A 55,004-nucleotide genomic window follows, 5' to 3' on the forward strand; every position below is an offset into this window, starting at 1 on the left:
GAGCCGGCATGCACGTGAGGTGATGGGCGTGGCGGTGACGGCAGCGACGTGACGCCCGCGGGGGCGACGACCGCCGGGCGGTGACAGAGACGAGCGGTCACCGGGGGCGGAGACGTGACGACCGTCGGGGGCGGCAAGGCGGCGGCCGCCGGGCGGTGATAGGGGCGGCCGGTCACCGGGGGCGGCGACCTGACGACCGCCAGGGACAGCGAGGCGACGGCCGTCTGGCGGTGGCAGGGGCGAGCGGCGCCGGGCGGCGGGGCGGGTGGTCATCGGGGGGCAGTGGCGACGGCCGCCGGGGCGGCGAGGCTACGGCCGCCAGGCGGTGCCAGGGGCGAGCGGCCACCGGGGGCGGCGCCTGACGACCGCCAGCGACGGCGAGGCGACGCACGCCAGGGACGGCGACGTGACCCCCGCCGGGGACGGCAAGGCGACGCCCGCCGGACGGTGACAGGAGCAAGCGGCGCCGGGCGCCGGGGCGGGTGGTCATCGGGGGGCGGTGGCAACGGCCGCCGGGGGCGGCGAGGCTACGGCCGCCGGGCGTGCCAGGGGCGAGCAGCGCCGGGCGGCGGGGCGGGCGGTGGCGACGGCCGCCGGGGGCGGGGAGGCGACAACCGCCGGGCGGTGCCAGGGGCGAGCGGCCACCGGGGGCGGCGCCTGACGACCCCCAGGGACGGCAAGGCGACGACTGCCGGGCGGTGAGCAGGGGCGAGCGGCGCCGGGCGGCGGGGCGGGTGGCGCTCCGCGGTCGGGCGCGGGGCGCGACAGGCGGGGCCGGGCGGCGGGTCTGACCCGGTCTGCCCCACCCGTGCCGCCGGTCCCGACCCCGTTCCCGCGCCGCCGTCCGGCCGGCAGCGCCGTCGGCTACGCCTTGTCGGACGTCTTCCCGGCCGGCGAGGCCTCGGCGGTGGTCGTATCCGCCTCCTCGCCGGAGGCGGACGTGGACGTCTCCTTGAAGTCGACCTTGCCCATGTGCTTGCTCATCGACTTCATCAGGGCCCACACCGCCAGGGCCATCACCGCGAAGACGACGAAGCCGAGGACACCGGGGGTGACCTTGTTCTCGTCCACCTCGGCGAGGGGGACGAGGTGTGTCATTGCCAGGCTCACGCTTGCGCTCATGTCAGGCATTGTCGCGGATGCCCGCGAAGAGGTCGTCCTCGGGGAGGGAGGTGTCCACGAGCGACTTCGCCAGCTCGTACTCCTCCGTCGGCCAGACCTCCCGCTGAAGCTCCAGCGGCACCCGGAACCAACCCCCGTCGGGGTCGATCTGAGTGGCGTGCGCGAGCAGCGCCTTGTCCCGGATCTCGAAGAAGTCGGCGCAGGGAACATGCGTGGTCAGCGTGCGCTCCGTGCGCTCGAACTCGCTCCAGCGCTTGAGCCAGTCCTCGTACGGCGACTCCATGCCGCGCGCGAGCAGCGCGTTGTGCAGCGCCTCGGTGCGCGGGCGGTTGAAGCCCTGGTTGTAGTAGAGCTTCCGCGGCTGGTACGCCGGGCCGAACTCCGACTCCGGATAGGTCTCGGTGTCGGCCGCGCCCTCGAACGCCACCATCGAGATCTTGTGGGTCATGATGTGGTCGGGGTGCGGGTAGCCGCCGTTCTCGTCGTAGGTGGTGATCACCTGCGGACGGAAGGCGCGAATCTTCCGCACCAGTTCCCCGGCCGCCTTGTCGACGTCCTCCAGGGCGAAGCAACCCTCGGGCAGCGGCGGCAACGGGTCGCCCTCGGGCAGGCCGGAGTCGATGAACCCGAGCCACTCCTGCTTGACCCCGAGGATCTCGCGGGCCTCGTCCATCTCCTTCTTGCGTACCTCGTGGATGTGCTCCTCGATGTACTTGTCGCCCTGCAGCTTCGGATTGAGGATGGAGCCGCGCTCCCCGCCGGTGCAGGTCACGACCAGTACGTCCACCCCCTCGGACACGTACTTCGCCATGGTGGCCGCGCCCTTGCTCGACTCGTCGTCGGGGTGGGCGTGCACGGCCATCAGTCGCAGCTGGTCAGTCAAGACTCAATCCTCAGAAAGTCGGCGCCCCGGTGTCTCGGGGTGCGATCGGCGGCTTCTATAGTGACCGAATCGGAGGGCGAATAATTCCGGTGCCGAGAGGACGATCATGAGTACGGCGAGTACGCGACTGCCCGAGGGCCGCTACGGCCGCTCCTCGGACGAGCGCGCCGACCACAGACTCAAGGTCGCCGGAGCCGTGCTCGGCGCCCTGCTGCTCGCCCTGATCGGCTACTTCGCCTACCACTACGTCGCCGAGAGCAAGATCAGCGGCGAGGTGATCGCCTTCGACGCCGGCGCGGACTCGGTGCAGGTGCATCTGGAGGTCCGCAAGGACGCCGACGCCACCGGGTACTGCACGATCCGCTCGCAGGCGGCGGACGGCGCCGAGGTGGGCCGGGCCGACTTCCGCTTCACCGGCCACGCCACCCGGATCGACAAGGTCGTCACACTCCGCACGACCTCGCGCGGCACCACGGCCGAACTGCTGGGCTGTCACCCGAGCTGACGCCCCCGGCATCACCCTGAATACGTACCGCCTGACCTGCGTTGACGTGATTCTGATGGTTTATGTCCTCCCCCTTGCGCCGCTGAATTGTTAGGCTCGTGGTTTCGCCCTTCCATGAAGGAACATTCTTCTGGGTAGGGCGATGCTTTGTATTCCCAGTACCTACGAGGAGCACCTGTGACCCAGACCAGCGAAGACGTCACCTGGCTCACGCAGGAGGCGTACACCAAGCTCAAGGACGAGCTGGAGTACCTGTCTGGTCCCGCGCGCGCCGAGATCACCGTGAAGATCGCGGCCGCTCGCGAGGAGGGCGACCTGCGCGAGAACGGCGGGTACCACGCGGCCAAGGAGGAGCAGGGCAAGCAGGAGCTCCGCATCCGCCAACTGACCCAGCTCCTGGAGAAGGCCAAGGTCGGCGAGGCCCCGGCGTCCGCGGACGGCGCGGTCGCGCCCGGCATGGTCGTGACGATCGCCTTCGACGGTGACGAGGACGACACCACGACCTTCCTGCTCGCCTCGCGCGAGTACGCGAGCTCGGACATCGAGACCTACTCGCCGCAGTCCCCGCTCGGCTCCGGCGTGATCGGCCACAAGGTCGGCGAGGTCGCGCAGTACGAGCTGCCCAACGGCAAGATGGCCTCGGTGACCATCCTCAAGGCCGAGCCGTACAACGGCTGACCCCGCCGATCCGTCTGTGAGGCCCCCGGCGTCCCCGCGACGCCGGGGGCACTGTCATGCGGTCGCTGTCACGCGGTCGCCGAGCGGTACTTGCGTACCGCGAGGGTCCGGAAGATCACGATGATCACGGCCGAGTAGATCAGCGAGGCCCAGACCGGGTGCACCATGGGCCACGCGTCCGACGGGGACTGGCCGGGGTTGGCGAACAGCACCCGGCTGGCCTGGACGGTGGCGCTGAACGGGTTCCACTCGGCGACATGGCGCAGCCACGGGGTCATGTGGCTGGTGTCCACGAACGCGTTCGAGATGAACGTCACCGGGAAGAGCCAGATCAGTCCGCCGGAGGTGGCGGCCTCGGGGGTGCGCACGGACAGGCCGATCAGGGCGCCGATCCAGGTGAACGCGTACCCGAGCAGGAGCAGCAGGCCGAAGGCGCCGAGCACCTTGCCGGCGTTCGTGCCGCCGTCCGAGCCCACCCGCCAGCCGACCAGCAGCGCGACGACGGCGAGGACGAGCAGGGTGAGCGCCGTCTGCACCAGGTCGGCGAGCGTCCGCCCGGTGAGCACCGCGCCGCGCGCCATGGGCAGCGAACGGAAGCGGTCGATGAGCCCCTTGTGCATGTCGTCGGCGATGCCCGCGCCGGAGCTGGCGGTGGCGAAGGTGACGGTCTGCGCGAAGATGCCCGCCATCAGGAAGTTCTTGTAGTCGGTGGCGCTGGTGCTGCCGCCGATCTGCATGGAACCGCCGAAGACGTAGGTGAACAGCACCACGAACATGATGGGCTGGATCAGCCCGAAGATCACCATCTCGGGAATTCTGGACATGCGGATCAGGTTGCGCTTGGCCATGACCAGCGAGTCGCGGACCGACTGGCCGAGCGGGTTGCTGGGAGCCGCGATCGGGGCGGCTTCGGTGACGGCGCTCACTGGTCGGTCTCCTTCTGCTGGCTGCGGTCCTTGGCGTCGGCCTGCTTGCGGCCCTTGGCGTCCGCCGTCGTGCCGTTCTCCTCGTCCTCGACCTCTGCCGCGTGGCCCGTCAGGGAGAGGAAGACGTCGTCGAGGGTGGGGCGGCGCAGACCGATGTCGTCGATCTCGATGCCCCGCACGTCCAGTTCGCGGATGACCTCGGCGAGCAGCTTCGCGCCGCCGGTGACGGGGACGGTGAGCTTGCGGGTGTGGTCCTCGACGGTGACCTCGCCCTTGCCGAAGCCGGTCAGGACCTCACGGGCGGTCGGGATGTGGTCGCGCTCGTGCACCACGACCTCGACGCGCTCGCCGCCGGTGCGGGCCTTGAGCTGGTCGGAGGTGCCGCGGGCGATCACGCGGCCGTGGTCGACGACCGCGATGTCGTGCGCGAGGTGGTCGGCCTCTTCCAGGTACTGGGTGGTCAGCAGCAGGGTCGTACCGCCGGAGACGAGCTGCTTGATGACCTCCCACAGCATCTGGCGGTTGCGCGGGTCCAGGCCGGTGGTCGGCTCGTCCATGAACATCACGGGCGGTGAGAGGACCAGGGCCGCCGCGAGGTCGAGCCGGCGGCGCATACCGCCGGAGTAGGTCTTCGCGGTGCGGTCGGCGGCGTCCGTGAGGCCGAACTGGTCGAGCAGCTCGTCGGCCCGGGCCCTCGCGGCCTTGGACTTCATCTGGTAGAGCTGGCCGACCATTTGAAGGTTCTCGCGGCCGGTCAGGTACTCGTCGACCGCGGCGAACTGGCCGGACAGGCCGATGGAGCGCCGTACCTCGTTGGGTTGCTTGAGCACGTCGAGCCCGGCGACGACGGCCTTGCCGCTGTCGGGGCGCAGCAGGGTGGTCAGGCAGCGGACCGTCGTCGTCTTGCCCGCGCCGTTGGGCCCGAGCAGGCCGAGGACCGTGCCCTCGGGGACATCGAGGTCGACGCCGTCCAGTGCCTTTACGTCTCCGAAGGTCTTGACCAGGCCTTCGGCATAGATGGCGCCTGGCATATCAGTCTCCACGTCGTCGGGGATTCTTCGAAAAGCCTAGTTTTGCGTTTTTCGTTCCGCCTGATGGCTGGCACGAGACACACCATAACGCGATGTATCGCGTCTCTCAACGGGATTTCCCCGATCGAGTGACGAAGAGTTACTGAAGCGGGCGTTCCGCTTGGGGCGCCCCCACGCCCGGTGCCGGGGATGCCCCCCACAGCCTCAGTCGATGACCGTGTAGCCCGCCTCGCGCAGGGTGCGGCCGACCTCGACGCAGTGCTCAGGACCCTTCGTCTCCAGGTGCAGCTCGACCTCCGCCTCCGTGAGCCCGAGCCGGGGATCGGTCCGTACGTGACTCACGTCGAGGACGTTAGCGTCCACCACTGACAACGCCCCGAGAAGCGAGGCGAGGGCGCCGGGACGGTCCGTCAGACGCAGGCGTACGGCCAGGTAGCGGCCCTGCGCGACCATGCCGTGCCGCAGCACCCGCTGCATCAGCAGCGGATCGATGTTGCCGCCGGACAGCAGCGCCACCACCGGGCCCTCGAAGCCGCGCGGATCGCTCAGCAGCGCCGCGACCGGGCTGGCGCCGGCCGGTTCCACGACCAGCTTGGCCCGTTCCAGGCACAGCAGCAGGGCCGTGGCCAGCTCGTCCTCGGTGACCGTACGGACCTCGTCCACCAGATCGCGGACGAGAGCGAACGGCACCTCGCCCGGCCGGCCGACCTTGATGCCGTCGGCCATGGTCGCGGGCTGATCGATCGACACCGGGCAGCCGGCCGTGAGCGAGGGCGGGTACGCCGCCGCGCCCGCCGCCTGCACGCCCACGATCCGCACGTCGGGCCGCAGGGCCTTCACCGCGACCGCGAGCCCGGCCACCAGACCGCCGCCGCCGATGCCGACGACGATCGTGCGCACCTCCGGGCACTGGTCCAGGATCTCCAGGCCGACGGTGCCCTGCCCCGCGATGACGTCGGGGTGGTCGAAGGGGTGGATGAACACCGCGCCCGTCTCGGCCGCGTACGCCTGGGCGGCGGCGAGCGTCTCGTCGACCACGTGCCCGTGCAGGCGCACCTCGGCGCCGTACTCGCGCGTGGCGCTGATCTTGGGCAGCGGGGCGCCCTTCGGCATGAACACGGTCGCGCGGACGCCGAGCAGGGCGGACGCGAGGGCGACGCCCTGGGCGTGGTTGCCGGCGCTCGCCGCGACCACACCGGCGGCCCGCTCCTCGGGCAGCAGCCCGGCGATCCGGACGTAGGCGCCGCGCAGCTTGAAGGATCCGGTCCGCTGGAGGTTCTCGCACTTGAGATGCACCGGGGCGCCCACCAACTGGGACAGGTGCCGGCTCCCCTCCATCGCCGTCACCCGCGCCACGCCCGTGAGCATCTTCTGGGCGCCGCGCACATCGTCGAGGGTCACGGGCCGAAAGGAGTCAGCCGTGCTGTAGCTCATGACTCAAGCATCGCAGTTCACAGCCTCACGCCGTCGCTGTGACCAACCTCCGAGACTGGTTTGCGCAGCGCCGGTACGACCCGGGTCCCGGCCGCGTACTCTGTCCCCCAATCCAGCACCCCTTCATGAAGCGAGCCCCCGGCCATGCCCACAACACCTGAAATGTCGATGGACATGACGACCGTCGGTGACATCGGTCTCCTCGACACGTTGCAGCACGAGGTGGCGGTCTTCGCCCGCCGTGCCGAACAGACCCGGCTCGGTGGGGTCGGCCAGGTGCGCAACTCCATGGACCGCGCCGCGTATCTGCTGCTCAACCGCCTCGACAAGGAGGGGCCGATGGGCGTCAAGGCACTCGCCGCGAGCATGGGCATCGACTCCTCGACGGTCACCCGGCAGGTGGCTCCGCTCGTCGACACCGGGCTGGTCAAGCGGACCTCGCACCCCGAGGACGGGCGTGCCGTGGTGCTCCAGCTGTCCCCGCGCGGGCTGGCGCGGCTGGACGAAGTGCGGTCCTCCAGGCGTCAGTTGATGGCCGAGCTGACACACGACTGGGCGCCGGAGGAGCGCGAGGCGTTCTGCACGCTCCTCACGCGCTTCAACACCGCGCTCTCCAGCCGGATGGCGACGCAGGGCCTCCCGGGCGCGGACGGTCCGTCGGACGCGTGACGTCCCCGCGCGCGTGGCCCGCGGTTCTTCGTCCGGATCCCGCGGGTGTCCGCCGAGCCCTTGACCGATGGGCCACCGCTGGCCTCATATGAGACCGGGTCCCGTCGCAGGCGGGTCGGCATCCCGTAGGCGACCGGGCCCCTGTCCTCAGGTCGCGTCAGGGCGGGAGGCGCGGTGCGACAACGGCAGGCGTCCCAAGGCGCCCGCCGGGCCCGGGAGTTCGAGGCATTCGTCGCGGGCGCGGCAGGGCGGCTCCTGCATGCCGCCACGCTCCTCACGGCGGAGGCGCCCGGCGACAACCCGCGCGCGCGACGCCTGTTGACGCTCGCCCTGGCGCACACGTACGCGCGCTGGGACCGACTGCGCGGCGAGGACCCCTACGACCACACCCGCCAGTACCTCGCCACCCGCTTCGCCCGCGCGGCCTGGCACCAGTACGGCGCCTTCGGCCGCGCCCGCCCGCACCCCGACAGCGCCCTCGCCGCGCTCGCGCCGCAGGAACGCCTGATCCTGGTCCTCAGGCTGTACGAGGGGGTCGCCGAGGCCCAGACGGCGGCGCTGCTCGGCCTGCCGACGGAACGCGTCCGCACGATCTGCGACCGGGCGACGGCGACGCTGCTGCATCCGCCGCGGGGGCCTGCACCGGCGGTCGGACCGGCGAAGGTGGCGTCGTCGTGAGGGACGTCGGTGAAGGTGACGTCATGTCGAGGCACGTCGGCGACGGGAGACGCCCATGAACCGGGCCCAACGCGAAGCCGCCGTACGGCGGGTGATGGAGGAGACACCGCCCCCGGTGCCGCCGGAGCTGTACCCGGAGGTGATGCGCCGCGGCGGCCGGATGCTGCGCCGCAGGACCGCCGCCCGCCGGCTGTTGTGGCTGTTGCTGTGCTCGGCGGCGGTCGCGTTCTTCGTGTGGGCGATGGTGGCCCGCCCGTGGGTGGAGCCGCCCTCGCAGACAACTCCACCGTTGACGGGGTGGTGAACGGGGCTGGCGAAAGGGCTCGTGAACGAGGCTGGTGAACGAGGCTGGTGAACGGGCGGCCGATCGACCGGTCCGCCCGCCCGCCAACCCGGCCCGACCTGCTATCCGAGCGCCTGCTGCAGATCCCCCAGCAGGTCGTCGATGTTCTCGATGCCCACGGAGAGGCGTACGAGATCGGCGGGCACCTCAAGAGCGGAGCCGGCCACGGACGCGTGCGTCATGCGGCCGGGGTGCTCGATCAGGGACTCGACACCGCCCAGGGACTCGCCCAGCGTGAACACCTTGGCGCGGTTGCAGACCTCGACGGCCGCCTCCTCGCCGCCCGCGACCTGGAACGACACCATGCCGCCGAACGCCCTCATCTGCTTGGCGGCGACCTCGTGGCCGGGGTGCTCGGGCAGGCCCGGGTACAGCACGTTCGTCACGCGCGCGTGCCGGCCGAGCATCTCGGCGACCCTGGTGGCGTTCTCGCTGTGCCGGTCCATGCGCACCGACAGCGTCTTGGCGCCGCGCAGCACCAGCCAGGAGTCGAAGGGCCCGGCGACCGCGCCCATCGCGTTCTGGTGGTACGCCAACTCCTCGCCGAGTGTCTCGTCGGCGGTGACCAGCGCGCCGCCGACGACGTCCGAGTGACCGCCCATGTACTTGGTCAGGGAGTGCACGACGACGTCGGCGCCGAGGGCCAGGGGCTGCTGGAGGTACGGCGTGGCGAAGGTGTTGTCGACGACGAGCTTGGCGCCCGCGTCCCGCGCGATCTGCGCGACGGCGGCGATGTCGGTGATGCCGAGCAGCGGGTTGGAGGGGGTCTCCACCCACACGGCCTTGGTCTTCGGGGTGACGGCGGCCCGTACGGCGGACGGATCGCTGGTGTCGGCGACCGACCACTCCACGCCCCACCGGGCGACGACCTTCGCGAACAGCCGGAACGTGCCGCCGTACGCGTCGTTGGGGATGACCACGTGGTCGCCGGGACTGAGCAGCGTACGCAACAGGCAGTCCTCGGCCGCCAGTCCGGACGCGAACGCGAGACCGCGGCGGCCGCCCTCGAGGGCCGCGAGATTCTCTTCCAGGGCGGTCCGGGTGGGGTTGGCGCTGCGGCTGTACTCGTAGCCACCGCGCAGGCCCCCGACGCCGTCCTGCTTGTAGGTCGAGACCTGGTAGATCGGCGGGACGACCGCACCGGTGAGGGGGTCGGCGGTGTTGCCCGCGTGAATCGCGAGAGTCTCGAAGTGCTGACTGATGTGCCTGTCGCTCATGGGTCCCGAGCGTAGTGCGCTCGCGGAACGGATGACGGACGGCGGGGCGTGAGGTGGGGTACTGCGGGGTTTTCCCTCGGTGGGTCTGTCGTGGGGCGGGTTCACAGGGGCGCTGTCGTGGGAGGGGTTCGCAGGGCGCTGTCGTGAGGGGGGCGTGGTGACCGTCGTCGGCAACGGGCGAGGAGTTATCCACAGGTCCGGTGACCGGTTCGCCATTTGTCGGCGGTGTCTGGAACGCTTGTGGCATGGAGATTCTCTGGGTCCTGATGGCGGCGGTCCTGCTCGGCTTCGTGCTGCTTCCCTTCCTGCGGCGCAGGCGGGGCATGATCGAGCAGGTCCCGGCCGGCCACCCGGACGCCGCCGACCCCGCGAACTACGGCTTCGCGCGGGAGGAGGAGCTGGACGTCCGCATGCCCGGACCCGACCAGGATCTGCTGGACGTCCTGGACCTGGTGCAGCGCACGCACGACTACCGCGCGGCGCAGCAGCTGCTGGCCGGCACGGAGGCGGCGGGCGAGCTGCGCTGGCAGCGGGTGCAGGCGTTCGCGGGCGCGGCCTCGCTGGAATTGCGGCAGCGTCCTGGCGGGGTCAGTGAGACGCCGGGCGGGCAGTGGCTGCGGGTGTGGCGGGCCGAGCACCCCAAGGACGCGGGCGGCGCCGCGGTGCATGCCGAGTTCCTGGTGCAGCAGGCGTGGCGGACATCGACGCCGGGCACGGACGAGTTCCGGATCATCATGGAGGAGGCGCGGTCGGCGTGCGGTGACGCGGCGCTGCTCGCGCCGGGCGATCCGATCCCGTACATCGTCGAACTGTCGGTGGCGCGAGGCCTCGCCTACTCCCAGTCGGAGTTCGAGCAGCTCTGGCTGAAGATCCTGGACCGGGCGCCGGCGCACATGGGCGCGCACCTGGCCGCGCTGCACTACTGGTGCGAGAAGTGGCACGGCTCGCGGACCCTGGCGAACTCCTTCGCGGAGGCGGCGGCAGCCCGAGCGCCTCAAGGCTCCCTCCTCGCGGCGATGCCCCTGTTCGCGGTCTTCGAGCATCTGCCCGAGGTGAACATGGTCAGCAGCTTCTACCAGAGCGAAGTGGTGACCAAGGCGATCCACGGAGCGCTCTTCGCGGTCCACGCCGCCCGCCCCGACGACCCGATGCTGGCGCATGTACGCCACATGCTGGTCTTCTTCCTGGTCCGCTCCGAACGCTGGTCGGAGGCGATGAACCAGCTCATCCACATAGACGGCCACGTGGGTGCCCTGCCGTGGACCCTGTCGGCCGACCCGGCGGCGGAGTTCGCGGTGTACCGGGCACTGGCGGTGGCGGGTTACGAGGCGAACGGGGGGAGCCCGGCGACACTGCCGCACTGAGCTCCGCCGCGGGGTGAGCCGGCTGCGGGTGAACCGGGCGGCGGATGACTTCTCCCCGGGAGGCACCTCGCCGGAATTCCGCCCGCCCGCGAGCGCGTTGAGGCGAACGAGCCGCTGGACCACCCGCTCACTGGTCCTCCCGACCCCCGGATGGAGACCGCATGTTCCTGGACAGCCGCACCCCCCGGCTCCCGACTGCCGAAGAAGCGCTGCGCGGCCGCATCGAGCCGATCTTCTCGCTCCCCGACCGCCACACGGTCCTCGGCACCCCGCTCCTGGGCCCCTACCCCGAGCACCTGGAGATCGCGGACTTCGGCCTGGGCTGCTTCTGGGGCGCCGAGCGCACGTTCTGGCAACTCCCGGTGGGCGTGTGGACGACGTTGGTCGGCTACCAGGGCGGCTACACCGAGAACCCCGCGTACGAGGAGGTCTGCTCGGGCCTGACCGGCCACGCTGAGGTGGTCCGCGTGGTCTACGACCCCGAGCTGATCTCGTACGACCGCCTCCTGAAGACCTTCTGGGAGTCCCACAACCCCACGCAGGGCTTCCGCCAGGGCAACGACGTGGGCACGCAGTACCGCTCGGCGATCCACACCCACACCCCCACCCAGACAGCGCTGGCCACGGCCTCCCGCGAGGCCTACCAGAAGGTCCTGACGGGGTCGGGTTGGGGCACGATCAGCACGGAGATCCTGCCGGCGGAGGGCAGGACGTTCTATCCGGCGGAGGGGTATCACCAGCAGTACTTGGCCAAGAACCCGGCGGGGTACTGCGGGATCGAGGGGACCGGGGTGTCCTGTCCCATCGGCGTTGCCCCGACACAAGGCTGATCAGGTAGCCGTCGGTCCGGCATCCTGGCGAGCAGCAGTCGAAACGCTCTGGAAAGGTCGTACGACGGAAGTTCGGCCATACCCAGCCGCCCCCGCTTCAGCATCAGCCGGCGTGCGCGTCGCCCGTATGCCCGAGCCCGAACGTCTCCGGGGGCCAACCCCGCCCGTACTACTCCCCCAGGTAGGAGGGAAGCGGAACTCCTCGGTCGGCGGCGACAGCACGCGCGCCCCGAAGGCATGTCGCCCACCGCCGTCCGGCACGATCCTCGACGACTACGACCGGCTCCTCTCCACAAGGACTCTGACGATCGCCGTGCCAGGTGCAGCGTCCCTCCCGCCGGGACACACTGTTCGGGCGCAGGTCCATCGGGTAACGCAGCCACACGTCATCTCTCTCCATGTCCATACCGCCAAGGTAGGGACCGCGTGGCGGAATCGCTCCGGACATGCGCAAACCGGGCCGACAGACCACATGGAGCCGACAACCGTCTTCGGCAATCGGCCCGTTGGCAGGTTCCGCAGCAGCGCGATTCGGTCGAGCCTTGTCGCAGAGTTCACGGTGCCGGGAGTCTCAGGATTTCTTCGGCCGACCGACTAGAAGAGGCGAGCGCGCATGTGCTGCGTGAGGTTCTCAAGGATCTCGCGCAGCCACGGACTGCTGACGGCCGGCTGCCGGACCAGCGTGTGGCGGAAGGTTTCCGGATCGGCCCGGAACAGGTAACTGGGGCGCGGCGGGATCGGGTTGTCGCGAAGGATGTCGTGAGGCATACCGCCCGATGCGGGGACGGGCAGGTATGGCTCGGGGGAGACAAGCCACAGCCAGACCCCGTACGGCAGGGGTACCGAGTACGCCGGTCCGAAGTGGGTCCAGGTCTCCCCCGTCTGCGGATGATCCGGCACGAGAAGGATGTCGGCGTCCGCGTCAGAGGCGGACAGTCCAGGTCCGGCGAGCACGGCGCGCCGGGCCGGCGGGCCCGCGGGCAACAGGGCGTCCAGGCCGCGTTGGAACACCTCTTTGGTCAGGCCGTCGGGGAGGGTCACGGGCCGGCCTTCCGAGGCCACCAGCAGGTGGGCAAGCGCCCGGCCGGCTGCCGCCTCCCACTGCGGGCTCCACGACCACCAGTGGTTCAATCCCCGCCAGGATCCCCACCTGGTAATCGGCTCGAACGGGGGCGTGCCTTTCCCCTCCGCAGTCAACTCCCCCCAGGAGAGCGGTGCGACGTCGGCGTCGACGAGGAGGCGGCGCACCGCGTTCGGCGCGAGCCACACCGCCTGCCAGAGCGAGCAGTCGTCGATCCGACTCGCCACGGGCAGCCCGCATGACGCGCAGGCCATGTTGAGACCGTCCGACCCGTCGAGGCCGCAGCAGAAGCCGCCGCCCCTCTCCGGGATCAGCAGGGTGCCGCGGGCATCCCCTGGTGCGATGACCACCGCGCCAGGGGCGCCGTCGGACAGGGCGTGGACCGGCGCGTAGATGCCGCGGGCTGCCGCTTCGTCCGGATCGATGTCCTCCCACGCCCGCCACGGCGGTCCCCAGTGCTCCGGATCAACGGCGAACGTGCCCGACTCCATGAGCACCGGGAGCTGGATTCCGTTCCCGTGCTTCTGATGGGCATGGATGGGCAGGGCAACCTGGGACAACGGGGTGGTCAGTCTGGCGTCGCAGCCTGCGCACACGAAGACGAACAACGGTCCTCCGCTTGAGAAACAGGTGCATCCTCACAGCTCGCCGGCGACCGGCCAACCTGTTTTCGTCCCCTCACCGCAGCAACGGGCTACGCGCCTTCGCCTTCGTCGGCTCCGGTAACCGAGGAACCGACGAACACCGCCAGGTAGCGGAACTCTCCGCCTGCTCCGCCCTGTTCGGAGTACGTCTCCCATGTGAGGGGGTACGTACCGCGCAGACTGCATGTGTTCGGCTCGTAGGTCCCCTCGGCCCAGAGCAGGGTCCCGGCGAGTTCCCGTCCGTGATGAATTCGGAAGTCGTGATCCCGAGTACGTCGGCGGCCAGGGTCCGGCGGGGTCCACAGGGACGCCTCGTTGGTCAGCATGAGAGCAAGGCCGTTCTGGTCACGCCGTCGGCAGAAGCGCTCCAGCCTCGCGATGTCCCGAACGAAATGCAGGCGAGCCAGGTCGGTTGCGCCGTGCGCCTTCAGTACGTACTCCTCGGCCGGGGTGCCGGCCGTGGCCGTCCAGCTTCGGGTGAAGTACTTGAATTCGATCGCCGTACGACGCTGAGGACCGAGGCACAGGAGGTCCAGGTATTCGGTCCTGCCCGCCACTCGCTGCGGCACCTCAAGCCTGGAGTGCACATCCGACGCCAACTCCCAGAGCACCCGGGCAAAACTGTGTTGAAGATCGGCTTCGGAATGGAAGACCGGCCGGTGCTGACGAAGCTTCGCCATAACGTCGCTGAGCAAGACGCGTTCAGCAATCATGGCCGTGCCGTTGGTCGGTACCGTAGTCACGCCACCATTGAAGTCGTTCCCCGCCCGAACTCTCAAACTCTGGGGGGCTCTTCGGCCTCTGGCGGGGCCGAGCGAAGAGCGGCGAAGGTGCACCCGAGGTGCACCCCGTTGTCAGTCCGCGTCTTTATCGTGGGACCGGACGGAGCGCCACCGACCTGGGGACACCATGACTGATACCGCGTTCGCCGAAGGCACGCAGGTGCCGAGCGGGGAGCTTCGACCGATCGGCGTCGCCGAGGCCGGCTGACAGGTGACCGACGCAGCGAAGATCGCGGGACTGTTTGCCGCTCTCGGCGCGGAGGATCCACAGGGCTGGGCGGCGTCTGAGACGGAGGAGGACCTTCCTCAATTGGCAAGGTACCGGCTCCTGCGGGCGCTGTCGCAAGACATCCGGGCCTGGGACGCCGCCTCCATCGGTACCCTCCGCGACTCGATGAACGCGGAGGAAGGCCATGTCCTGGATCATGCGGCCGATGTGGAGTGGATCGCTAGCGCCGTAGCCCGAGAGACGGCCTTCAGTGTCCTGTACCGACTTGCGGACCCGGACAGTGACGATCTGCCCGCCGATGTCCAACGGCAGATGCCCGGCTGGATCCTCATGGAAACAGCACCCGACGGCGAGCCGACGCACCGGGTGCTGGATGCCTTGCACGAAGACCTCGACACTCTGGGTCGCTCCGTCGAAGCGTCTCGGAGCCGGACCGTCGCGGAAGGCTGGATCTGGGAGACCAACCTCCGCCCCTTCTGCGAGTCCGTCTCAGCAGAAGTGGCGTACGACTTCGACGACAGCGACTGGCTGGCCATCTGCACGGCACTTCCCACGACCGACGAAGAGCAGCCGCGCTCGGCTTGGTACACGTACCCCCTCGTCGGACGCAGCCGCGTCGATCTCCGCATCGCCCGTTCCGCGAGCGGAACCGAGGTGTCGGTCAGCGTCCAAGGAGCCGTGGACAGCCGCGTCCGAAACCGCGTCGAACTGCTCCTGGACCTCATGGCACGCTACGAGATCGCATCGGGGTTACCATCTCCAGGCCGGGACATCCCGCGCCCACTGCCATATCTCGGAAGCCAACTACCGGGCGGACGGCGCTGGTTGGGCGGGACGGAGGGTCTAACTGAGCGCCCCACGAACGTCGGTCGCTTCACCGCCGTGTGGAAGCGGGACCGGATGACGTGGGTCATCAAGCGACGTTCACAGACCTGAACCAGTGGTGCGTCTCGGCGCGGCGCACCGTCCTAGGAGGCCTCACCACCCTGAACACTGAACTGCAGTCGGAGGCGCCCGCTGAGCAGGAGGGTGGGGGTGTCAGGTAGCGCGCCCTCAGTCGAACGCTACGACCAGGCGGACGCCGTTGTCGCCGAAGCGGTCGGCCAGGGCTTTCATCACGGCGAAGACGTGTGGCCAGTGTGTCGTCGGTCCCAGGACACCACCGATGGTCAGCGGTTCGTAAGCACAGACCAAGTCGTCGGTGGTCCACTCGACGCGTTCTGAAGCGCTGTCCGAGTCGGTAGGCGGTACGCCCACGGTGGACAGGACTGCCGCCGGCCACGGCCGAGATACGAGTTGGCTCCGTTGTATCGCCGGCTGCGACTTCTTGTGCCAGGTCACTCGGCCGACGAAGTCCGTGGGCCTGGTCGCGGGATCGATGGAGGCGAGTTCGGCCCAGCTGATCCAGCTCGCACCGTCCATCTCGCCCTGGCCAACCCATGATCCCAGCGCTGAACGCATGTCGCTCGACAGGTCAACAGGAAGGCCACGACCGGCTGCGAGCGGCCGGAAGCCCACGTAGTTGCGGACACCGAAAAGGAGGCCGAAGGCCGAGTAGTCCGTTTCGTCGTACAGCGGCCACAGGTCCATGGCGGTCACCCATGGTTCGCCGTCGTAGTAGTCGGTGCCGACGTGGGGATGGCGGAATTCGATCCCACCGTGGATGTCCGTGCCCATGGTGGCGCACCCTAACTGCCCTGGTCTGAGTACCAACAGTCATTATCGGCGGCCTTCGGCGGAGGCGCATGGCCGGGTGCACGACCAGGGCGCAGCGTCGGGCGGGCGGGCATGGCCAACAGTCGGTGAGCGAAGCTTGAGGCGGAACATCAAGCCGCCCTCACGACCTCTTTCCGTGAGTTGAGAACCAGGAGCCGGAAGGTCGACACGAGAACCTGTGTCCACTCCCACTGAGAAAGTATGGCGATGGACGAAGACGAAAGCCTGGACCGCTACGGCCTGCATCCCGTCGGGGCGCACCTCGACGAGGTACGAGGTCTGCTCACCGTACAAACCCGTCTGGAGAAGCGTGCGCAGGGGGACGGTGACACGGAGCTGATGAAGTTGTGCTGCGTGCAGTTGTACAACGCCGGGAGTCTGGACGACGTGCTCCTGATCTGGGAGGCGAAGTCCGCCAGCATGGACGCGGCTTGCTCAATCGATATCCAGTTGCTGTGCGGCAGCGGTCTGGCCACGACCAAGGCATACCTCTCAAGCCAGCGCCTACCCGAAGCTGAAGCGGCACTGCGACGACTACTCCAGTGCGAATCGGCCGGCGACTTCGAGGGCTTCTCCGTCGAAGGCCACTCGGGCTTCTACGCCGCCTATTACGCGCCCTGACGACGGTCTCCGACCTTGCATTGGGCGCCGGAGATTTCGGGCGAACCCAAGCCGGAGAGCCGTCACCGAGAGGTCTGTGAGCAAGGCTTGACCTGGATCAAGCCGTTGTTCCTGTGGATGATGTACCGCTGCGGCTGGGCCACGAAAGCCGGTCAGGAGACCGTCCTCGCTGTCGAGATCAGCCGCGAGGGCTTCGAGTGGGCGCTGCGCCATGCCTGTCGGTCGAGTTACGTGCGCGGGGTTCATCCCGACCAGGCCACCTGGCAGCGTGAGTTGAAGCGTGCACCTGCACGCGTGCAGTGGGACCCCGAACGGGACCTGCACCTGCGCCCCCTGCCGTACCGCTCACTGCAACTCGGCCTGTCCGGCGAGGCGGTACGACGCTACGCCGACGAGTGGACGGTCTCCCTGCGCGACGTGACCCCGCTCGTTCGCCAGATTCATAACCTTGTCAGCGACGGCGACTTGGACTCCGCGGCCCGCCTGTTGCCCCAGGAGCGCCCATACCCCGTGGGAGAGGAGCTTCTCGCCCATCTACAGGGATGACCGGTTACTTCGCTTGCCGGACGCCTGACGCCACGCCACGCCAACAGGCTTCAGTCCATCCACGGCAATCGATCGAGGCGGAGGGATTCCGCCCGCGTCCCTACGGTCGTCAGCTCAGGTTCTGAAACCGGCGGCGACGGATGATGACGAGTACGCCTGCACCTGTGATCACCGTCGCGGCGGCGATGCCCGTGATCGGTAGTGCCGAGGACCCGGTCTCTGCCAGGGTGCCGCCGGTTGTTGCCGTCGTCCCCGCGCCGCCGACCGACGACGACCCGCCGGACGATCCGCCAGTGCCTCCCGTATCTCCCGTGCCGCCAGTGCTACCCGTTCCGCCAGTGCTACCCGTGCCGCCCGTCGATCCGCTCGGCCCGCCGTCCGTGACGTCCAGCGTGATGTCGGCCCGGTCGTTGGTTTTGTCCGGGTCGGACGGCCGTGCCTCGGTGCCCAGCGTCACCGAGCCCTTGGCGTGCGCCACCCGCTTGTCGATCTTCAGTTTGAAGGTGTAGGTCTCGTGGCCGTTCTCGTAGAGAGCCCGCTCGCTCGTGCCGCAGTCGTACGCCTTGGCCTTGGCTTTGCAGAAGCCGGAGGCCTTGACGATCGACGTGCCGGCGGGCGGTGTGACCGTGATCCTGACGGAGGGCTTTCCCACCTTGGTCATGACCCAGGCGGGCCCGGCGTTGGTGAACTCCACCGTCATCGGCACCGTTTCGCCGACGCTCCCCTTCACCGCGGCACCCTTCACCTGGAAATCGGCCGTGTTGACGGAGGTGACGGGCACGTCGACGATTCGTGTGGATCCCTCGCCCCCCGTTTCGCTTTCGACCAGCTTCACCGCGGGTGCCGTTCCCGTCACCGGTGGAGTGCCGTTGTCGTCCACTCCCGGATCGTCCTCCCCTACCCGCAGGCGCAGTTCGTCGTTGAGCGCGCGGTCGAGTGCCTCGACGCGGAGAGGTCTCTCGGGTGTGTAGACGACGCCCGGCCGCACCGCCTGGTCGAACACGCACGCCACGGTCCATCTCTCGGGCATCTCGTCGTAGGGACGGACGTACTGCGTACGGCAGTTGGAGGGAACCTCCTCGAAGTCGAGACCCCGGGTGACGGCGTAGTAGACCCATACCTTCTCGGCGACTCCGGTGCCCTTGTTCGCCACGGTGACCGGCACGTCGAAGGTGCTCCCCGGCTTCATCCCGTCGATCGGCTCGATGCCTCCGACGACCAGTTCGGGTGCGGCTTCGTCCGCGAAGGCGGCGGGAGCCGGAGCCGCGGCAAGCGCGATCAGGCTGGCAGCGACGAGAGTGCCGAGCGGGGAGACGACCGTACGGGAGGCTCGGCGGTTGTGCGAAGGCTTCGGCATGGAGGGAACCCCTGTTGGAGTGTGGGCAAACGGACGGTGTCCCCCAGGGGACAGTCCTTCGATCGCTAGACCTCTGCCGGTCCCGAACAGTTGCACGTCTCGACCTGAATCATCAGGCCGCGTGCAGAGCCTCCAGACGCAGCGCCTGAGCCCTTGCCCCTGCCCTTGCCCGTTGGCGGCGCCAGTCGAAGCGCGAGCAGGGTTCGCAGTGCTGTTGCTCCAGCCATCGGCGTCAGCGAGGGACACCCGCTTCGTCGAGGTGTTGGTGCATGGCTTCCGCGGGCAGGCTCGGGTTGCTGAGCGCGCTGTCGGAGGTCTCCGGGTTCTCGCAGCATGCGCGGATGAGATCGACGGGTAGTGCGGGGTGGGCGGCTGCCGTGGCCCGTACACGGTCGTCGTGGTCGGCGAGCAGGCGGACCAGAGTGTCGACGGGCGCGTCGGGGTCCAGTCCCGCCAGCCAACGCCTCTCCGGATCAGGGTCGTCGGCGAAGCGTTGGCCGCTGCCCGCGCGCGGGAGGTTCGGGTGGCCCAGCAGAGCGCCCTTGGTGATGACCCGGCAGTCCAGATACGTCTGCAGCACCACCTCGCCGTCGACGGTGGGCTGGTTCTCGCACAACAGGAGTCGTACGGGATGGTCGTCGTCCTTCGCGAGCAGGTCGATGGCGTCGGCGGGCAGGTGCGGGCTGCAGGCGGCGCTGCGCCGTAGCAGCGTGTTGGCCGACTTGGCGCATTGGCGCAGGACATCGGGGTCGGCGCAGTGGCGGACCCATTCGACGGGCGGGAGTCGGTCGGACGGGCTGACGGTGACGTCGATGGCGATGCGTTCCGTCTCCGTCAGTTCGGGGCGTACGGATACCGCCAGTCGGACCCTTTGCGCGTCGTCGTTCGCCAACGTCCGGACGATGTCGATGGGAACGTTGAGATTGGTCGCCAACTCCCGGCGGTCCTCCTCGTCGGTGCTTGCCGCGAGTTGTTCGGCGGTCGCTGTGGTCATGGCGCCGCAGCGGATCACCTTCCACCTGTCGAGCCTGTCGATTTCCGCGTCGAGAAGAAGGTCCGTGCAGGCTGCGTCCTCGCGGCAGGCCTCGATCATGGCCGCCCGGCGGACTCTGTCATCCGCGTCGTGGAGCAGACGGCCTCGCGTGTCCTTGGACAGGAGGGCCCACTCGCGGCAGGCCGCCTGTCGAAGGTCCGCGTCCTGATGGTCGGCGAGCCGGGCGACCAGGTTCGGCGCCGTGTGGCGGCAGAAGGCCGCGCTTCGGCGAACCTTCGGATCCGGATCCGCGAGCAGGCGCTGTTGGGTTGACAGGGGCAGTGGCGGCGTGGGGATGCGGAACCAGTCGGGTCCGATGGCCAGACCGAGGCGGACGCGGGGATCGGGATCGTCCACGAGCCTGGCGCGTTGCTCCGGCGGTACCGAGATGTTCTCGGCGAGCAACGCCCGCACCCTGCGGTCGGGGTGGGCGACGATGGCGTCGACCACCTCGTCCGGCAGAGCGCGCCAAGCCAGCGTCCCGTGCGCCACCGTGGCTTCCTCGCACAGCAGTCTGGTCAAGACGTCGGCCGGCGCCGCGGGATTCCGCGCGATCGCGGTGATGATCTCGCGGTGACCGCGATCTCCGCTCATGGTGGGCCTTCCTGTTCACCAACTGCCGTCGCTGGCTCGCAGATTGTGGGCAGGGCACGTGTACGGGGTCAACGTCGGTGATCATGTAACGCCATGCGGCCGAGGTCCGCGCCCGGTCCTACAGCTTCCGCGCTACGGCCGACCCAGGAAGATCCAGAAGGCGGGCGAGGGCAACGGTGACGGCAGAGCAGTGGTCCGGCAACTGCCTGGAGGCCCAATCGGCTGCCAGCGCAAGGAAGTCGACCAGGTCGCGCTCGGCTCCGGCAAGCAGGTGACGGAGTTCGGATACGGACAGTTCGATCACCGGGCTGTCGCTCTGCTCGGCATTCACCGTGAGCCGGACGACGCTGCCGTATCGCTCCGCAATGGGGGACACGGGGTCGTGGCCGAATCCGAGCAGGTCGCCGCCGTCGACGAACCGCTGCCAGTCCCGCCAGTCCTCCAACCCATCGCAGCAACCGGGTAGGAAGGTGACGCCCGTGGAGTTGTCGGTGACCCGCAGGCCGCCGGCCGCGAGCAGACTTTCGCAGGTCAGCAGTCCGTGGAGGAACGAGTCGAGTACGGCGACCGGCCGCGGCGGACGATCGCCGTCAGGGTCCACGGCATTGCAGTCGGTGTCCACGTCATTGCAGTCGGCCATACGCATCACCGCTGTCCCGACCTCAAGGGGTGACAGCTCACCGCTGAGCGGCAGGAAACCGTACGACGTGCTCTCGGTGACAGGCCAGAGGTCGAAGCCGTCCGTGGCGGTCATCTCCAGGACGGGCTGCATCACGATCACCTGTCGCAGTGTTCCGCATCCTCCGCCCGCCTCGCCGCCCGATTACGCCGGGCAGCCCCGACGCAAGTGGGTCACCGGACCTGATCATGCTGACACCACCTGTCGTCCCGCAGAGTCAGCCGCCCTCTCACAAGTCACCCGGCGGGACGGTTCGTTGGGCTTGCCACAGTGCGCGCAGTTCGGCCGTCGCCCGCTGTGCTGCCTCCCTGGAATCCGGGCGCGGGGCGGGGATCCCTGGGCCGGCCAGGTCCCGGCCGGTGAGAGACCGCGCAGGGACGACGGTCCAGTCGGTCCGGCGCACCACTGCGGCGTGGCCCTTCTCGTGCGCCGCTTCGTCCTGCCAGTCGTCGGGCGGTGCCATGAGGACGCGTAGGGACTGTTCGTCGAGCCACTCCAGGCCCAGGACCTGACGGCCGAGTTCGTGCTCGATGAGAGAGACGACCGCGCCCGTCTTGGTGTGCAGAAGGAGCAGCTCGCCCTCGAAGAAGTAGCCGCCGTCGTACCTTCCGGTGCCTATCGCGAGCAGCGGGCGGGTGGGATGGAAGGCCATCGCGTGGACCGGGAAGCGGGAGTGGATGAGCGAACTGCGGGCGAATGAGCGGGTCTTGTAGAGAGCGACAGGTGTGGGAATGCCGTACGCGGAGCTGCCTGCCACCGCCAGTAGGCCGCGCCGCTCGTCCTGGACGACCAGGAGGGGGTCGCCGATTCCGAGAAAGGACCAGCCGTCGGGGGGAGGTGCGTCGGAAGCCGCCATGCCGTGATCTTCTCAACTCTCCGGCTGCGCAGGGTAGTCACGGACGCGAGAGCATGGCGGGGTGATGAAGCGGTTCAAGCGGGTGGATCCGGAAGAGCCGGTCGTTCGTGAGCCGGTGTTCTCCGCGTACCAACGGGCACTGCGGATCGGCTTCTCGCCGCCCCCGTGGTGCCCGCACCCGACCCCTGGCGCCCTGTCTTCGAGTCCGCGTACGGCGTCCCTGTGGGCGGACTTCTCGGGATCGGCTTCGCCTCGCACCCCGAGAGCGGCCATGACCTGGTGATGGTCATCTCCCACGACGGTCATGGCCTCTTCGACGCCGTCACCGGGGAGAAGATCGCCAGGGACCGCGACCCCGACCCCGGCTCCGACCCCGACCGCGACCGCGACCGCGAGGGCAGTACCCCCGACGTCGCCACCGACCTGACCTGTCCCGGACTCGGACCGATCGCCGGTAGCCGCGTACACATCGCAGGGCTCTTCGGCGGAGGGTTGCGCACCACGAGCGGCGACGGCTGGACGCTGGAGGCCGTCGCCCCGGACTGGCCCCATCATCGTGTGCTGCTCTCCAGCGACGGTGGTCTCCCCCACTCGGGGCCGTACGGGGACCGGTGGTGGCACATCGCTCACTCCACCTACTCGGAGCTGCGAACCTTCGGCTTCTCGCCCTCCGGCCAGACCGTGGCCGTCGCCACGAGCAGCGATGTCTCTCTGTGGACTCGCCGCCCCGGACACAGCGACGGCCACGGGGACGGGGACGGGGACAGCGTCGCTCGACGCTGACCGGCTCGTCGCGGGTCAGTCGAACGCCACGACCAGGCGTACGCCGTCGTCCCCGAAGCGGCCCGCCAGGGCCTTCATCACGGCGAAGACGTGCGGCCAGTGGGTGTCAGGACCGACGACCGCCGGGATGGTCAACCACTCGTACGTGCACCTCAATTCGCCGTTGGTCCACTCCACTCGTCCCTTCGCACCGTGCAGGTCAGCCGGCGGCTCGCCCACCGCGGATCGGACCGCAGGCGGCCAGGGTTCGGACACGAGCTGTTGATTCAGCGACGACGGCCGCGATGTCGTGCGCCAGGTCAGCCGGCCGACGACGTGATCGGGCGCGGTCGCGAGATCCATCGCGGCGAGCTCCGCCCAGCTGACCCAACTCGCGCCCCACAGGCTGCCGGCCCCGACCTCGGACTCCAGCATCGAGCGCATGCCGCTCGACAGGTCGGCAGGAAGTCCACGGTCCGGCGTGAGCGGTGGGAAGCCCGCGTGGTTGCGCACTCCGAAGAGGTGGCCGAAGGCCGCGTGGTCGGACTGGTCGTACAACGGCCAGAGATCCATCGCGGCCACCCACGGCTCACCGTCGTAGTGGCCGGTGCCGACGCCGGGATGACGAAACTCGATGCCGCCATGGATGTCCGTGCTCACGGCGCCGCACCCTGACAGCGCGCCCCACCTGGACGCGCACGCGAGACTGCGACCCATCGGCCGAACGCCGAGTGTCAAGCATTTCAGCCTCGTTCACAAAGCAGGGCGGTTCCGTCCTCCCCGCCCTACGATCCCCCACATGCTGATTCGTCGGACATTGCGGATGATCATCGTGCTCGCTGTGGCTCTCGCCGGAGCGATCGGGGGTGGCGTGGGGACGGCGCAGGCCGAGGGGAGTCGGGGCTCGGGCGACTCGAACGGTCGGCAGTTGTTGTTCTACAACCACTCCTACGGGGTTCTCGACCGGGAGACGGCCGACGCCATCGAACACTCCGACTACCTGCGGGAGTTCGCCAACTTCCAGGTGCGCACCACGACCGGTAGCGGTGGACAGACCTGGACCGGGCGCTATCTGCTGGGCCGTGAGACCTACGTGGAACTGTTCGGCGTCGGTGACGTTCCCGGCCAGGACGGCACCCTCGGCTCCGCCGGGCTGGGGCTGTCGACCGAGCGGGCGGGGGAGCTGGCGACGGTCACCGAACGGCTGAAGGACGAAGGGGTCGCCGAGCCCATCAAGTTCCTCCAGACCCGGGACTTCGGTGACGGTGTGCCCGTGCCGTGGTTCGACGCCGTCTTTACCGACACGCAGTACGACGCCTTCGGGGCCTGGGGGATGGAGTACCGGCCGGAGTACTTCGCCGATCCTCGCAGCAACACCGAGCCGGCGAGCTCTCCCGGTGACGTCGGCCGCGAGCGCGTCCTTCCGGACGGCTACCGCACCCATCTGATGCGGGACGTGACCTCCGTACGCATCGCGATCACCGCGGGCGACCTCGGTGACACCGTGCCGCTGCTGCGGGCCGGCGGGTTCACCGTCCGGAACGTGACGGGCGGTGGCGTCGTCGCGCAGGGCGGCGGGACCACGATCCGGCTCACCGTCGTCCCGCGTGAACAAGCGGGCTACCAGCGGGTCGAGATGTCCCTCAACCGGCCCGTGAAGGACCGGCATGTGGAGCGGATCGGCAACTCGACCCTCACCGTCGGCCCCGGCAGCCACGCCGTGTGGACCTTCGCCGAGAACGGCACCCAGTAGGGGACAGGGACAGACGCAGGCAGTGGGTGCGCCCCTCGACCAGGGGCGCACCTTCGCGTCACGCTCAGGCGATTTCCCGATCCACGCGTTGTCAGAGGTTCCGCCTACGCTCGGTCTCCTTCGAGGGCAGGCCTCCGGGGAGGGGGACGACATGAGTTTCGATCTTGCGGTGTGGTACGAACCCGGGCGGATCTCGACGTCCGCGGCGGCGGAGAAGTATCAGCGGCTGTGCGACGGCGACACTTCGGCGGCGGGGGTTGTCGCGAACGACGCCGTGACCATGTTCCACCGGGCGCTGATCGCGGACTTCCCCGAACTCCAGGACTCGACCCCTGGCTCGGTCACCGAGTTGGTCCCCGACCCGGCAGCGGACTCTCCTCAGGTCGAGGCGTCCCCGTGGACGGCGGGTCTCGATGTGTCCGACGCTCACGTGATCATGCCGATCTCGTGGAGTCGGGCCGGTGCGACCGCACCCGCGGTACTCGCCCTCGCCGGCCGCCACGGGTTGGTCTGTTTCGACCCGCAGGCCGAGGTGCTCCACCTTCCGCCCTCGCTGCGGGGAACGGATGGATCGGACGGCGCGGACGACACGGATGCGCTGACCCTTCAACCCTGCGTCGGACTGAACGTTGAAGGCCCCGACCTCGACGTGATCGAACGTGCCGTCCGCCAACTGTCCGCGGACAACTGGTTCCTGATCCTTGAGAAGCCCGAGGGCCGCTACGTCCAGGTCGGCCAGGGCCCCAACGCGGGTGTGTCCGCGGGCGAGTTCGCCGTCGAGCACCGGGACGGTTCGATGGAGCGGCATTACCGGTGCGTGCTGAACGACCGGGATCAAGTGGCGGCCATCTTCGCCGAGTTCGCGTCAGGTTCGGAGGCTTGGAGCGTCGACGTGCGCTGGGAAAGCCTGTGGGCGTAGGAGCGTGACGGCCTCGGTGCCGTCAGGTTCCGTGCCGTCGCGCCATCTCGCCCTCGACGACCTGCGTGTCGACGAGTGGGACCGGGTGGTCGACGTCAACGTGAACGGAATGATCGCGACCGGTTTCACCGAGGCCTCCTTCAACAGCGAGGTCAGGGCGGACGTCACGAGGATGCGGGACGAGTTCGCGATCCCGCCCGAGGCGATCGCCCGGGCCGTCGCGATCGCCCGGGCCGTCGCGATCGCCCGGGCCGTCGCGATCGCCCTCGAACAGCCCGCCGAGGTCGACGTGAACGAGATCGTCGTACGCCCCACCGCCCAGAGCTGACCGCGACCTTGCGCCGTCACGGCCGCCCCGCCCACCCCACTCCCCCGAAATTCGGTTGCCCCCGCCCCGTCCCGGCGGGCCCAATGTCAGGTATGGCCGACATCCAGGGCTCCTACGAGGACCTCTTCAACGCCGTGCCCAGCGCACTGGCCGCCCTGCTCGACGAGGGGGACGCCGGTGGGGCGGTGGCCGTCTTCGTGGACGGGGAGCCCGTGGTGGACGTGTGGGGCGGGTTCGCGGACGCGGCCCGTACCGTGCCGTGGCAGCGCGACACGATCGTCAATGTCTACTCCGTGACCAAGACGATGACCGCGCTCACCGCACTGGTCCTCGCCGACCGTGGCGAGTTGGACGTGGACGCGCCCGTCGCCCGCTACTGGCCGGAGTTCGCGGCGGCCGGCAAGGACGGCGTGCTGGTACGGCATCTGCTCTCGCACACCGCGGGCCTGCCCGACTTCGAGGGACAGTGGTCGGCCGAGGTCGCCTACGACTGGTCGTCGGCCACCGCCCGGCTCGCCGCGCAGGCCCCGGAGTGGGAACCGGGCACCGCGGCCGGGTACCACTCGCTCACCCAGGGGTTCCTGGTGGGCGAGGTCGTACGCCGGATCACCGGACGCACCCCGGGTGAGTTCTTCGCCGACGAGATCGCCGGACCGCTGGGCGCGGACTTCCACATGGGCCTGGCCGCCGAGCACGACCACCGGGTGGCGCTCACGGTCCCGCCCCCGTCCCACGACGAGGACTACAAGGCCGGCGCACCCGGCATCAACGCCCCAACTCCGGCCGACGGTACGGGAATCCGCGTCCGCGACGGGAACAGCGTGGCCTGGCGCCGCGCCCAGATCCCCGCCGCGAGCGGCTTCGGCAACGCCCGTTCGGTCGCCCTCGTCCAGTCGGTGATGGCCTGCGGCGGAGAGGTGGGCGGCGTACGCCTGTTGTCGCAGGCGGGCTGCGACCGGGCGTGGGTGGAACAGTTCCAGGGCCAGGACCGCCTCCTGGGCATGCCCGTCCGATACGGCCTGGGCTACGGCCTGTTCGGCACCACCTACGGCTGGGGCGGCTGGGGCGGCTCCCTGGTCATGGTCGAACCCGAGGCCCGCACGGCGATCGCCTACGTCACCAACCAGATGAGCGAACCCGGCGACGACAGCCGGGGGTTGGAAATGGTGATGGCCGCGTACGACGGCCTGCAGGGGTTGCGGGCGAAGGCGGGCGGGTGAGCGTGAGGTCGGTGCGGGTGGGTGCGGGGGTGAACTCCTTGTCCGACTCCGTACTCACACCGCCGGCCTCCTGAGAGGTCGCCACGTCGGCGACCGCGCACGTGCCGCACCGCTACAACACCGTCCTCAACGAGTTGTTCGCCGTCCGCGAGAGGCTGGTGGATCGAGTCCGAACTGGACGCTTCCGAACCGGAGTTCCACGTCCATGCGCGGTCGCCGACGACACGCTCGCCGCAGTCTTCGTCGCCGACACCGAACTCCGCCGTTTCCACTGCCCGTACGACGGCGGCGCGGACGTCATCCTCACCACCCCCGGCGAGCGGGACGTGCTCCGCGAGCGATATGCCGACTGGCTGCCCCTCAACTCGGCCGGTCTCTGAACCACGCACGCCGTACACCGACACCCGCGCCTATCCCAACCGTTCCGCCAGGAACTCCTCCCACGTCCGCTTTCCGCGTTCCGCCCCCTCCAGGGTCAGGTTCGCCCCCGCGCGATAGGCCCGGCCTGCCTTTCCCGGTATCCGTACCGGCAGGGTCGGGCGGTTGCGGTGGCCCAGGAGTTGGCGGTACGGGTGGACCAGGGCGGGGAGGTCGTAGAGCTTGGGGCCGGTCAGGTCGGGGACCGGGCCGGCGGGGGCGGACAGGGTCAACTCCGCCAGCCGCGCGGCGACTTCGCGGGCGTCCACCGGTTGGAGGCGGAGGCCGCCGGGCGCCGGGAGGACGGGGAGCTTCGCCATCTTCTCGACCATCTTCAGGGCCAGGTCGTGGAACTGGGCCGCGCGGAGGGTCGTGAACGGGATGCCCGAATCCGCGATCGCCCGCTCCGACTCCAGTTTCGTCCGCATCCAGGCCAGCGGGACCCGGTCCGCGCCGACCACCGAGATGTAGATGAGGTGGTGGGCGCCGGACGCGCGAGCCGCCCGGACGAGGGCGCGGGTCGCCTCGTCGTCTCCCTTGGGGCCGCCGGACAGGTGGAGGACGGTCCTCGCGTCGGCCAGGGCCGCCGCCAGCCCCTCACCTTTGAGCAGGTCTCCCGTGACGTACTCGACGCCGTCCGCCGGAGGGCGTCCGTGCCGGGTCAGGACGCGGACCTCGTGGCCGGCCGCCCGGAGGAAGGGGACTACGTGGCCGCCGAGCGTGCCGGTTCCGCCGGTGACCAGGATGGGTGACGTCGACATGATCCCTGCTCCCTTTTCGTCGTGGTCGTCGTGAAGCTCGGCGCCTCAGCGATGTGCCTCAGCGACGTGCCTCACCGACATGACCCGTGCGCGTCGACGAATGTGACCGGCGAGAGGGAGAAGTTTTCGGCGGGCACCAGCGGGGACCGGCAGGGACCAGCGGGGACCGGCAGGGATCAACCTCCGCTGCCGTACGGCCTCGTGAGGATCTCCAGGCTGTGGCCGTTCGGGTCGTCGAAGTACGCACCGCGGCCGCCGTCGTTGTGGTTGATCTCGCCGGGGTGGTGGTGGAAAGGGTCCGCCCAGTAGGTCAGCCCTGCCGCCCGGACGCGGGCGAAGATGGTGTCGAAGTCGTCCTCCGAGACCAGGAACGCGTAGTGCTGGGGCGTGATGGCACCGTCCGTGTCCATGTAGTCGAGGGTCACGCCGTTCGGGATCTCGACGGGGATGAACGGGCCGTACTGCGGGCTCACTTGCAGTCCGAGGATGTCGGCGAGGAACCGGGCCGACGTCTGCTTGTCATGTGCGGCGACGATGGTGTGGTTCAGCTGCACGGTCATCGTGTGGGCCTCCTCACGCCCAACATACTCTGCAGGGAAGTTAAGGTAAGCCTTGCCTTAACGGATCAACGGCGATCCTCCTGATCGATGTATTCGATGTATTCGATGTTCGATGTTCGATGTGATCGACGTGTATCGGAGTAGCAGTCGTGCGTGCAGTGGGGATGAAGGCCGTCGTGGCCGCGACCGTCGTCGGAGGGCTGCTCGCCGGGTGTTCGTCCTCGGACAGCGGTGACAGCGGCACCGAGAAGAAGGCCGGCGCGCGGAACAAGGTCATCGGCGCATCCGAGGGACCGTCCGCCGCCCCCAGCGCGCTCGCCGACGGCATGGGCGCCGAACCGGACACGGACGGGACGTTCCCGCATACCGTCACGCACTTCGAGGGCAGGACGACCATCAAGACCGCGCCGAAGAAGATCGCCGTGCTCAGCACCGGTCAACTCGACGACCTGCTCTCCCTCGGCACCGTACCGACGGCCACCACGCGCGCCGACAACGCCGGGCTCGTCCCCGACTATCTGGCGGACGCCTTCCCCACGTACAGGGCGCAGCTCGCCGACATGACCGACGCGGGCACGCGGCAGGCGCCCAACCTGGAGACGCTCGCCGCCGCCGAGCCGGACCTGATCCTCGCCAACGACTCGCTGGGCGACCTCTACCCGAAGCTGTCGAAGATCGCGCCCACCGTGATCACCGCCGGCAACGGCATCAACTGGAAGCGCGACCTGCTCCTGGTCGGCGCCGCCATCGGCAAGGGGCAGCAGGCGCAGACGCTCCTCGACGACATCGTCGGCGACGCGGCCGCGAAGGGCAGGACGGTCACGGGCGACCCGACCGTCTCCATGGTGCGCTTCACGCCCGACCGCACACGCATGTTCGGCGTCTCCTCCTTCACCGGTTCCATCGCCGGGGACATGGGGCTCAAGCGGCCCAAGTCCCAGCAGTTCACGGCCATTTCGGAGGACCTCGGCGCGGAGAGCATCGACACCGCGGACGGCGACTGGATCTTCTACTCCGTCCAGGGCGACGCCGGTAAGACGGATGCCGCGTCCGTGCTCGCCGGGCCGCTGTGGAAGTCGATGGCCGGCGTCAAGGCCGGGCACGCGGTCAAGGTCGACGACGACCCCTGGTACCTCAACGCCGGTCCCACCGCCGCCCGTCTGGTCGTGACGCAGCTCGCCGAGCACCTCGGCACGTGATCCGACGCCTCGCCTGGCCGGCCGCCGCCCTCGGGGTGGCGGTCGCCGCGCTCCTCAGCCTCGCCGTCGGCACCCGGGCGGTACCGCCGTCCGCCGTGCTCGACGCCCTTGTGCACGGCGGGAGTTCACCGGACGCGCTGGTCGTACGGTCGCTGCGGCTGCCGCGCACCGAGGTCGGTCTCACGGCGGGCGCGGCGCTCGGCCTGGCCGGCGCGGCCCTCCAGGCCGTCACCCGCAACCCGCTCGCCGACCCCGGCATCCTCGGGCTGAGCCAGGGGGCGGCGGCGGGCGTGGTCTTCGCCATCGCGCTCGGGGCCGGGGAGTACGGCTTCGGCGGCTACGTCTGGTACGCCTTCGCCGGCGCGGTCGTGGCCGCGGTCCTCGTGTACGGGATCGCCTCGCGCGGGCGGGGCGGGGCGTCGCCGGTGAAACTCGCGCTCGCCGGGACCGCCTTGTCCGCGATGACCGCCGGTGCGACGACCGTCGTCCTCACCTCCAGCTCCGCCACGCTCGACCAGTTCCGGTTCTGGCAGGTCGGCTCCCTCAGCGGGCGGTCCACCGACACGGTCGTACGGATGCTGCCGTTCCTCCTCCTCGGGGCGCTGCTGGTGATCGCGTGCGCGCGAGGCCTGGACGCGCTGGCCCTCGGCGACGAGACGGCTCGGGCGCTGGGGCATCGGGTGGGGCTGGTGCGGGGGTGTGCGGCGCTCGGCGCGACGCTGTTGACCGCGGCGGCTGTGGCTGCGGCGGGACCGATCGCGTTTGTGGGGCTTGCGGTGCCGCATCTTGCCCGGCGATTGGTGCGTGGGGGGTATCGGGTGGTGTTGCCCTTGTCCGCGTTGTTGGGGGCGGGGTTGCTGGTGGGGGCGGACGTGGTGGGGCGGGTGGTCCGGGCTCCTGCTGAGGTACCGGCGGGGGTCATGACCGCGTTGGTCGGGGTGCCGGTGCTGGTGGTGCTGGTCCGCAGGAAAGGTACGGCGGCTTGAGCACGAGCGGTACGACGGCGGCCCGTGCCTCAGTGGTGTTGCGCCCCCACCCCCGTGTCTCCCTCCTCGTCCACCGTCGTTCCGCCGTCGTCGCCGTTCTTCTCCTCTGTCTCCTCGTCCTCGTCATGCTCGCCTCCGCCTGTCTCGGGCAGACCTACATCTCGCCCGTCGACTTGTGGCACACGCTGCGTACCGGAAGCGGACCCTACGAACTGGTCGTCTCGGAGCTGCGGGTCCCCCGGATCGTGCTGGGCGCGCTTGTCGGGGCCGCGCTCGGGTTGTCCGGGGCGCTCGTGCAGACCGTCACCCGCAATCCCTTGGCCAGTCCCGATGTGATCGGGGTCGGGCACGGGGCCGCCGCCGCGACCGTGCTGGCGTTGTCGACCGGGGTCATCGCCTCGCCGGGTGCGTTGCCGATCGTGTCCGTCGTGGGCGGGCTGGCCGCCGCCGCGCTCGTGTACGTACTGGCGTGGCGGCACGGGATGCAGCCGAGCCGGTTCGTGCTGACCGGGGTGGGGATCGGGGTCGCGCTCTCCGCCGTCGTGCAGCTGTATCTCACCGACAGCGAGCTGGAGGCCGCCGAGCAGGTCAAGCTGTGGTTGACCGGGAGCCTGAACGGGCGCGGCTGGCAGCAGGCCGGGCCGCTGGGCGTCGTACTGCTGCTGTCGCTGCCCGCGCTGGTGTGGGCGAGCCGGGCGACGCGGCCGCTCGGGCTCGACCCGGAGACGGCCGCCGCGCTCGGGGTGCGGGTGGACCGGGTCCGGCTCGGGCTGACCGTCCTCGGTGTCGTGCTCGCCGCGACCGCGACCGGGGCGGCGGGGCCGATCGGGTTCGTCGCGCTGACCGCGCCGCAACTGGCCCGCCGGCTCACCCGGACGCCTCAACTGCCGCTGCTCAACGCCGCGTTGACCGGCGCCGTGATCCTCGTCGGCGCCGATCTCGCGGCCCGTACCGTCCTTCCCCCGCTGGAGGTGCCCGTCGGCGCCCTCACCTCGCTCGTTGGCGGCCCGTACCTGCTGTGGCTGCTGGGGCGGCGTACGACGACGTACTGACGGCCCCGGAGGAGTGCGCCTCCGGGGCCGTCAGGTCTGTTGCCGCGACTGCTGCCGCGACAGGATCAGATCGTCGCCGCGTCGATCACGAAGCGGTACCGGACATCACTGTTCTGCACCCGCTCGTACGCCTCGTTGATCTCGGACGCGCTGATCAGCTCGATCTCCGCGCCCAGGGAGTGCTCGGCGCAGAAGTCCAGCATCTCCTGGGTCTCGCGGATACCGCCGATGCCGGAGCCCGCGAGAGTCTTGCGGCCGCCGATCACCGAGAAGAGGTTGAGCGAGATGGGCTCCTCGGGGGCGCCCACGTTCACCAGGGCGCCGTCGGTGCGCAGCAGCGAGAGGAAGGCGCCGAAGTCCAGCGGGGCGGAGACCGTGGAGATGATCAGGTCGAAGGACCCGCGCAGTTCCTCGAAGGTCTTCGGGTCGCTGGTCGCGTAGTAGTGGTCGGCGCCCAGCTTCAGGCCGTCGTCCTGCTTGCGCAGCGACTGGGAGAGGACGGTGACCTCCGCGCCGAGCGCGTGCGCGATCTTGACGGCCATGTGACCGAGGCCACCGAAGCCGACCACGGCGACCTTCTTGCCGGGGCCCGCGTTCCAGTGCTTGAGCGGGGAGTACGTGGTGATGCCGGCGCACAGGAGCGGGGCGGCCACGTCGAGGGAGAGTCCGTCGGGGATCCGTACGACGAAGTTCTCGTCGACGACGACCTTCTCGGAGTAGCCGCCGTAGGTGGGCTCGCCGTCCTTGCCGACGGCGTTATACGTGCCGACGTTGCCGTTGAGGCAGTACTGCTCAAGGCCGGCCTTGCAGTTCTCGCACTCGCGGCAGGAGTCGACCATGCAGCCAACGCCCACGCGGTCGCCGACCTGGTGCTTGGTGACGCCGGGGCCGACCTCGGAGACGATGCCGGCGATCTCGTGCCCCGGGACCATCGGGAAGATCGCCTCGCCCCAGCCCTCGTGGGCCTGGTGGATGTCCGAGTGGCAGATTCCGGCGAACTTGATGTCGATCAGGACGTCGAACTCGCCGACCGGGCGACGTTCGATGGTGGTGCGCTCCAGTGGCGCCTTGGCGGCGGGGGCGGCGTACGCAGCAACGGTGGTCATGCCGGGATCTCCTAGCGGGGGATATGTGCCCGGTCGCCTTCAGATGTCTTTCTGACCGGGCACGACGTCCACACTGGCCCTCGCGCGGGGATTCACCCAGACCACCGTTCTGCCTACGTCCAGCGTGCCTACTACTGGCTGGGACAGGCTGGTGTGCGTACGACCGGGAATACTGGACGTATGGATGCACAGCCAGATCCCGTGGGGGAGCCCGCCGGCTCCCTCGACCCGCGTGCCGAGCTCAGCGAGTTCCTGCGCACCCGGCGGGCCCGGCTGAAGCCGGAGGACGTGGGGCTGCCGGACTTCGGGCGGCACCGGCGGGTGCCTGGGCTGCGGCGCGAGGAGCTGTCGCAGCTGGCGGGCGTCTCGGTGGCGTACTACACGCGCCTTGAGCAGGGCAACGGGCGGAACGTGTCGGCGGAGGTGCTGGACTCGATCGCGCGGGCGCTCAGGCTGACCGACGCCGAGCACGCGCATCTGACGCATCTCGCGAAGCCGAAGCTCAAGAAGAAGCAGTCGGGGGCGTGCGCCCAGCAGCAACAGCCGGTGCGGCCCGCGCTGCGGGGACTGCTGGACACGATGGACAGCGTGCCCGCCTATGTCTCGGGGTGGCGCACCGAGATCCTCGCCTGGAACCGGATGGCGGCGGCTGTCTTCGGCGACTGGGGAGAGCTGCCGCCGCAGGAGCGCAACTGGGCGCGGCTGGTGTTCCTGCGCCCCGACTACAGGGATCTCTTCATCGACTGGGAGCAGAAGGCGATCGACATCGTCTGCATGCTCCGGATGAACGCGGGCCGGTGCTCCGACGACCCTCGCCTTGCCTCCCTCGTCGGCGAACTCTCCGTCAAGAGCGAGGACTTCCGACGTCTGTGGGCCACCCACGACGTCAAGGAGAAGAGCTTCGGCGTCAAGCGCCTGCACCACCCGCTGGTGGGCGACCTCTCCCTTCAGTACGAGTCCTTCCGCCTGACCGACGGCACCGAACAGGCCCTGGTCACCTACCACGCGGAAGCGGGCTCCCAGAGCGAGGAGTCACTGCGCCTGCTGGCGAGTTGGGGAACCGACGCGTCGCGGGCGGGCAGCAGCGTACGGCGGACCGCCTGAAGTTCAGCCCCGATACGGCGGCATCGCCCCCCAACTCCACTTCGGCACCGGCTGTTCCGCCGGCGGCTGTGCGTCGGGGCCCGAGAAGTACACCGCCAGCCTCGTCCCCCATTCAACGTACGCCAGGAACGCCGAGCGGAACTCCGCGTCCGTGGGCAGGCCCGCCTCGTCGGCGGCGTCCTGGATGAGGTTGACCCAGCGGCGGCGCTGCGGCTCGGTGATGTGCTTGCCGGCGTGCATCGCGACCATGTGGGTGTGGCCGCCCTGGGTGTCCGAGTACGTGGTCGGGCCGCCGAAGACCTCGCCCAGCCAGACGGCGACGTGCTCCGCGTGCTCGGGGGCCAGGCCGGCGAAGAGCGGGGACAGGAGGTCGTCCTTGAGGACCTTGTCGTAGAAGGCCGAGGTCAGGCGGGAGAAGGCCGCGGCGCCGCCCGCCCAGTCGTAGAGACTCGGCAGCGCGGAGCCCGTGCCGCGTACCGGCGTCGGGGCGTAGTGGCGCATCTCCTCGATGTTCTCGATGTACGGGCGGATCTCCGCGAGGAAGCCGGGGAACAGCTCCGAGGTGCGGAAGCCCTTCAGGTGGTCCTCGGCCGAGGTCCAGGTGATGCGCAGGACGAAGTGCGCGTCGTCCCCTGTGTCCTCCCCGGTGCCCTCCTCGCGGCGCGCCAGTTCGTAGTCGACGCACTGGGGCGCCGCCGCCAGCCGGGCCGCCGCGCGCGTGTACGCGGCCAGGAACTCGGCCGTGCGGCTCTCCGGGATGCGGTAGCGGATGTACTCGACGGTCTGTGTGCTCATGCGCTCACCGAAACACGCGGGGCCCACCGGACGCGGATCTTCCGGCGGGACCTTCGCGCGTGTCAGCGCTGGGCGTAATGGATCAGCGCGCTCGGCCGCCTGACATTCCGGTGCGCTGTGACGTCGTATCCATGAAGTCGTCGTGTTCATCGAGGGACCGGCGATCCACGAGGGAGGGACCGGCGTGAGTGAGGAGTCGGACGAGGCGGGGTTCGACGCGGTCATGAGTGAGCGGCGTCAACTGATCAATCTGGGCTACCGGTTGCTCGGTTCGCTGGCCGACGCCGAGGACGTGGTGCAGGAGACGTACGCCCGCTGGTACGCGATGCCGGTGGCGCGGCGGGACGCCGTCGCCTCGCCGGGCGGGTGGCTGACGACGGTCGCGAGCCGCATCTGCTTCGATCTGCTGCGCTCGGCGCGGGCCCGGCGGGAGCGGTACGTCGGTGAGTGGATCCCGGAGCCGGTACCCGACCGTACGGAGTGGACCGGTGGGTGGGCCGGCGGTGCGGCGGCGGATCCGGCCGACCGGGTCACCCTCGACGAGTCGGTCAACATGGCCTTCCTCGTCGTGCTGGAGTCGATGACCCCGGCCGAGCGCGTCGCGTTCGTCCTGCACGACGTCTTCCGCTTCTCCTTCGCCGACGTGGCCGAGATCGTCGGGCGTACGCCGGGGGCGTGCCGTCAGCTGGCCTCGTCCGCCCGGCGTCGTGTCCGCGCGTCGCGGTCGTCGGCGGCCCCGGCGACTTCGGGGGCCCGACGCGCCGATGTCGTCCGGCACTTCAAGGAGGCGTGGCAGGCCCAGGACATCGACGCCCTCGTCCGCCTCCTCGATCCCGACGCCACGGTGACCGGGGACGGCGGCGGTCTCGCCAGCGCCGCACCCCGGCCGATCGTGGGCGGCGAGCTCGTCGCGCGCTACTTCGCAGACCTGCTCGCCAGGGCTCCCGCCGAGGTGATCGTCCTGGAGCGTACGGTCAACGGCCAGGCGGGGCTGGTGGCGCAGGTGAACGGCGTCACGGAGGTGGTGCTGGCCTTCGATGTCGACGGCGACCGGATCCGGCACATCTGGGGCGTGCGGAATCCGGAGAAGCTGCGGTCCTGGGGCTGAGGCCAAGTCCGGGGATGCGAAGGGCCCGCCGGGGGCTGTACCTCCGGCGGGCCCTTCGTTCAGCTGCGGACTAGCGGCTCACTTGCCGTAGTACGCGTTGTAGATCGAGATCGTCGACTTGTTGTTCTTCTTGTCGGTGATCTTGGCGTGGAAGGAGATGGCCTCCCCCTTCGCCGGGTTCTTGACCTTGATCTTGCCGCCCACGACGCTGACCTTCTTCCAGGTCTGGCCGTAGTCGTAGGAGACGTACACCGACAGCGACTTGAGGTTGCTGCCCTTGGCCGAGCCCTCGACGGCGACCGGGATGGAGACCGTCCTGCCGGCCTCGACCCGGTTGTCCAGGCCCGTGGTCGCGTTGAAGCGGACCGTGGAGGCCGGGAGCTTGGTGAGGTTGGCGCCCTTCTTCGAGCGGAACGTGAAGCTCGCGTCGATGCGGGTGGAGGCCGCCGCGATCTTGACACTGCGCTTGACCGAGGTGGTCAGCTTGTAGTCGGCAGCGGCCGACGGGACCGTGAACACGTCCTCGCCGAACAGCGGGTCCTTGTTGGAGGAGACCTTGCGGCCGTTGCGGTACAGGGTGGTGTCGACCGAGGTGAAGGTCGACGAACCCGCGTGACCCTTGCCGTCGGCGAACAGCGGCACGACGCCGAAGATGCTGTTGCCGTCGCGGTACAGGCCGAACTCGGAGTTGAGGTGTGGTCCGAAGACGGCCGTGTTGAAGGTCTTCGAGTACGACTTGCCGGCCTTGAAGGTCTGCAGCGAGCCGATCGTGTAGTAGGCCTCCGAGATCGGGAAGCCCTCCGCGTCGACACCGCTGTACTGCTCGAAGCCCATGTCCCACTTCACGCCGCCCCCGGTGGACAGGTGCAGGGTGCGGGTGCCGGGCAGGGTCTGCGTGACGCCGATCCCGGAGGCGCCGCTGCTCTGCGGCAGCCAGCCGATCGCGCTCACGGCGCCCTTCTTGCCGCTCGCGCCGGAGCCCAGGCCCACCTTGACCTTGGCCAGCTCACTCGCCTTGTAGTGCTTGGTGTAGCCGTTGGCGAGCTGCTTGACGACACCGCCGACGGTGGTGTCGTACTCCTCGGTCGCCCCCTTGGTCCAGTGCCCGTCCCACTGCTGGGTCAGCGAACCGTCGGTGATCTGGGCGCCGAGACCCTTCGAGTGGAAGTTCTCGAAGGTGTCCAGCCACCAGCCGAAGCCGAAGCCGGCGTTGGCGAGCTGGATCGAGTAGTCCGCGGAGGCGAACTCCGACTTGGCGGCGGTGTCCGGGACGGTGATGTCCACCGGCTTCGCGGTCCGCGCGTCCAGCGTGATCGTCGTGTTCTTCGTGACGCTCAGCTTCGGCTGGGCCAGCCAGTCGATCCCCTTGGTGGAGTCCTTCGGGTCGACGAAGATGCCGGTGTCCAGGACGTAACCGCCCTTGGGCACCCGGGCGGTCACGGTGCCGGAGGCGTCGTAGGGCGTGAACCACTTGTCCTGGCCCAGGCCGGAGATCCCGGTCAGGCTCGCGTTGTAGTACGGCGCCGGCTGACCGTCACGGCCGATCAGCTTCAGCGTGACGTCGTACGACTCCACCTCGCGCTGCACGGCCGCGGCCGTCCGCACGCTCTGGCCGTCGCCCGTCGCGGTCACGTACGCGGAGTACGCGCCGTCGAGCGTGCCGCCCAGCTTGGTGTTGACGGTCAGGTCCACGGAGGCCTTGCCGCCGGCCGGGATGGTGACCGTGGTGGCACCGAGCTTGAAGAAGCCGGCCGGAGCGGCCTGCCCCTTCGGGTTGGTCGCGGTCGCCGCCAACTTCAGCGTGACGTCCTTCGTACCGAGGTTGCGGTACGTGACCTGCTTGGTGACCGGGATGTCGTCGGTGTGCGGCCACAGCTGGGTGCCGAAGCCCACCGACACCGGGTCGGCGATCACCGTCTGCTTGATGGCCTTGTCGACCTGGATGCGGCCCGAACCCTGCTGGAACGGCGTGTACTTGCCGCCCTTGGCGGAGCCGGTCAGCGCGCCCTTCAGCTCGGCGAAGCCCCAGTCGGGGTGCTGCTGCTTCAGGATCGCCGCCGCGCCCGCCACGTGCGGGGTCGCCATCGACGTACCGGAGAGGGTCACGTAGCCCGGCGGCTTCTCGCCGACCTCCCGGGCGATGAGGCTGCCCGCGGCGGACGCCGCGGTGATCTCCACACCGGGGGCGGTGACGTCGGGCTTGATCTGCCCGTCGAAGCCGGGACCGCGGCTGGAATCGGGATCCAGCTTGTCCTTGTCGTCGACCATGCCGACACTGATCGCGTCGGCGGCGCTGGACGGCGAGCTGATGGTCTGATCGCCGAAGAAGCCGTCGTTGCCGGCGGCGATGGCGAACAGGATGCCCTTCTCCTGGGACAGCTTGTTCACCTCGGCCTCCAGCGGGTCGATCTCCGGGGTGTCCGGGTGGCCCAGGCTCAGGTTGACGACGTCGGCGCCCTGCTCGGCCGCCCATTCCATGCCGGCGATGATCTGCGAGTCGTCGCCGTAGCCGTCGTCGCTGAGCACCTTGCCGTTGAGCAGCTTGGCACCCGGGGCGACGCCCTTGTACTTGCCGTTCGACTTGGCGCCCGTGCCGGCCGCGATGGACGCGACATGCGTGCCGTGGCCGAACTTGTCGGTGGCGTCGGGTGAGGTGGAGAAGTTCTTGGTCGCGATCACCTGGTCCTTGAGGTCCGGATGGGTCGCGTCGATGCCGGTGTCGAGGACGGCGATCTTGACGCCCTTGCCGTCGTAGCCGGCGGCCCACGCGGTGGGGGCGCCGATCTGCGGCACGGACTTGTCCAGGCTGGCCTTGGCGACGCCGTCGAGCCAGATGTGCGCGATACCGGAGGCCGTGCTGGAGCCGTTGGTCACCGCGTCCCACAGCTCGGGCGCGTCCTGCTTCGGCGTCTGCACCGCGTCCGCGTTGAGCGTGGTGAGGCTGTGCCGGAGCTTGCCCGCGTCCCGGACGTCGGCCTTGGTCGCCGCGGCGGCGCCCTTGTAGCCGACGATGACCTTCAGCCCCTGCTTCTGGGACGTACGGATCGTGGACTTGTTCAACTCCGTTACGTCGAACAGCCGTTGGTCGACCTTGCCGGTCGCGATCATGTGCGCGACATCGGCCGGTACGACCAGGGTGTGGCCGTCGGCCTTGCGGATCTGGACGGGTATGTGCTCGCGCCCCTTCGCCGGCTCCAGGCCGACGACCCGGCCCTTGGCGTCGACGGAGACGCGGTCACCGGTGATCAGGGTGATGCGGTGCTTGGTGAGTGAGGCCTTGGCCGCCTGGACCGAAGTGGTGCCCAACTGCCCGGACTTGGCCTGCGCCGGGCTGGTCATGCCCGCCGCGAGGGCCACTGCGGCGGCCGCGGCGATCGTGCCCGCGCACGCCTTTTTCACTTGTCTGCGCAAAACTCCCCCTAGCAGAAGTACCGGGCGAATACTCCCCGTTCACCCGGCCGGGGGTGGTCCCGCACATGCGTGCGCCCCCCGGAATACGCAGTATGCCGGGGGGCGATCAGGCACCTCAAGAGATGAGAGGGCGGTAAGAAGCAGGTGGGAAGACTGTTACGCGACCGCGGGAAAGCCGTAACTGTTTCGCGCGGTTCACGCGCCGTCATGCCCCCGCGTTCTCCTTGACAGTGATGCGTCCCTTGCGGATCGTCGCGACCCGGGGGGCCCTCTTCGCGATCGAGGAGTCGTGGGTGACCATGATGAAGGTCAGCCCCAACTCCTTCCACATGCGCTGCAGTACGTCCATGATCTCGTCGCGCATCGACTCGTCGAGGTTGCCGGTGGGCTCGTCGGCGAGCAGCACCTTCGGTTCCTTCACCAGCGCGCGGGCGATCGCGACGCGCTGCTGCTGACCGCCGGACATCTCGGAGGGAAGGTGCCCGAGGCGTTCGCCGAGACCGACCGACTTCAGCGCCTCGGCCGCTCGTTCGCGGCGGTCCTTGCCCTTGATGCCGAGGGGTACGAGGGCGGTCTCCACGTTCTCCTGGGCGGTGAGGGTGGGGATGAGGTTGAAGGACTGGAAGACGAAGCCGATGTTCTCGCTGCGGACCCTGGTCAGCTTAGCCTCGGAGAGCTTGGCCAAGTCGGTGCCGTCGAGGACGACTTCACCCGCGGTGGGCCGGTCGAGACCACCGAGCATCTGGAGCAGCGTGGACTTGCCGCCGCCGGTGGGGCCCTGGATGACGAGACGGTCCCCGTCCGCGATGGCGAGGTCCACGTTGTCGAGGGCGACGACCGCGTCTTTGCCTCGGGTGTAGCGCTTGGTGACGCCTCTTAGTTCGTACATGGTGGCTCCTGGAAGGTATTGGAGGGCGCGAGTCGTCGTCTGTCTGCCGGCCTGTGGGGGCTGGTCGCGCAGTTCCCCGCGCCCCTGGGCCGGCCACGGGACCGCTACTCGACTCTGCGCAGGGCATCCGCGGGGCGGAGCCTGGACGCTCGCCAGCCGCCGAACGCTCCCGCGATCAGGCCGCCGGCCACTGCCAGGCCGACGGCCAGGACGACCGTCGTGACGCTCACCGGGGCGGTGAGGGCGACGTCGAGGGTCTTGGCCGCAGCACGGCCGGGACCGCCGAAGCCGCCACCACCACCGCCGGGACCACCCGCACCGCCGCCGCCACCGGTGCTGCCCGTCTGGGCCGTCAGGGTGGGGCTGATGGCTGTGACCACATACGCGCCCGCCAGGCCGACGGCGATGCCGAGGGCGCCGCCGAGCAGGCCGTTGACGACCGCTTCGCCGACGACCTGACGGGTCACGCGGCCCGACTTCCAGCCGAGGGCCTTGAGGGTGCCGAACTCGCGGACGCGGCGGGAGACGGCGGAGGAGGTGAGGAGACCGGCGACCAGGAACGCGGCGATCAGGACCGCGATCGACAGCCACTTGCCGACGCTGGTGGCGAGGGAGGAGGCGGTGGAGAGGGAGCCGGAGACGGTGTCGGCGAGGTCGGCGGAGGTGGTGACCGTCGTACCCGAGACGTTCTTCTGGATCGTCGACTTGACCGAGTTGATCTTCTGGGAGTCGGTCGCCTTGACGTAGATCGTGGTGACCTTGTTCTTCGAGTCACTGAGGGTCTGCGCCTGCGTGAGCGGAATGTACAGGTTGGCCGCCGAGTCGCCGCTGTCGGCGGTGGCGATGCCGATCACCTTGAACTTGACCTTCTTGATGGTGATCGTGGAGCCGACCTTGTACTTCTTCTCCTTGGCGTAGGCCGAGTCGACGACGACGACCTTGGAGTTGGTCTCGGTCGTCTTGAAGGTACGGCCGCTGGTGATCTTCGAGGAGGTCAGCGGGCCGAGGGCCGGCTTGGTGACGTCGGCGCCGTAGACGGAGTAGCTGTTGACGTCGAAGTTCGCGCCGCCGCCCTGGACTTCGCCCTGCGGCTGACCGGTGCCGCCGTTGCGGCCGCCACCGCCGCCGCCCTGCTGCTGGAACTGGCCGCGGGTGAACGACCCGTTGACCTTGATGACTTGAAGGCTCAGCCCGCCCACGGCGTCGGAGACACCGCTCTGCGAACCGACCTTGGAGACCGTCGTGTTCGCCAGGGTCTGGAAGCCCTGCACCATGACGCGGTCACTGCTCTGCTCGGCGTCGGAACCGTCGGCCTGCGCGTCGAAGTTGAAGCGCGGGCGGTCCGTGGTGCTCGTGGAGGCGGCGGCGGCCTTGGTGACCGTCATGTCCGTACCGAGGCCGTACAGCGACTGAAGGACCTTGTCCTGCGCCTTCCCCATGCCGGAGGACACGGAGTTGACCACGATGACGAGCGCGATACCCAGCGCGAGCCCGGAGGCGACGACGAGGGCCGCCTTTCTGCGGCGGCGCAGTTCGCGCCTCAGGTAGGTGAAGAACATGGCCGCAAGCTAGGTACAGCGCGTGATGACTGAATAAGGCCGACATAAGAGAACGATGAGAAGGCTGTCGGGGGGCCAGGTGCGGGGTGGGGTGGGGCTGTCAGCGGCCCGCACCTCGCGGTCATACGGGGAGGAAACCCGGCCACCAGGGAGGGACGTTGCCCGGGCACGAGGGGGCGGGGTAGGAGTTCGGCATACCGAGCCATGTCGCGAGGAACCAGGTGAACCACAAGGTGAGGACGAGCCCCGCGACCAGAGCCGCCCGTCGGTGACGCCTGCCGAGGGTGCGGTGCAGGATCACCCACCCGAGGGCGGCGGCGATCCAGATGAGCGGGGCGAGGAACAGCAGCGTCATGGCGTTGGCCGCGGCACCACTGCCGATGCCACAAGCAGCCCACGCCCTCCCGACCAGGCCAATGGACACGACCGCGGTCAGCCCGCCGACGAGGACACCGAAGCCGATCCCTGCGAACCAGGGTCTTGGCGGACCCGGCGGCTCTGCTCCCACGATCGCCTCCCCTCGCCGCGGACGCGGACAGTACGCAAGCCGAAAGGCGGCCGCTCCGTGGAGCGACCGCCTTCCGTCAGACCTTGTTCAACCGCCGGCTCAGACCGCCGACCCGGCCTTCCAGTCCGCCCAGCTCAGGTTCCAGCCGTTGAGGCCGTTGTCCGGGGAGACCGTCTTGTCGCCGGTGTTCTGGACCACCACCACGTCGCCGACGATGGAGTGGGTGTAGAACCAGTAGCCCGCCGTGCCGGTGTCGTTGGCGCCCTTGGTGTCGGACAGGCCCACGCAGCCGTGGCTGGTGTTGACGCTGCCGAAGATGGACTTCGCGCCCCAGTAGTTGCCGTGCACGAAGGTGCCGGAGTTGGTGAGGCGGATGGCGTGGGGGACGTCCTTGATGTCGTACTCGCCCTTGCCGTCATCGTCGGTGAAGCCCACGGTCGCGCCGTTCATGCGCGTCTCCTTGAACTTCTCCGACATCACCATGATGCCTTCGTAGGTCTTGTTGTCGGGCGAACCGGCCGAGATCGGGATGGTCTTGATCGTCGCGCCGTTGTGCGTGATCTTCATCTGCTTGGTCTTCGCGTCGACGTAACTGACCTGGTTACGGCCGATCTTGAAGGTCACCGTCTTCTGCTGCACGCCGTAGACACCGGAGGCACCCTCGACGCCGTCGAGCGCGAGCTTCAGCGTGACGGTGGAGTTCTCGGTCCAGTACTTGTCCGGGCGGAAGTCGATGCGGTTGGCGTTGAACCAGTGCCCGACGACCTCCTGGCCGCTGCTGGAGGTGACCGTGATGCCCTTCTGGACCGCGGCCTTCTCGGTGATCGCCTTGTCGAAGTTGATCGACACCGGCATGCCCACACCGACGGTCGAGCCGTTCTCCGGCGTGAAGTTCCCTATGAAGCTGTTGGCCGGGGAGACCGTGGTGAACGAGGCGTTCTCGTGGGCGACGCGGCCGTCGGAGTCCTTCGCCGCGGCGGCGAGCTTGTAGGTGGTCGAGCGCTCCAGCTGGCCGGTCGGCTTCCAACTGGTCTTGTCGGCCGACAGCTCGCCGGCGACCTTGGCGCCGTCGGCCGTCGTCATCGACACGGTCGTGAGCGTGCCCTTGGTGACGGTCACCGCGGCCGAGTTGTTGATCGACGCGTTGTCCGAGCCGTCCTTGGGCGTGATCTTGATGTCGGCCACGGACGTCTTCTTGGCCGCCGCCTCGTCCGCCTTGGCCTGCGAGGACTCGCTGCTCCCACTGGAGGCGTCGTCGTCACCGCCGCTGGAACACGCCGAGAGCACCAACACACCGCCGAGCAGTGCGGCCGCGACCGAGAGGCCCCTGCGCCGCTTACTGTCCGTCATCACACGCTTCTCCATCGCTGCCGATATCCCCGAATTCCCCAAGACCCCGAGAGTCCCCGTTGACTGCCGACCCCCGTCAACGAACTTCAACGCTACGACCGGATCTCCCGTTGCAAAATCCCGCTGCATGTGGGGCACACCACGTCCGCCGGGGCGGGTGGTGCGGATGTCGGTCCGTGCGCCACCTGAGACGACGAAACCCCGGCCGGCGGTTGCCACCCGGGGTCACGTTTTCCCCAAGTCGCCTCAGGAGGCGCCGTGCGTCCCCTCGCCGTCCCCGTCGTCCTCGACGTCGTCCTCGACATCTCCTTCGTCATCATCCTCGTCCAGATCCCAATCCGGCGAATCGGGGTCGTAGTCGATCGGCTCGCTCGACCAGGAGGCCTGCGCGAGTTCGACCCCGGGCACCTCGCTGACCAGGTCGAACGGATCGACCAGATACGCGAGCGCCTCGGCGGTGTCTTCCGTCACAGCGTCCTCGGCGTGTACCCGCTCGTCGGCCGACATATCGTCCTCGGCGGCGATCCGGCGCAGTGCGGCCTTCGTCACAGCGTCCGCGTCCTCGACTTCGAGGACGAGTTCCACGCGAAGCCGTACAAATCGTGAGGTCTCTTCAAGGCTCATGCCGGGAGCGTAAGGCCCACAGCTCCCGTGACTTTCCCGTGACCCGCTCCTTTCACTAACATCGGCCCACACGGCCAATTCGCCAGCGCCACAAGGGGATCGATATTCCGTGTCATCCGTTCGCCGTCCGTTGCTGACCGCCACCGCCGCGGGGACCCTGCTGGGTGCCCTGTGGTTCGTCCCGTCCGCCAACGCGACACAGGACACCCCGGTCAGAGACCAGCCATCGGCGACCGCCACGACGCAGGCCAGGGTTACTTCGCAGACCCACGAGCAGACCGGCGGGCAGACCACCGACCAGACCGCCGCGCACACCGACTCGGCGGCCGACGAGGCGGTCGGGAGCGAGACGCGGCTGGCCGACACCGGCTCCTTCGACACGACTCCGTACGTCGTCGGCGGGACGCTGTTCCTCACGCTGGGTGCAGGCTTCGTCGTCTACTCGGTGCGTCGCGAACGGCTCGATTTCTAACCGGCTTGACGTTTCCTTGACCAGCACTTCATAGTCCGCTCATGAAGAGATCATCGAGGGTGCGCATAGGCGCCACCGCGACGGCGGGAGCGCTGTCGCTCGCCCTCATCACGGGGTGCGGCGGGGAATCCAAGGACAGCGGGAGCGACAGCTCCGCGGCGGACAAGGACTCCTCGTCGACGACGGCCGCCAAGGCGCTCAGCGCGGCCGAGCTGGGCAAGCTGATCATCGCCAAGGGCGACCTGGACGGCTTTGACGTCCAATCCGCCGGTGCCGCCGACAAGTTCGCCGCGTCCAAGGACAAGGAGAAGGTCGTCGACGCCAAGTGCGCGCCGCTCGCCTACGTCCTCACGGGCTTCGCACCGGGCGCGGACGAGAGCGCGTACGTCAACCGGATGGTCCCCGAGAAGAAGGCCACGCCGACGCCCACGGGCACCTCCGACGAGGATCTGGACGCGGCCATGAACGGCCTCCAGGACGCGCTCGACTCGACGATGACGATCGTCTCGCTCTCCTCGTACGACGGTGAGGGCGCCGAGAAGACGCTGAAGTCCGTGTCGGACGCGGTCTCCGGCTGCGCGAGCGGGTTCACGGTCTCGGCGCCGGGCCAGGACACCGAGAAGTTCACGAAGGTCGTCGCCGAGAAGGCCTCCGGCACCGGTGACGAGTCGGTCGCCTTCGCGGTGACCGTCCAGGCCGAGGGCGACACGGGCACGGTGCACGGCGAGGTCGTGCGGCACGGCTCCACGGTCGCCACGTACTACTCGCTCAACCTGGCGGCGATCGCCGGCGAGAAGGTCACGTACGACATTCCGGCGGAGCTGATCAAGGCCCAGGCCGCCAAGCTCAAGTAACACTGCTCCGGGGCCCGTTCGACGAGGAACGGGCCCCGAGCTCCACCCACAAGTCCCTTACTGCAGCGGCCCGGTGACCGTCTCCGCCGCCGCCACCAATCCGCCCTCGCGCACGAACACGTCCGCCGCGGCCAGGTCGGGCGACAGGAACCGGTCGGGGCCCGGCCCCTGGACACCGGCGGCCCGTGCGGCCTCGATGACGGCGCGCGAGGCGGGCGCGGGGGTGAGGCCCGCACGCAACTCGACCGCGCGGGAGGCGGCGTAGAGCTCGACGGCGAGCACGCGCGCGAGGTTGTCGACGGCGGTGCGCAGCTTGCGCGCGGCCGACCAGCCCATGGAGACGTGGTCCTCCTGCATCGCGGAGGACGGGATCGAGTCCGCGGACGCCGGTACCGCCAGCCGCTTCAACTCGCTGACCAGGGCGGCCTGCGTGTACTGCGCGATCATCAGGCCCGAGTCGACGCCGGCGTCGTCGGCGAGGAACGGCGGCAGGCCGTGGCTGCGGTTCTTGTCGAGCAGCCGGTCGGTGCGGCGCTCGGCGATGGAGGCGAGGTCCGCGACCGCGATGGCGAGGAAGTCGAGGACGTAGGCCACCGGCGCGCCATGGAAGTTGCCATTGGACTCGACCCTGCCGTCGGGCAGCACGACGGGGTTGTCGACCGCCGAGGCCAACTCCCGCTCGGCGACAAGGCGGGCGTGCGCCAGGGTGTCGCGGCCGGCGCCGGCGACCTGCGGGGCGCAGCGCACCGAGTAGGCGTCCTGCACGCGCGGGGCGTCGTCCTGGTGGTGGCCGGTGAGCTCCGAACCCTTCAGCACGGCCAGCATGTTGGCGGCGCTGGCGCCCTGGCCCGGGTGCGGGCGGATGGCGTGCAGTTCGGGGGCGAGCACCTTGTCGGTGCCGAGCAGGGCCTCCAGGGAGAGGGCCGCGGTGATGTCGGCCGACTTGTAGAGGCGGTCCAGGTCGGCGAGGGCCATGACCAGCATGCCGAGCATGCCGTCGGTGCCGTTGAGGAGGGCGAGGCCCTCCTTCTCGCGCAGTTCGACGGGGGCGATGCCGTGCTCGGCGAGCAGCTCGCCCGCCGGCCGTACGATCCCGTCGGGGCCCTCCGCGTCGCCCTCGCCCATCAGCGTCAGCGCGCAGTGCGAGAGCGGGGCGAGGTCGCCGGAGCAGCCGAGGGAGCCGAACTCGTGGACGACCGGGGTGATCCCGGCGTTCAGTACGTCGGCCATGGTCTGCGCGACCTCGGGGCGGACGCCCGTGTGTCCGGAACAGACGGTCTTGAGCCGCAGGAACATCAGCGCCCGTACGACTTCCCGCTCGACCCGCGGGCCCATGCCGGCCGCGTGCGAGCGGACGATGTTGCGCTGCAGCTGGGCGCGGAGTTCGGGGCTGATGTGCCGGGTCGCCAGGGCGCCGAAGCCGGTGCTGACGCCGTAGACCGGCTCGGGCTTGGCCGCCAGCGCGTCCACGATCGCGCGGGCCGCGGCGAGCGCCGCCACCGCCTCCGCGGAGAGCTCGACCCGGGCGCCGTCGCGCGCCACGGCGAGAACGTCGGACGCGGTGACCCCGGACGTCCCCACCACCACAGTGTGCATATCCATATTCAGGAGCGTACGCAGTGAAGACGGGGATGTCACTACTGGGTCGGGGTTACGACCCTTACACCGCGAACCCGTTGACGCGCGTCAGGTGTGCCGCCCCCGGAACCGCCGCCGCTCCGCCGGTGCCGACGGCGCGGGAGTGTCGGCCAGCCGCACGACCGGGTCGTCGACGCCCTCCCGGCCGGCCACCACCGGCCGGTCCGCGTGCAGTGCCTTCGCCCGGTACTGGGCGGCGTCCGCGAGCCGGAAGAGCCGGCGGGCGGAGCGGACAGGGCCGATCGGGTCCTCGGTGGACGCGACCCCGCACGCCACCCCGTCGCCCAGTTCCAACTCGGCGGCGCGGCGGCAGAGTTCACGGGCCGCCTGGACCACCTCGTCGGCGGCCGGGCCGACCGCGAGCAGACAGAACTCGTCCCCGCCGAGGCGGGCCGCGAGCGCGCCGGGCAGCATCGCCCCGCACAGGGAGAGGACGGACCCGAAGCGCTCCAGGAGCCGGTCGCCGACCGCGTGTCCCTGGGTGTCGTTGACGCGCTTGAGGCCGTTCAGGTCGCAGACGACGAGACTGACGACGGTCCCGTCCGTGCGGTGCCGCTCGACGGCCTCGTCCAACCGCAGATCGACGGCACGGCGGTTGGCGAGCCCCGTGAGGGCGTCGGTGAAGGCGAGCCTGCGCGCCTCCTCAAGGCGCTCGGTCTGCGCGATCCCGGCGGCCACGACGGAGGCCAGGACGGTCGCGAAGTCGGCGTCGGCCCGCGCGAAGACGGAAGCGCCGGTCGGCCGGGCCACGTACAGCTCGCCCCAGGCCCGCCCGTGCAGCACGATCGGCGCGACGACGCAGGAACCGCGGCCCCGGCGGCGCAGGGCGGCGACGCGCTGATGGACGTAACCGGGGCGCCCCCCTGCGGCAGGCCCCTCGGCCGTCTCCACCCAGGCGTTGGGCTCGCCGCCGCCCGCCCACCGCTCGTGCAGGAACTCGGTGATCTCCGGGAACTGGTGGACGGGGTAGGACTCCTCGTCCGGGAACTCGTCCTCGTCCTCGGCCCGCTCCCCCACGTTGACGAGGACCCGCAGCCGGCTGCGCTCGCGCTCCCACACCGACAGCGCGGCGAAGCTCCCGCCGAGCGCCCGGCAGGCCCCGGCCGCCGCCGCCCGCCACGCCTCACGCGAGCCGTGGGCCGCCGCCATGCCCTGCGCCAACGCGACGACGGCCGTGAGCCGGTTGTCCTCACCCATTACCCCAGGCTAGGGAGGTTTGAGTGGTTATGTGACTCTGGTGCGGCGGTGGGGTGAGTGGCCGCCGGTCACCGGGCCGCCCCACACCCACCGGCCACGGGGCCGCCCCACACCCACCGGCCACCGGGCCGCCCCGCCCCCGCGCCTCCGGTCACCGGGCCGCCCGGCATCCGCACCTCCGGTCACTCCTGCCCGGCACCCAGCCGTCCGACCTACGGGCCTACTCCCCCGGCCACTGCGGCTTCCGCTTCTCGTTGAAGGCGGCGACCCCCTCCGCCCGGTCCCCCGAGAACGCCACCGCCCGCCAGGCCGCGTCCTCGACCTCAAGACCCGCCCGCAGATCAAGACCCTGCCCGAGGCGCAACGCACGCTTGGCCGCGCGCAGGCCGACGGGCGAGTGGGCGGCGATACGGGAGGCCAGCGCCAACGCCGCCTCGCGGTCCCGCCCCGCCTCCACCAGCTCGTCGACGAGCCCCAACTCCCGCGCCTCCGCGGCCTCCAGCCGCCGTGCCGTGAAGATCAGCTCGGCCGCCCGCGCGGCCCCGACCCGCCGGGGCAGCAACTGCGTACCGCCCCCGCCGGGAATCACCCCGACCGACACCTCCGGCAGCCCCACCACCGCCGTACGGTCGGCCACGATCAGGTCGCACGACAGGGCCAGCTCGAACCCGCCGCCCAGCGCGAAGCCGTGCACGGCGGCGACGGCCGGGACGGGCAGTTCCAGTACGCCGGTGTAGGCGGCCCGCGAGCCGGGGCGCTGGCGCAGCATGTCGGCGTCGCTGAACGAGTTCCGCTCCTTGAGGTCCGCGCCGACGCAGAACGCCCGCTCGTGCGTCGAGGTCACCACGACCGCGCGTACGTCCTTGTCGGCGCCCAGCGCTGCGCAGCCCGCGGCGATCGACCGGGCCATCTCGATCGACACGGCGTTCATGGCCTTGGGCCGGTCCAGGACGAGCTCGGCGACATGCCCGTCCTCGTGCCGCCGTACCAGCACGAACTCCCCGAACCGCTCCTCGCTCATGACACCCTCCGGTTAACGCGGGTTAACAACAGCTCCGGCCCCGATCATCGCAGGCGCGCGGGGGCGGGGGAAGGCCGACGGGTTCCGCGCCGGTTCAGGTCCGGCTCCGGGGCCCGCTCCCCGGCCGACTCCCCGTTCGAGTGACAAGCCGCCCAACTCCCGTCGCACCGCCCACGGCAGCGCATAACGTGCGTCCGCCACGGCGCATCGGGGGCGCGAGGGCTGCGGGGAGGGATCGTGATGACGGACACCGAGGTCAGGGCCGACGGGGAGACAGAGGAGACGCAGGAGACAGGGGGCGGCACCCCTGTCTTCGGTCCCCGTCTCTTCGGTTCCACCGGCCGGCACCGCAGGCCACGCCCCCGCAAGGTGCTCTTCGCCGCGGGCGGCATCGCGCTCGCGGCCGGTGTGCTGAGCCTGGTCCGGCTCGCGCCCGAGTCGGGCGTCGGCGGCATCGGCGCGGCGGAGGCGGAGCCGGGGCAGCAGCTCCCCGACATCGGCACCGACCGCGCGACGAACGCCGCCGCCACCCTCGCGGCGAGCCCGGTCCCGTCGGCGACCTCCGTGCTGGGCGGGGAGAGCGCGACACCCACCGGCGTCCCGGTGCCGACGGCCACGACCTCACCGACCGCACTGCCGGGAGCTCGCGTCACCCCGGGTCCCACGACGATCCCGGAGGCGCCCAACGCCCCGACGACCGCGCCCCGGGCCCCGGCACCCGCCACGACCGCCCCCGCACCACAGCCGACTCCGACCGCGACCCAGCCCCCGCCGCCGGCTCCCGCCCCCTCACACACGACCGCACCGCGACCGGCCCCGCAGCCGACCCACGACCCCGGCCTGTGCGTACCGATCGTCGGCGTGTGCGTGGGCCTGCTGCACCGCTGACCCGCCGGCCTACGGAAAGGGCCGACGCGGAAAGAACAGGGCTACGCCGTCCCGGGCCGCCGCGTGAGCAGCCAGGGTTCGACCACGCCCAGGCCGCGCACCGGGCGCTGCCACATCGGCTGGAGTCCGAAACGGTAGGTCGGCGGTTCCTCGCCCTCCTTCTCGGCGGCGGCCGCGGCCTCGGCGGCCTCCGCCTCCGAGGCGGGCGACTCGCCGCTGCGGATCAGCTCCTCCGCGAAGGCGCTGTCGACCAGCACCGCGTCCCGAGGAGCTATCGACGTCAGCCGCGAGGCCAGGTTCACCGTCGTACCGAAGACATCGCCCATCCGTGTGGTCACCGTGCCGAAGGCGATGCCGACCCGCAGCTCGGGCATCGTCTCGTCGTTAGCCATCGTCTCGATCAGCCGCAGCGCGATCTCCGCGGCGATCCCGGCGTCGTCCGCCGCGTACAGCACCTCGTCGCCGAGCGTCTTGATGAGCCGTCCGCCGTGCGCGGCCACCAGGTCGGCGGCGGTCGTCTCGAAGGCCTCGACGAGTTCGCCGAGCTCCTCCTCCTCCATGCGCCGGGTCAGCCGCGTGAAGCCGACCAGGTCGGCGAAACCGACCGCGAGCCGCCGGTCCACCATCTCCTCGTCGTCGGCCGCCTGCACGACCCGGCCGGTCGCGGCGGCGAGCTGGCGCCGCCAGACGTAGACGAGGAACTCCTCCAGCTCGGGCAGCAGCAGCTCGATGAGGGGGTACGTCACCTCGGTGCGGGTCATGCCCGGCTCGGGCGGCTCGGTCAGGCCCTCCAGGAAACTGTCGATCTGCCACTCCGCCAGCCGGGCGGTGGTCTGCCCGGTGGACCGGGCCACCTGCACCGCCATCGCCTCGCTGAGCAGGCCGGCCTCCACCAGACCGGCGAGCCGGCGCAGGGCCAGTACGTCCGCCTCCGTGAGCGCCTTGGCCTGGCCGATGTCGGCGAAGCCCATGGCCCGCCAGAAACGCGAGGCCAGCTCCATGGAGACGCCCGCGCTGCGCGCCGCCTGGAAAGGGGTGTAGCGCCGCTCCGCGCCGAGGATCAGCCCTTCGAGGCGCAGGGCGAGCGGGTCCTCTCCGGGATTCCCTGTGGGGTCGCCGGGGTTGTCGGGCGGGTCAACCCGGCCGTCCGCGCCCGCGCCGGAGCCCGTGTCGTCGACGGTCACGCCTGCTGCCCTTCCGATCTGCCGCGGTCAGGTATCGACCGGCCATAACTCTACGGCAGCTGTGCCGTAGCTCACTCCGTGGAACGGAGGCTTGTGCGACCGCTCAAGGACAAAACCCTCACGCCGGGCGCAGGTGGACGATGTCTCCCGCCCCCACCGGCTCCTGCACCCCCTCCGCCGTCGCGAGGACCAGGCGGCCGTCTCCGTCGATGGCGACCGCCTCGCCGGTGATGGACCGGTCGCCGGGGAGTTCCGCGCGTACGACCCGGCCGAGCGTGGCGCAGCCCGCCGCGTACGTCTCCTGCAGGCCGCTCGCCGCCGGGTCGCCGCCCGCCGCGCGCCAGCGGCCGTACCACTCCTCCAGGGAGCGCAGGACGGCCCGCAGCAGCGGGTCGCGGTCCGTGGTCACCGCGCCGGCCAGTACCAGCGAACCGGCCTGCGGCACGGGCAGCTCGTTCTCCCGCAGGGTGACGTTGATGCCCACCCCGACGACCACCGCGTCGTCGCCCGCGCGCTCGGCGAGGATGCCGCCGGCCTTGCGTTCCTCGCCGGCGATCGTCACCAGGAGGTCGTTGGGCCACTTGAGGGCCGTGTCGACGCCGGCGGCGCGGGACAGGCCCGTGGCCACGGCGACGCCGGTGAGCAGCGGCAGCCAGCCCCAGCGGGTCACGGGGACCTCGGCGGGCCGGAACAGGACGGAGAAGAAGAGACCGGAGCGGGCCGGTGCCGTCCACTGGCGGTCGAGCCGGCCCCGGCCCGCGGTCTGCTCCTCGGCGACCAGGACCGAACCCTCGTCCGCCTTGCCGGACCCGGCCAGCGCGACCAGGTCGGAGTTGGTGGAGCCGGTGCTGCGCACCACCGTCACCTCGCGCCACAGCCCGCCCTCCCGCACCAGCCCGCGCCGCAGCGCGACGGCGTTGAGGGGCGGCCGTTCGAGGTCGGACCAGCGACTGTCGTCTGAGGCATCACGCGGCGTCATGCAAGCCACCCTAGGTGTGTGAAACGCCGCACTGCTGATTCGTAGGGGCCCCACTACTCTACGGATGAGTAACCGTCCCCCCTTTTGAGCAGGCAGGGAGCCGCGATCCCGATGTCCGAGCCGGAAGCGACCGATCTTCACACCACTGCGGGCAAGCTCGCGGATCTTCAGCGCCGTATTGACGAGGCGACGCACGCCGGCTCCGCACGCGCCGTCGAGAAGCAGCACGCCAAGGGCAAGTTGACGGCCCGTGAGCGCATCGAACTCCTCCTGGACGAAGGGTCCTTCGTCGAGTTGGACGAGTTCGCCCGGCATCGCTCCACCAACTTCGGCCTGGAGGCCAACCGCCCCTACGGCGACGGGGTGGTCACCGGCTACGGCACGGTCGACGGCCGCCCGGTCGCCGTCTTCTCCCAGGACTTCACCGTCTTCGGCGGCGCCCTCGGCGAGGTCTACGGCCAGAAGATCGTCAAGGTCATGGACTTCGCCCTGAAGACCGGCTGTCCGGTCATCGGCATCAACGACTCGGGCGGTGCCCGCATCCAGGAGGGCGTCGCCTCCCTCGGCGCCTACGGCGAGATCTTCCGCCGCAACACCCACGCCTCCGGCGTCATCCCGCAGATCTCCCTGGTCGTCGGCCCGTGCGCGGGTGGCGCGGTCTACTCCCCCGCGATCACCGACTTCACGGTCATGGTCGACCAGACCTCGCACATGTTCATCACCGGCCCCGACGTCATCAAGACGGTCACCGGCGAGGACGTCGGCTTCGAGGAGCTGGGCGGCGCACGGACCCACAACTCCGTGTCCGGCGTGGCCCATCACATGGCGGGCGACGAGAAGGACGCCATCGAGTACGTCAAGCAGCTGCTGTCGTACCTGCCGTCCAACAACCTCTCCGAGGCCCCGGTCTTCCCCGAGGAGGCCGATCTCACCGTCACGGACGAGGACTTGGAGCTGGACACCCTCGTACCGGACAGCGCCAACCAGCCGTACGACATGCACACGGTGATCGAACACGTCCTGGACGACGCCGAGTTCTTCGAGACGCAGGCGCTGTACGCGCCGAACATCCTCACCGGCTTCGGCCGGGTCGAGGGCCGGCCGGTCGGGATCGTCGCCAACCAGCCGATGCAGTTCGCCGGTTGCCTCGACATCACCGCGTCCGAGAAGGCCGCCCGCTTCGTGCGCACCTGCGACGCCTTCAACGTCCCGGTCCTCACCTTCGTCGACGTCCCGGGCTTCCTCCCCGGCGTCGACCAGGAGCACGACGGCATCATCCGCCGCGGCGCCAAACTGATCTACGCCTACGCCGAGGCGACGGTCCCCCTGATCACCGTCATCACCCGCAAGGCCTTCGGCGGCGCCTACGACGTCATGGGCTCCAAGCACCTGGGCGCCGACCTCAACCTCGCCTGGCCCACCGCCCAGATCGCCGTCATGGGCGCCCAGGGCGCGGTCAACATCCTGCACCGGCGCACCATCGCCGAGGCGGAGACGAACGGCGACCTCGAAGCCACCCGCGCCCGCCTGATCCAGGAGTACGAGGACGCCCTCCTCAACCCCTACATCGCGGCCGAACGCGGTTACATCGACGCCGTCGTCATGCCCTCCGACACCCGCGGCCACATCGTCCGCGGCCTGCGCCAACTCCGCACCAAGCGCGAGTCCCTGCCGCCCAAGAAGCACGGCAACATCCCCCTCTAGCCCGCCCGGGAGCCGCCATGAACATCAAGGTCGTACGGGGCAATCCGACCCCGGAGGAGCTGGCCGCCGCCCTCGCGGTGGTCCGAGCACGCGCGGTGGCAGCGGAAGCAACGCCGGGCGACGAGGAGCCGCCGAGGGCGGCGTGGTCGGACCCGTCAAGGATCGCCGGCCACCGCCTACCGCAGCCGGGCCCGACGGCATGGACCCGCACGTACTGGCCGAGCTAGGTCCAGCGGAGGCAGGGGCGCGGGGAACCGCGCACAGAGGCGGAATCCCGGGTACCAACTTGAGTACCCGTACTCAGGCGCCGGCCCCCCGCCAAGCCACACGCTGGTGACATGTTGTGGTCCGACCCGAAGAACGAGCCGCCCGATGATCTCCGCGAACTGCAGGAGACCCTCAGGCGGCTCGGTCTCTTCCTGGCCGTGGCCATGATCATCGCCATGATCGTGCTGGGCCTGCGCTAGAAACCGGCGGCTAATCTGACCGCATGACCGCACAGCCGCGCAGACGACTCGTCCTCGCCTCCCAGTCCCCGGCCCGCCTCAACCTCCTCCGCCAGGCGGGCCTGACACCGGAGGTGATCGTCAGCGGCTTCGACGAGGACGCCGTCACCGCCCCCACTCCGGCCGACCTCGCGCTCGCGCTCGCCGAGGCGAAGGCCTCCGTCGTGGCCGCCCGCCCGGACGTGCACGGCGCGTTGGTGATCGGCTGCGACTCGGTACTGGACCTGGACGGCGAGGCGCTGGGCAAGCCGGCCGACGCCGAGGAGGCGACGGCCCGCTGGAAGGCGATGCGCGGCCGCGCGGGCACGCTGCAGACCGGTCACTGCGTCTGG

Annotated in this window: 56 protein-coding genes and 2 pseudogenes (2 of these 58 only partly in view); 29 read left to right on the forward strand and 29 right to left on the reverse strand. The window is 70.0% G+C overall.

The window, feature by feature from the left end; genetic code table 11:
• Positions 1-52, forward strand: the end of a protein-coding gene (locus ACIQI8_RS21045; protein WP_402352580.1) for a tetratricopeptide repeat protein. Its footprint begins 3,149 nt before the window's first position; only the last 52 of its 3,201 coding nucleotides appear in the window; its start codon lies off the left edge, out of view; it ends in the stop codon at positions 50-52.
• Between the two features lie 812 nt (positions 53-864).
• Here ACIQI8_RS21045 and ACIQI8_RS21050 read toward each other — a convergent pair.
• Together ACIQI8_RS21050 and mca are read right to left on the reverse strand one after the other, a co-directional pair.
• Positions 865-1,131, reverse strand: coding sequence for a hypothetical protein (locus ACIQI8_RS21050; RefSeq protein ID WP_402352583.1), 267 nt, complete (start codon positions 1,129-1,131; stop codon positions 865-867).
• Positions 1,124-1,984 carry a mycothiol conjugate amidase Mca gene (gene mca, locus ACIQI8_RS21055; RefSeq protein WP_402354057.1) on the reverse strand — a complete coding sequence of 287 codons (861 nt, stop codon included), beginning with the start codon at positions 1,982-1,984 and terminating at the stop codon, positions 1,124-1,126. Before mca ends, ACIQI8_RS21050 begins: the two co-directional genes overlap by 8 nt.
• Positions 1,985-2,111: 127 nt before the next feature.
• Between mca and ACIQI8_RS21060 the strand changes: the two genes are divergently transcribed.
• Positions 2,112-2,510 carry a DUF4307 domain-containing protein gene (locus tag ACIQI8_RS21060; protein ID WP_402352586.1) on the forward strand — a complete coding sequence of 133 codons (399 nt, stop codon included), beginning with the start codon at positions 2,112-2,114 and terminating at the stop codon, positions 2,508-2,510.
• 177 nt (positions 2,511-2,687) lie between these two features.
• A complete protein-coding gene (gene greA / locus ACIQI8_RS21065) occupies positions 2,688-3,188 on the forward strand; it encodes a transcription elongation factor GreA (RefSeq protein WP_402352589.1) in 501 nt (166 codons plus the stop codon).
• 68 nt (positions 3,189-3,256) lie between these two features.
• On the opposite strand, the gene ACIQI8_RS21070 is transcribed toward greA, so the two are convergent.
• The 3 genes from ACIQI8_RS21070 to ilvA form a co-directional block, all read right to left on the reverse strand.
• Entirely contained in the window at positions 3,257-4,114 is an 858-nt protein-coding gene (locus ACIQI8_RS21070) for an ABC transporter permease (RefSeq protein WP_402352592.1), read from the reverse strand.
• Positions 4,111-5,145 (reverse strand): ATP-binding cassette domain-containing protein, encoded by a 1,035-nt coding sequence (locus tag ACIQI8_RS21075; RefSeq protein ID WP_402352595.1) that lies wholly within the window; start codon positions 5,143-5,145, stop codon positions 4,111-4,113. Before ACIQI8_RS21075 ends, ACIQI8_RS21070 begins: the two co-directional genes overlap by 4 nt.
• Before the next feature lie 204 nt (positions 5,146-5,349).
• Entirely contained in the window at positions 5,350-6,579 is a 1,230-nt protein-coding gene (gene ilvA / locus ACIQI8_RS21080; protein ID WP_402352598.1) for a threonine ammonia-lyase, read from the reverse strand.
• A gap of 162 nt (positions 6,580-6,741) precedes the next feature.
• Between ilvA and ACIQI8_RS21085 the strand changes: the two genes are divergently transcribed.
• From ACIQI8_RS21085 to ACIQI8_RS21095, 3 genes are all read left to right on the forward strand, one after another.
• The gene (locus ACIQI8_RS21085; protein ID WP_402354060.1) at positions 6,742-7,248 is read left to right on the forward strand and encodes a MarR family winged helix-turn-helix transcriptional regulator; all 507 of its coding nucleotides are present in this window, start codon (positions 6,742-6,744) and stop codon (positions 7,246-7,248) included.
• Between the two features lie 174 nt (positions 7,249-7,422).
• A complete protein-coding gene (locus tag ACIQI8_RS21090; protein WP_402352601.1) occupies positions 7,423-7,926 on the forward strand; it encodes a sigma factor-like helix-turn-helix DNA-binding protein in 504 nt (167 codons plus the stop codon).
• A 55-nt stretch (positions 7,927-7,981) separates the two neighbouring features.
• Positions 7,982-8,230 (forward strand): hypothetical protein, encoded by a 249-nt coding sequence (locus tag ACIQI8_RS21095; protein WP_123998072.1) that lies wholly within the window; start codon positions 7,982-7,984, stop codon positions 8,228-8,230.
• A 101-nt stretch (positions 8,231-8,331) separates the two neighbouring features.
• Here ACIQI8_RS21095 and ACIQI8_RS21100 read toward each other — a convergent pair whose 3' ends face one another.
• Positions 8,332-9,486, reverse strand: a complete 1,155-nt coding sequence (locus ACIQI8_RS21100; protein ID WP_402352605.1) for a cystathionine gamma-synthase — start codon at positions 9,484-9,486, stop codon at positions 8,332-8,334.
• 245 nt (positions 9,487-9,731) lie between these two features.
• Here ACIQI8_RS21100 and ACIQI8_RS21105 point away from each other — a divergent pair, with 245 nt between their 5' ends.
• A complete protein-coding gene (locus ACIQI8_RS21105; RefSeq protein ID WP_402352608.1) occupies positions 9,732-10,850 on the forward strand; it encodes a hypothetical protein in 1,119 nt (372 codons plus the stop codon).
• 161 nt (positions 10,851-11,011) lie between these two features.
• Entirely contained in the window at positions 11,012-11,680 is a 669-nt protein-coding gene (gene msrA / locus ACIQI8_RS21110; protein ID WP_402352611.1) for a peptide-methionine (S)-S-oxide reductase MsrA, read from the forward strand.
• Positions 11,681-12,274: 594 nt separating this feature from the next.
• Here the strand turns inward: msrA and ACIQI8_RS21115 are convergent.
• Complete coding sequence (locus ACIQI8_RS21115) at positions 12,275-13,369, reverse strand: hypothetical protein (protein ID WP_402352614.1); 1,095 nt, start codon at positions 13,367-13,369, stop codon at positions 12,275-12,277.
• 86 nt (positions 13,370-13,455) lie between these two features.
• The gene (locus tag ACIQI8_RS21120; RefSeq protein ID WP_402352617.1) at positions 13,456-14,148 is read right to left on the reverse strand and encodes a hypothetical protein; all 693 of its coding nucleotides are present in this window, start codon (positions 14,146-14,148) and stop codon (positions 13,456-13,458) included.
• A gap of 250 nt (positions 14,149-14,398) precedes the next feature.
• Between ACIQI8_RS21120 and ACIQI8_RS21125 the strand changes: the two are divergent.
• A pseudogene (locus ACIQI8_RS21125) lies at positions 14,399-14,812 on the forward strand (hypothetical protein); the annotation flags it as partial.
• A gap of 657 nt (positions 14,813-15,469) precedes the next feature.
• On the opposite strand, the gene ACIQI8_RS21130 reads toward ACIQI8_RS21125, so the two are convergent.
• Positions 15,470-16,093: a hypothetical protein gene (locus ACIQI8_RS21130; RefSeq protein ID WP_402352620.1), complete on the reverse strand. Its 624-nt coding sequence runs from the start codon at positions 16,091-16,093 to the stop codon at positions 15,470-15,472.
• 246 nt (positions 16,094-16,339) lie between these two features.
• Between ACIQI8_RS21130 and ACIQI8_RS21135 the strand changes: the two genes are divergently transcribed.
• Both ACIQI8_RS21135 and ACIQI8_RS21140 read left to right on the forward strand, forming a co-directional pair.
• On the forward strand, positions 16,340-16,753 hold the full coding sequence (locus tag ACIQI8_RS21135; RefSeq protein WP_402352623.1) for a hypothetical protein: 414 nt from the start codon (positions 16,340-16,342) through the stop codon (positions 16,751-16,753).
• Positions 16,754-16,786: 33 nt separating this feature from the next.
• Positions 16,787-17,299, forward strand: coding sequence for a DUF4291 domain-containing protein (locus tag ACIQI8_RS21140; RefSeq protein WP_402354063.1), 513 nt, complete (start codon positions 16,787-16,789; stop codon positions 17,297-17,299).
• 109 nt (positions 17,300-17,408) lie between these two features.
• Here ACIQI8_RS21140 and ACIQI8_RS21145 read toward each other — a convergent pair whose 3' ends face one another.
• The 4 genes from ACIQI8_RS21145 to ACIQI8_RS21160 all read right to left on the reverse strand — a co-directional run bounded on the left by ACIQI8_RS21145 (position 17,409) and on the right by ACIQI8_RS21160 (position 21,818).
• Positions 17,409-18,656 carry a hypothetical protein gene (locus ACIQI8_RS21145; RefSeq protein ID WP_402352626.1) on the reverse strand — a complete coding sequence of 416 codons (1,248 nt, stop codon included), beginning with the start codon at positions 18,654-18,656 and terminating at the stop codon, positions 17,409-17,411.
• A gap of 232 nt (positions 18,657-18,888) precedes the next feature.
• Entirely contained in the window at positions 18,889-20,283 is a 1,395-nt protein-coding gene (locus ACIQI8_RS21150; protein ID WP_402352629.1) for a hypothetical protein, read from the reverse strand.
• A 118-nt stretch (positions 20,284-20,401) separates the two neighbouring features.
• Complete coding sequence (locus ACIQI8_RS21155; protein ID WP_402354066.1) at positions 20,402-21,055, reverse strand: hypothetical protein; 654 nt, start codon at positions 21,053-21,055, stop codon at positions 20,402-20,404.
• A gap of 136 nt (positions 21,056-21,191) precedes the next feature.
• The gene (locus ACIQI8_RS21160; RefSeq protein ID WP_402352632.1) at positions 21,192-21,818 is read right to left on the reverse strand and encodes a hypothetical protein; all 627 of its coding nucleotides are present in this window, start codon (positions 21,816-21,818) and stop codon (positions 21,192-21,194) included.
• Positions 21,819-21,882: 64 nt separating this feature from the next.
• Here ACIQI8_RS21160 and ACIQI8_RS21165 point away from each other — a divergent pair.
• Positions 21,883-22,601, forward strand: a pseudogene (locus ACIQI8_RS21165) (hypothetical protein).
• Between the two features lie 15 nt (positions 22,602-22,616).
• Here ACIQI8_RS21165 and ACIQI8_RS21170 read toward each other — a convergent pair.
• On the reverse strand, positions 22,617-23,240 hold the full coding sequence (locus ACIQI8_RS21170; RefSeq protein ID WP_402352635.1) for a hypothetical protein: 624 nt from the start codon (positions 23,238-23,240) through the stop codon (positions 22,617-22,619).
• Positions 23,241-23,403: 163 nt separating this feature from the next.
• Between ACIQI8_RS21170 and ACIQI8_RS21175 the strand changes: the two genes are divergently transcribed.
• The 5 genes from ACIQI8_RS21175 to ACIQI8_RS21195 all read left to right on the forward strand — a co-directional run bounded on the left by ACIQI8_RS21175 (position 23,404) and on the right by ACIQI8_RS21195 (position 27,180).
• The gene (locus ACIQI8_RS21175; protein ID WP_402354069.1) at positions 23,404-24,333 is read left to right on the forward strand and encodes a DUF5829 family protein; all 930 of its coding nucleotides are present in this window, start codon (positions 23,404-23,406) and stop codon (positions 24,331-24,333) included.
• A 151-nt stretch (positions 24,334-24,484) separates the two neighbouring features.
• Positions 24,485-25,252, forward strand: coding sequence for a hypothetical protein (locus ACIQI8_RS21180; RefSeq protein ID WP_402352638.1), 768 nt, complete (start codon positions 24,485-24,487; stop codon positions 25,250-25,252).
• A 16-nt stretch (positions 25,253-25,268) separates the two neighbouring features.
• Complete coding sequence (locus tag ACIQI8_RS21185; RefSeq protein WP_402352641.1) at positions 25,269-25,580, forward strand: hypothetical protein; 312 nt, start codon at positions 25,269-25,271, stop codon at positions 25,578-25,580.
• Positions 25,581-25,672: 92 nt separating this feature from the next.
• Complete coding sequence (locus ACIQI8_RS21190; protein ID WP_402352644.1) at positions 25,673-26,800, forward strand: serine hydrolase domain-containing protein; 1,128 nt, start codon at positions 25,673-25,675, stop codon at positions 26,798-26,800.
• Between the two features lie 101 nt (positions 26,801-26,901).
• The gene (locus ACIQI8_RS21195; RefSeq protein WP_402352647.1) at positions 26,902-27,180 is read left to right on the forward strand and encodes a hypothetical protein; all 279 of its coding nucleotides are present in this window, start codon (positions 26,902-26,904) and stop codon (positions 27,178-27,180) included.
• Between the two features lie 30 nt (positions 27,181-27,210).
• On the opposite strand, the gene ACIQI8_RS21200 is transcribed toward ACIQI8_RS21195, so the two are convergent.
• Both ACIQI8_RS21200 and ACIQI8_RS21205 read right to left on the reverse strand, forming a co-directional pair.
• Positions 27,211-27,978: an SDR family oxidoreductase gene (locus ACIQI8_RS21200; protein WP_402352650.1), complete on the reverse strand. Its 768-nt coding sequence runs from the start codon at positions 27,976-27,978 to the stop codon at positions 27,211-27,213.
• Between the two features lie 176 nt (positions 27,979-28,154).
• Positions 28,155-28,538, reverse strand: a complete 384-nt coding sequence (locus tag ACIQI8_RS21205; RefSeq protein WP_402352652.1) for a VOC family protein — start codon at positions 28,536-28,538, stop codon at positions 28,155-28,157.
• Positions 28,539-28,687: 149 nt separating this feature from the next.
• Here ACIQI8_RS21205 and ACIQI8_RS21210 point away from each other — a divergent pair, with 149 nt between their 5' ends.
• Genes ACIQI8_RS21210 through ACIQI8_RS21220 form a run of 3 tightly spaced genes read left to right on the forward strand, consistent with a single transcriptional unit; the run spans position 28,688 to position 31,775 of the window.
• The gene (locus tag ACIQI8_RS21210) at positions 28,688-29,737 is read left to right on the forward strand and encodes an ABC transporter substrate-binding protein (RefSeq protein ID WP_402352655.1); all 1,050 of its coding nucleotides are present in this window, start codon (positions 28,688-28,690) and stop codon (positions 29,735-29,737) included.
• Positions 29,734-30,723: a FecCD family ABC transporter permease gene (locus ACIQI8_RS21215; protein WP_402352658.1), complete on the forward strand. Its 990-nt coding sequence runs from the start codon at positions 29,734-29,736 to the stop codon at positions 30,721-30,723. Before ACIQI8_RS21210 ends, ACIQI8_RS21215 begins: the two co-directional genes overlap by 4 nt.
• The gene (locus tag ACIQI8_RS21220) at positions 30,720-31,775 is read left to right on the forward strand and encodes a FecCD family ABC transporter permease (protein ID WP_402352661.1); all 1,056 of its coding nucleotides are present in this window, start codon (positions 30,720-30,722) and stop codon (positions 31,773-31,775) included. Before ACIQI8_RS21215 ends, ACIQI8_RS21220 begins: the two co-directional genes overlap by 4 nt.
• A gap of 65 nt (positions 31,776-31,840) precedes the next feature.
• Here ACIQI8_RS21220 and ACIQI8_RS21225 read toward each other — a convergent pair whose 3' ends face one another.
• Positions 31,841-32,881 (reverse strand): NAD(P)-dependent alcohol dehydrogenase, encoded by a 1,041-nt coding sequence (locus tag ACIQI8_RS21225; protein WP_402352664.1) that lies wholly within the window; start codon positions 32,879-32,881, stop codon positions 31,841-31,843.
• 180 nt (positions 32,882-33,061) lie between these two features.
• Between ACIQI8_RS21225 and ACIQI8_RS21230 the strand changes: the two genes are divergently transcribed.
• Positions 33,062-33,985: a helix-turn-helix domain-containing protein gene (locus ACIQI8_RS21230; protein WP_402352667.1), complete on the forward strand. Its 924-nt coding sequence runs from the start codon at positions 33,062-33,064 to the stop codon at positions 33,983-33,985.
• 3 nt (positions 33,986-33,988) lie between these two features.
• Here ACIQI8_RS21230 and ACIQI8_RS21235 read toward each other — a convergent pair whose 3' ends face one another.
• Positions 33,989-34,780, reverse strand: a complete 792-nt coding sequence (locus tag ACIQI8_RS21235; RefSeq protein WP_402352670.1) for a group II truncated hemoglobin — start codon at positions 34,778-34,780, stop codon at positions 33,989-33,991.
• Positions 34,781-35,003: 223 nt separating this feature from the next.
• Between ACIQI8_RS21235 and sigJ the strand changes: the two genes are divergently transcribed.
• Positions 35,004-35,888, forward strand: coding sequence for an RNA polymerase sigma factor SigJ (gene sigJ, locus ACIQI8_RS21240; RefSeq protein ID WP_402354072.1), 885 nt, complete (start codon positions 35,004-35,006; stop codon positions 35,886-35,888).
• A gap of 78 nt (positions 35,889-35,966) precedes the next feature.
• On the opposite strand, the gene ACIQI8_RS21245 is transcribed toward sigJ, so the two are convergent.
• From ACIQI8_RS21245 to ACIQI8_RS21270, 6 genes are all read right to left on the reverse strand, one after another.
• Positions 35,967-39,287, reverse strand: coding sequence for a S8 family serine peptidase (locus ACIQI8_RS21245; RefSeq protein ID WP_402352673.1), 3,321 nt, complete (start codon positions 39,285-39,287; stop codon positions 35,967-35,969).
• A gap of 217 nt (positions 39,288-39,504) precedes the next feature.
• Positions 39,505-40,188, reverse strand: coding sequence for an ABC transporter ATP-binding protein (locus ACIQI8_RS21250; RefSeq protein ID WP_402352676.1), 684 nt, complete (start codon positions 40,186-40,188; stop codon positions 39,505-39,507).
• A gap of 104 nt (positions 40,189-40,292) precedes the next feature.
• Positions 40,293-41,747, reverse strand: coding sequence for an ABC transporter permease (locus ACIQI8_RS21255; RefSeq protein WP_402352679.1), 1,455 nt, complete (start codon positions 41,745-41,747; stop codon positions 40,293-40,295).
• A gap of 121 nt (positions 41,748-41,868) precedes the next feature.
• Positions 41,869-42,255: a hypothetical protein gene (locus tag ACIQI8_RS21260; protein WP_402352682.1), complete on the reverse strand. Its 387-nt coding sequence runs from the start codon at positions 42,253-42,255 to the stop codon at positions 41,869-41,871.
• A gap of 99 nt (positions 42,256-42,354) precedes the next feature.
• Complete coding sequence (locus tag ACIQI8_RS21265; RefSeq protein ID WP_402352685.1) at positions 42,355-43,620, reverse strand: Ig-like domain-containing protein; 1,266 nt, start codon at positions 43,618-43,620, stop codon at positions 42,355-42,357.
• A 231-nt stretch (positions 43,621-43,851) separates the two neighbouring features.
• Positions 43,852-44,229: a hypothetical protein gene (locus ACIQI8_RS21270; RefSeq protein ID WP_402352689.1), complete on the reverse strand. Its 378-nt coding sequence runs from the start codon at positions 44,227-44,229 to the stop codon at positions 43,852-43,854.
• A 109-nt stretch (positions 44,230-44,338) separates the two neighbouring features.
• Between ACIQI8_RS21270 and ACIQI8_RS21275 the strand changes: the two genes are divergently transcribed.
• Entirely contained in the window at positions 44,339-44,701 is a 363-nt protein-coding gene (locus ACIQI8_RS21275) for a hypothetical protein (protein ID WP_402352692.1), read from the forward strand.
• A gap of 41 nt (positions 44,702-44,742) precedes the next feature.
• Positions 44,743-45,555 carry a hypothetical protein gene (locus tag ACIQI8_RS21280; protein WP_402352695.1) on the forward strand — a complete coding sequence of 271 codons (813 nt, stop codon included), beginning with the start codon at positions 44,743-44,745 and terminating at the stop codon, positions 45,553-45,555.
• 57 nt (positions 45,556-45,612) lie between these two features.
• Here ACIQI8_RS21280 and hutH read toward each other — a convergent pair whose 3' ends face one another.
• From hutH to ACIQI8_RS21295, 3 genes are all read right to left on the reverse strand, one after another.
• Positions 45,613-47,151: a histidine ammonia-lyase gene (hutH, locus tag ACIQI8_RS21285; protein ID WP_402354075.1), complete on the reverse strand. Its 1,539-nt coding sequence runs from the start codon at positions 47,149-47,151 to the stop codon at positions 45,613-45,615.
• Between the two features lie 90 nt (positions 47,152-47,241).
• Positions 47,242-48,390 carry a diguanylate cyclase domain-containing protein gene (locus ACIQI8_RS21290; protein WP_402352698.1) on the reverse strand — a complete coding sequence of 383 codons (1,149 nt, stop codon included), beginning with the start codon at positions 48,388-48,390 and terminating at the stop codon, positions 47,242-47,244.
• Positions 48,391-48,610: 220 nt separating this feature from the next.
• Positions 48,611-49,411 carry an enoyl-CoA hydratase/isomerase family protein gene (locus tag ACIQI8_RS21295; RefSeq protein ID WP_402352700.1) on the reverse strand — a complete coding sequence of 267 codons (801 nt, stop codon included), beginning with the start codon at positions 49,409-49,411 and terminating at the stop codon, positions 48,611-48,613.
• Between the two features lie 240 nt (positions 49,412-49,651).
• Between ACIQI8_RS21295 and ACIQI8_RS21300 the strand changes: the two genes are divergently transcribed.
• The gene (locus tag ACIQI8_RS21300; RefSeq protein ID WP_402352703.1) at positions 49,652-50,299 is read left to right on the forward strand and encodes a hypothetical protein; all 648 of its coding nucleotides are present in this window, start codon (positions 49,652-49,654) and stop codon (positions 50,297-50,299) included.
• Between the two features lie 41 nt (positions 50,300-50,340).
• Here the strand turns inward: ACIQI8_RS21300 and ACIQI8_RS21305 are convergent, their stop codons facing one another.
• Both ACIQI8_RS21305 and ACIQI8_RS21310 read right to left on the reverse strand, forming a co-directional pair.
• The gene (locus ACIQI8_RS21305; protein WP_402352706.1) at positions 50,341-51,483 is read right to left on the reverse strand and encodes an adenylate/guanylate cyclase domain-containing protein; all 1,143 of its coding nucleotides are present in this window, start codon (positions 51,481-51,483) and stop codon (positions 50,341-50,343) included.
• 118 nt (positions 51,484-51,601) lie between these two features.
• Positions 51,602-52,462 carry a biotin--[acetyl-CoA-carboxylase] ligase gene (locus ACIQI8_RS21310; protein ID WP_402352709.1) on the reverse strand — a complete coding sequence of 287 codons (861 nt, stop codon included), beginning with the start codon at positions 52,460-52,462 and terminating at the stop codon, positions 51,602-51,604.
• A gap of 111 nt (positions 52,463-52,573) precedes the next feature.
• Here ACIQI8_RS21310 and ACIQI8_RS21315 point away from each other — a divergent pair, with 111 nt between their 5' ends.
• The 4 genes from ACIQI8_RS21315 to ACIQI8_RS21330 all read left to right on the forward strand — a co-directional run.
• Positions 52,574-54,166 (forward strand): acyl-CoA carboxylase subunit beta, encoded by a 1,593-nt coding sequence (locus ACIQI8_RS21315; RefSeq protein WP_402352712.1) that lies wholly within the window; start codon positions 52,574-52,576, stop codon positions 54,164-54,166.
• 17 nt (positions 54,167-54,183) lie between these two features.
• Positions 54,184-54,393 carry an acyl-CoA carboxylase subunit epsilon gene (locus ACIQI8_RS21320; protein WP_402352715.1) on the forward strand — a complete coding sequence of 70 codons (210 nt, stop codon included), beginning with the start codon at positions 54,184-54,186 and terminating at the stop codon, positions 54,391-54,393.
• Between the two features lie 111 nt (positions 54,394-54,504).
• On the forward strand, positions 54,505-54,633 hold the full coding sequence (mmpB, locus tag ACIQI8_RS21325) for a morphogenic membrane protein MmpB (RefSeq protein ID WP_402352718.1): 129 nt from the start codon (positions 54,505-54,507) through the stop codon (positions 54,631-54,633).
• Positions 54,634-54,656: 23 nt separating this feature from the next.
• Positions 54,657-55,004, forward strand: partial view of a nucleoside triphosphate pyrophosphatase gene (locus ACIQI8_RS21330; RefSeq protein WP_402352721.1) — the 5' portion only. The gene runs 279 nt beyond the window's last position; 348 of the gene's 627 nt are visible here — the first part of the coding sequence; the start codon lies at positions 54,657-54,659; its stop codon lies beyond the right edge, outside the window.

Source organism: Streptomyces sp. NPDC092369 (assembly GCF_044755245.1).
Taxonomy (GTDB): domain Bacteria; phylum Actinomycetota; class Actinomycetes; order Streptomycetales; family Streptomycetaceae; genus Streptomyces.

What these genes read in the sequence shown, in the direction of transcription:
- ACIQI8_RS21100 (WP_402352605.1), bottom strand. Translation starts at nt 9,486, where the DNA reads ATGAGCGACAGGCACATCAGTCAGCACTTCGAGACTCTCGCGATTCAC.
- ACIQI8_RS21295 (WP_402352700.1), bottom strand. Translation starts at nt 49,411, where the DNA reads ATGAGCGAGGAGCGGTTCGGGGAGTTCGTGCTGGTACGGCGGCACGAG.
- ACIQI8_RS21235 (WP_402352670.1), bottom strand. Translation starts at nt 34,780, where the DNA reads ATGAGCACACAGACCGTCGAGTACATCCGCTACCGCATCCCGGAGAGC.
- ACIQI8_RS21300 (WP_402352703.1), top strand. Translation starts at nt 49,652, where the DNA reads ATGACGGACACCGAGGTCAGGGCCGACGGGGAGACAGAGGAGACGCAG.
- ACIQI8_RS21255 (WP_402352679.1), bottom strand. Translation starts at nt 41,747, where the DNA reads ATGTTCTTCACCTACCTGAGGCGCGAACTGCGCCGCCGCAGAAAGGCG.
- ACIQI8_RS21280 (WP_402352695.1), top strand. Translation starts at nt 44,743, where the DNA reads ATGAAGAGATCATCGAGGGTGCGCATAGGCGCCACCGCGACGGCGGGA.
- msrA (WP_402352611.1), top strand. Translation starts at nt 11,012, where the DNA reads ATGTTCCTGGACAGCCGCACCCCCCGGCTCCCGACTGCCGAAGAAGCG.
- ACIQI8_RS21160 (WP_402352632.1), bottom strand. Translation starts at nt 21,818, where the DNA reads ATGGCGGCTTCCGACGCACCTCCCCCCGACGGCTGGTCCTTTCTCGGA.
- ACIQI8_RS21135 (WP_402352623.1), top strand. Translation starts at nt 16,340, where the DNA reads ATGGACGAAGACGAAAGCCTGGACCGCTACGGCCTGCATCCCGTCGGG.
- ACIQI8_RS21085 (WP_402354060.1), top strand. Translation starts at nt 6,742, where the DNA reads ATGTCGATGGACATGACGACCGTCGGTGACATCGGTCTCCTCGACACG.
- ACIQI8_RS21180 (WP_402352638.1), top strand. Translation starts at nt 24,485, where the DNA reads ATGAGTTTCGATCTTGCGGTGTGGTACGAACCCGGGCGGATCTCGACG.
- ACIQI8_RS21320 (WP_402352715.1), top strand. Translation starts at nt 54,184, where the DNA reads ATGAACATCAAGGTCGTACGGGGCAATCCGACCCCGGAGGAGCTGGCC.
- ACIQI8_RS21270 (WP_402352689.1), bottom strand. Translation starts at nt 44,229, where the DNA reads ATGAGCCTTGAAGAGACCTCACGATTTGTACGGCTTCGCGTGGAACTC.
- ACIQI8_RS21145 (WP_402352626.1), bottom strand. Translation starts at nt 18,656, where the DNA reads ATGCCGAAGCCTTCGCACAACCGCCGAGCCTCCCGTACGGTCGTCTCC.
- ACIQI8_RS21190 (WP_402352644.1), top strand. Translation starts at nt 25,673, where the DNA reads ATGGCCGACATCCAGGGCTCCTACGAGGACCTCTTCAACGCCGTGCCC.
- ACIQI8_RS21225 (WP_402352664.1), bottom strand. Translation starts at nt 32,881, where the DNA reads ATGACCACCGTTGCTGCGTACGCCGCCCCCGCCGCCAAGGCGCCACTG.
- ilvA (WP_402352598.1), bottom strand. Translation starts at nt 6,579, where the DNA reads ATGAGCTACAGCACGGCTGACTCCTTTCGGCCCGTGACCCTCGACGAT.
- ACIQI8_RS21175 (WP_402354069.1), top strand. Translation starts at nt 23,404, where the DNA reads ATGATCATCGTGCTCGCTGTGGCTCTCGCCGGAGCGATCGGGGGTGGC.
- ACIQI8_RS21200 (WP_402352650.1), bottom strand. Translation starts at nt 27,978, where the DNA reads ATGTCGACGTCACCCATCCTGGTCACCGGCGGAACCGGCACGCTCGGC.
- ACIQI8_RS21095 (WP_123998072.1), top strand. Translation starts at nt 7,982, where the DNA reads ATGAACCGGGCCCAACGCGAAGCCGCCGTACGGCGGGTGATGGAGGAG.
- hutH (WP_402354075.1), bottom strand. Translation starts at nt 47,151, where the DNA reads ATGCACACTGTGGTGGTGGGGACGTCCGGGGTCACCGCGTCCGACGTT.
- mca (WP_402354057.1), bottom strand. Translation starts at nt 1,984, where the DNA reads ATGGCCGTGCACGCCCACCCCGACGACGAGTCGAGCAAGGGCGCGGCC.
- ACIQI8_RS21205 (WP_402352652.1), bottom strand. Translation starts at nt 28,538, where the DNA reads ATGACCGTGCAGCTGAACCACACCATCGTCGCCGCACATGACAAGCAG.
- ACIQI8_RS21130 (WP_402352620.1), bottom strand. Translation starts at nt 16,093, where the DNA reads ATGGGCACGGACATCCACGGTGGGATCGAATTCCGCCATCCCCACGTC.
- ACIQI8_RS21310 (WP_402352709.1), bottom strand. Translation starts at nt 52,462, where the DNA reads ATGACGCCGCGTGATGCCTCAGACGACAGTCGCTGGTCCGACCTCGAA.
- ACIQI8_RS21315 (WP_402352712.1), top strand. Translation starts at nt 52,574, where the DNA reads ATGTCCGAGCCGGAAGCGACCGATCTTCACACCACTGCGGGCAAGCTC.
- ACIQI8_RS21290 (WP_402352698.1), bottom strand. Translation starts at nt 48,390, where the DNA reads ATGGGTGAGGACAACCGGCTCACGGCCGTCGTCGCGTTGGCGCAGGGC.
- mmpB (WP_402352718.1), top strand. Translation starts at nt 54,505, where the DNA reads ATGTTGTGGTCCGACCCGAAGAACGAGCCGCCCGATGATCTCCGCGAA.
- ACIQI8_RS21250 (WP_402352676.1), bottom strand. Translation starts at nt 40,188, where the DNA reads ATGTACGAACTAAGAGGCGTCACCAAGCGCTACACCCGAGGCAAAGAC.
- ACIQI8_RS21075 (WP_402352595.1), bottom strand. Translation starts at nt 5,145, where the DNA reads ATGCCAGGCGCCATCTATGCCGAAGGCCTGGTCAAGACCTTCGGAGAC.
- ACIQI8_RS21060 (WP_402352586.1), top strand. Translation starts at nt 2,112, where the DNA reads ATGAGTACGGCGAGTACGCGACTGCCCGAGGGCCGCTACGGCCGCTCC.
- ACIQI8_RS21150 (WP_402352629.1), bottom strand. Translation starts at nt 20,283, where the DNA reads ATGAGCGGAGATCGCGGTCACCGCGAGATCATCACCGCGATCGCGCGG.
- ACIQI8_RS21230 (WP_402352667.1), top strand. Translation starts at nt 33,062, where the DNA reads ATGGATGCACAGCCAGATCCCGTGGGGGAGCCCGCCGGCTCCCTCGAC.
- ACIQI8_RS21265 (WP_402352685.1), bottom strand. Translation starts at nt 43,620, where the DNA reads ATGGAGAAGCGTGTGATGACGGACAGTAAGCGGCGCAGGGGCCTCTCG.
- ACIQI8_RS21105 (WP_402352608.1), top strand. Translation starts at nt 9,732, where the DNA reads ATGGAGATTCTCTGGGTCCTGATGGCGGCGGTCCTGCTCGGCTTCGTG.
- ACIQI8_RS21050 (WP_402352583.1), bottom strand. Translation starts at nt 1,131, where the DNA reads ATGCCTGACATGAGCGCAAGCGTGAGCCTGGCAATGACACACCTCGTC.
- ACIQI8_RS21155 (WP_402354066.1), bottom strand. Translation starts at nt 21,055, where the DNA reads ATGCAGCCCGTCCTGGAGATGACCGCCACGGACGGCTTCGACCTCTGG.
- sigJ (WP_402354072.1), top strand. Translation starts at nt 35,004, where the DNA reads ATGAGTGAGCGGCGTCAACTGATCAATCTGGGCTACCGGTTGCTCGGT.